This is a genomic window from Tersicoccus mangrovi (assembly GCF_036881825.1).
In the GTDB taxonomy this organism is placed as follows: domain Bacteria; phylum Actinomycetota; class Actinomycetes; order Actinomycetales; family Micrococcaceae; genus Tersicoccus; species Tersicoccus mangrovi.
The window spans coordinates 1-56416 of sequence record NZ_JBAJMW010000010.1 but is presented as its reverse complement, the minus strand read 5'-3'; the positions used below and the strand labels follow the sequence as shown (position 1 = coordinate 56416).

Annotated in this window: 54 protein-coding genes, 1 tRNA gene and 1 riboswitch (1 of these 56 cut by a window edge); of the genes, 25 read left to right on the top strand and 30 right to left on the bottom strand. The window is 72.4% G+C overall.

Annotation, left to right across the window (positions count from 1 at the left end; translation table 11 throughout):
• Positions 1 to 326, bottom strand: the 5' portion of a protein-coding gene (locus tag V6N00_RS16210) for a 6-pyruvoyl trahydropterin synthase family protein (protein WP_334233985.1). The gene continues 67 nt to the left of window position 1, outside the view; the window shows 326 of its 393 coding nt (coding positions 1-326); the start codon lies at positions 324 to 326; its stop codon lies off the left edge, out of view.
• 13 nt (positions 327 to 339) lie between these two features.
• Positions 340 to 1383 (bottom strand): zinc-dependent alcohol dehydrogenase, encoded by a 1044-nt coding sequence (locus V6N00_RS16205; RefSeq protein ID WP_334233983.1) that lies wholly within the window; start codon positions 1381 to 1383, stop codon positions 340 to 342.
• Positions 1384 to 1499: 116 nt separating this feature from the next.
• Between V6N00_RS16205 and argE the strand changes: the two genes are divergently transcribed.
• Together argE and V6N00_RS16195 are read left to right on the top strand one after the other, a co-directional pair.
• Positions 1500 to 2681, top strand: a complete 1182-nt coding sequence (argE, locus tag V6N00_RS16200) for an acetylornithine deacetylase (RefSeq protein ID WP_334233981.1) — start codon at positions 1500 to 1502, stop codon at positions 2679 to 2681.
• Between the two features lie 50 nt (positions 2682 to 2731).
• Complete coding sequence (locus tag V6N00_RS16195; protein ID WP_334233979.1) at positions 2732 to 4060, top strand: MFS transporter; 1329 nt, start codon at positions 2732 to 2734, stop codon at positions 4058 to 4060.
• A gap of 156 nt (positions 4061 to 4216) precedes the next feature.
• On the opposite strand, the gene V6N00_RS16190 is transcribed toward V6N00_RS16195, so the two are convergent.
• Positions 4217 to 4957, bottom strand: a complete 741-nt coding sequence (locus tag V6N00_RS16190; protein ID WP_334233978.1) for a transglycosylase family protein — start codon at positions 4955 to 4957, stop codon at positions 4217 to 4219.
• Positions 4958 to 5510: 553 nt separating this feature from the next.
• Here V6N00_RS16190 and V6N00_RS16185 point away from each other — a divergent pair.
• A complete protein-coding gene (locus tag V6N00_RS16185; RefSeq protein ID WP_334233976.1) occupies positions 5511 to 6143 on the top strand; it encodes a hypothetical protein in 633 nt (210 codons plus the stop codon).
• A 5-nt stretch (positions 6144 to 6148) separates the two neighbouring features.
• A complete protein-coding gene (locus V6N00_RS16180; protein ID WP_334233974.1) occupies positions 6149 to 6778 on the top strand; it encodes a DNA-3-methyladenine glycosylase I in 630 nt (209 codons plus the stop codon).
• A gap of 76 nt (positions 6779 to 6854) precedes the next feature.
• Here the strand turns inward: V6N00_RS16180 and V6N00_RS16175 are convergent, their stop codons facing one another.
• The 6 genes from V6N00_RS16175 to V6N00_RS16150 all read right to left on the bottom strand — a co-directional run bounded on the left by V6N00_RS16175 (position 6855) and on the right by V6N00_RS16150 (position 9831).
• On the bottom strand, positions 6855 to 7466 hold the full coding sequence (locus V6N00_RS16175; RefSeq protein WP_334233972.1) for a hypothetical protein: 612 nt from the start codon (positions 7464 to 7466) through the stop codon (positions 6855 to 6857).
• Entirely contained in the window at positions 7463 to 8044 is a 582-nt protein-coding gene (locus V6N00_RS16170) for a DUF6286 domain-containing protein (protein WP_334233970.1), read from the bottom strand. Before V6N00_RS16170 ends, V6N00_RS16175 begins: the two co-directional genes overlap by 4 nt.
• Positions 8041 to 8427: a hypothetical protein gene (locus V6N00_RS16165; protein WP_334233969.1), complete on the bottom strand. Its 387-nt coding sequence runs from the start codon at positions 8425 to 8427 to the stop codon at positions 8041 to 8043. The genes V6N00_RS16170 and V6N00_RS16165 overlap by 4 nt, the downstream gene beginning before the upstream one ends.
• Positions 8424 to 8615, bottom strand: a complete 192-nt coding sequence (locus V6N00_RS16160; RefSeq protein ID WP_334233967.1) for a DUF2273 domain-containing protein — start codon at positions 8613 to 8615, stop codon at positions 8424 to 8426. The genes V6N00_RS16165 and V6N00_RS16160 overlap by 4 nt, the downstream gene beginning before the upstream one ends.
• A complete protein-coding gene (locus tag V6N00_RS17240; protein ID WP_416385104.1) occupies positions 8612 to 9292 on the bottom strand; it encodes an Asp23/Gls24 family envelope stress response protein in 681 nt (226 codons plus the stop codon). Before V6N00_RS17240 ends, V6N00_RS16160 begins: the two co-directional genes overlap by 4 nt.
• Before the next feature lie 92 nt (positions 9293 to 9384).
• Positions 9385 to 9831: a hypothetical protein gene (locus V6N00_RS16150; RefSeq protein ID WP_334233965.1), complete on the bottom strand. Its 447-nt coding sequence runs from the start codon at positions 9829 to 9831 to the stop codon at positions 9385 to 9387.
• Here V6N00_RS16150 and V6N00_RS16145 point away from each other — a divergent pair.
• Complete coding sequence (locus tag V6N00_RS16145) at positions 9815 to 10378, top strand: hypothetical protein (protein WP_334233963.1); 564 nt, start codon at positions 9815 to 9817, stop codon at positions 10376 to 10378. The genes V6N00_RS16150 and V6N00_RS16145 overlap by 17 nt on opposite strands.
• An 83-nt stretch (positions 10379 to 10461) precedes the next feature.
• Here the strand turns inward: V6N00_RS16145 and V6N00_RS16140 are convergent, their stop codons facing one another.
• Positions 10462 to 10758, bottom strand: coding sequence for a cell division protein CrgA (locus tag V6N00_RS16140; protein WP_334233961.1), 297 nt, complete (start codon positions 10756 to 10758; stop codon positions 10462 to 10464).
• Positions 10759 to 10992: 234 nt separating this feature from the next.
• Here V6N00_RS16140 and V6N00_RS16135 point away from each other — a divergent pair, with 234 nt between their 5' ends.
• A complete protein-coding gene (locus V6N00_RS16135) occupies positions 10993 to 11631 on the top strand; it encodes an anthranilate synthase component II (RefSeq protein WP_334233959.1) in 639 nt (212 codons plus the stop codon).
• Positions 11632 to 11725: 94 nt separating this feature from the next.
• Here V6N00_RS16135 and pknB read toward each other — a convergent pair whose 3' ends face one another.
• The 7 genes from pknB to V6N00_RS16100 form a co-directional block, all read right to left on the bottom strand.
• Positions 11726 to 13879, bottom strand: coding sequence for a Stk1 family PASTA domain-containing Ser/Thr kinase (gene pknB, locus V6N00_RS16130; RefSeq protein ID WP_334233958.1), 2154 nt, complete (start codon positions 13877 to 13879; stop codon positions 11726 to 11728).
• A 79-nt stretch (positions 13880 to 13958) separates the two neighbouring features.
• A complete protein-coding gene (locus V6N00_RS16125) occupies positions 13959 to 15938 on the bottom strand; it encodes a protein kinase domain-containing protein (RefSeq protein ID WP_334233956.1) in 1980 nt (659 codons plus the stop codon).
• Positions 15935 to 17377, bottom strand: coding sequence for a peptidoglycan D,D-transpeptidase FtsI family protein (locus tag V6N00_RS16120; RefSeq protein WP_334233955.1), 1443 nt, complete (start codon positions 17375 to 17377; stop codon positions 15935 to 15937). Before V6N00_RS16120 ends, V6N00_RS16125 begins: the two co-directional genes overlap by 4 nt.
• Positions 17374 to 18864, bottom strand: a complete 1491-nt coding sequence (locus V6N00_RS16115) for an FtsW/RodA/SpoVE family cell cycle protein (protein WP_334233953.1) — start codon at positions 18862 to 18864, stop codon at positions 17374 to 17376. Before V6N00_RS16115 ends, V6N00_RS16120 begins: the two co-directional genes overlap by 4 nt.
• On the bottom strand, positions 18864 to 20564 hold the full coding sequence (locus V6N00_RS16110) for a PP2C family protein-serine/threonine phosphatase (protein WP_334233950.1): 1701 nt from the start codon (positions 20562 to 20564) through the stop codon (positions 18864 to 18866). The genes V6N00_RS16115 and V6N00_RS16110 overlap by 1 nt, the downstream gene beginning before the upstream one ends.
• Complete coding sequence (locus V6N00_RS16105; RefSeq protein ID WP_334233948.1) at positions 20564 to 21034, bottom strand: FHA domain-containing protein FhaB/FipA; 471 nt, start codon at positions 21032 to 21034, stop codon at positions 20564 to 20566. Before V6N00_RS16105 ends, V6N00_RS16110 begins: the two co-directional genes overlap by 1 nt.
• The gene (locus V6N00_RS16100) at positions 21027 to 21806 is read right to left on the bottom strand and encodes a DUF3662 and FHA domain-containing protein (protein ID WP_334233946.1); all 780 of its coding nucleotides are present in this window, start codon (positions 21804 to 21806) and stop codon (positions 21027 to 21029) included. Before V6N00_RS16100 ends, V6N00_RS16105 begins: the two co-directional genes overlap by 8 nt.
• Positions 21807 to 22086: 280 nt before the next feature.
• Between V6N00_RS16100 and V6N00_RS16095 the strand changes: the two genes are divergently transcribed.
• Positions 22087 to 22173, top strand: a tRNA-Leu gene (locus tag V6N00_RS16095).
• A 339-nt stretch (positions 22174 to 22512) separates the two neighbouring features.
• Positions 22513 to 24438, top strand: coding sequence for a hypothetical protein (locus V6N00_RS16090; RefSeq protein ID WP_334233944.1), 1926 nt, complete (start codon positions 22513 to 22515; stop codon positions 24436 to 24438).
• A gap of 61 nt (positions 24439 to 24499) precedes the next feature.
• On the opposite strand, the gene V6N00_RS16085 is transcribed toward V6N00_RS16090, so the two are convergent.
• Positions 24500 to 25243, bottom strand: a complete 744-nt coding sequence (locus tag V6N00_RS16085; protein WP_334233942.1) for an MBL fold metallo-hydrolase — start codon at positions 25241 to 25243, stop codon at positions 24500 to 24502.
• Positions 25244 to 25456: 213 nt separating this feature from the next.
• Between V6N00_RS16085 and V6N00_RS16080 the strand changes: the two genes are divergently transcribed.
• The 5 genes from V6N00_RS16080 to V6N00_RS16060 all read left to right on the top strand — a co-directional run bounded on the left by V6N00_RS16080 (position 25457) and on the right by V6N00_RS16060 (position 30635).
• Positions 25457 to 26278, top strand: a complete 822-nt coding sequence (locus V6N00_RS16080) for a VOC family protein (protein ID WP_334233941.1) — start codon at positions 25457 to 25459, stop codon at positions 26276 to 26278.
• A gap of 137 nt (positions 26279 to 26415) precedes the next feature.
• The gene (locus V6N00_RS16075) at positions 26416 to 27135 is read left to right on the top strand and encodes an SOS response-associated peptidase (protein WP_334233940.1); all 720 of its coding nucleotides are present in this window, start codon (positions 26416 to 26418) and stop codon (positions 27133 to 27135) included.
• Positions 27132 to 28874, top strand: coding sequence for an AI-2E family transporter (locus V6N00_RS16070; RefSeq protein WP_334233939.1), 1743 nt, complete (start codon positions 27132 to 27134; stop codon positions 28872 to 28874). Before V6N00_RS16075 ends, V6N00_RS16070 begins: the two co-directional genes overlap by 4 nt.
• Positions 28875 to 29013: 139 nt before the next feature.
• Positions 29014 to 29877: a VanW family protein gene (locus V6N00_RS16065; RefSeq protein WP_334233937.1), complete on the top strand. Its 864-nt coding sequence runs from the start codon at positions 29014 to 29016 to the stop codon at positions 29875 to 29877.
• Between the two features lie 83 nt (positions 29878 to 29960).
• Entirely contained in the window at positions 29961 to 30635 is a 675-nt protein-coding gene (locus V6N00_RS16060; protein WP_334233935.1) for a DUF1345 domain-containing protein, read from the top strand.
• 21 nt (positions 30636 to 30656) lie between these two features.
• Here V6N00_RS16060 and V6N00_RS16055 read toward each other — a convergent pair whose 3' ends face one another.
• Together V6N00_RS16055 and V6N00_RS16050 are read right to left on the bottom strand one after the other, a co-directional pair.
• Positions 30657 to 31619 carry a diacylglycerol/lipid kinase family protein gene (locus V6N00_RS16055; protein WP_416385103.1) on the bottom strand — a complete coding sequence of 321 codons (963 nt, stop codon included), beginning with the start codon at positions 31617 to 31619 and terminating at the stop codon, positions 30657 to 30659.
• A 40-nt stretch (positions 31620 to 31659) separates the two neighbouring features.
• On the bottom strand, positions 31660 to 34179 hold the full coding sequence (locus V6N00_RS16050) for an ATP-dependent DNA ligase (RefSeq protein WP_334233931.1): 2520 nt from the start codon (positions 34177 to 34179) through the stop codon (positions 31660 to 31662).
• Between the two features lie 126 nt (positions 34180 to 34305).
• Here V6N00_RS16050 and ku point away from each other — a divergent pair, with 126 nt between their 5' ends.
• The 3 genes from ku to V6N00_RS16035 all read left to right on the top strand — a co-directional run bounded on the left by ku (position 34306) and on the right by V6N00_RS16035 (position 37494).
• Complete coding sequence (gene ku / locus V6N00_RS16045) at positions 34306 to 35199, top strand: non-homologous end joining protein Ku (protein ID WP_334233929.1); 894 nt, start codon at positions 34306 to 34308, stop codon at positions 35197 to 35199.
• Between the two features lie 127 nt (positions 35200 to 35326).
• Positions 35327 to 36646 carry an ATP-binding cassette domain-containing protein gene (locus V6N00_RS16040; RefSeq protein WP_334233927.1) on the top strand — a complete coding sequence of 440 codons (1320 nt, stop codon included), beginning with the start codon at positions 35327 to 35329 and terminating at the stop codon, positions 36644 to 36646.
• Positions 36646 to 37494 carry an ABC transporter permease gene (locus V6N00_RS16035; RefSeq protein ID WP_334233925.1) on the top strand — a complete coding sequence of 283 codons (849 nt, stop codon included), beginning with the start codon at positions 36646 to 36648 and terminating at the stop codon, positions 37492 to 37494. Before V6N00_RS16040 ends, V6N00_RS16035 begins: the two co-directional genes overlap by 1 nt.
• 115 nt (positions 37495 to 37609) lie before the next feature.
• Here the strand turns inward: V6N00_RS16035 and V6N00_RS16030 are convergent, their stop codons facing one another.
• Together V6N00_RS16030 and V6N00_RS16025 are read right to left on the bottom strand one after the other, a co-directional pair.
• Positions 37610 to 38710: an NADH:flavin oxidoreductase/NADH oxidase gene (locus V6N00_RS16030; RefSeq protein ID WP_334233923.1), complete on the bottom strand. Its 1101-nt coding sequence runs from the start codon at positions 38708 to 38710 to the stop codon at positions 37610 to 37612.
• 121 nt (positions 38711 to 38831) lie between these two features.
• On the bottom strand, positions 38832 to 40331 hold the full coding sequence (locus V6N00_RS16025) for a hypothetical protein (protein WP_334233921.1): 1500 nt from the start codon (positions 40329 to 40331) through the stop codon (positions 38832 to 38834).
• 85 nt (positions 40332 to 40416) lie between these two features.
• On the opposite strand from V6N00_RS16025, the gene V6N00_RS16020 reads away from it, so the two are divergent.
• The 5 genes from V6N00_RS16020 (at position 40417) to V6N00_RS16000 (ending at position 44305) form a co-directional block, all read left to right on the top strand.
• A complete protein-coding gene (locus tag V6N00_RS16020) occupies positions 40417 to 41226 on the top strand; it encodes a CPBP family glutamic-type intramembrane protease (protein ID WP_334233920.1) in 810 nt (269 codons plus the stop codon).
• 164 nt (positions 41227 to 41390) lie between these two features.
• Entirely contained in the window at positions 41391 to 42431 is a 1041-nt protein-coding gene (locus V6N00_RS16015) for a threonine aldolase family protein (RefSeq protein WP_334234073.1), read from the top strand.
• A 154-nt stretch (positions 42432 to 42585) separates the two neighbouring features.
• Entirely contained in the window at positions 42586 to 43089 is a 504-nt protein-coding gene (locus V6N00_RS16010) for a DUF456 domain-containing protein (protein ID WP_334234071.1), read from the top strand.
• Positions 43090 to 43205: 116 nt separating this feature from the next.
• Complete coding sequence (locus V6N00_RS16005) at positions 43206 to 43772, top strand: NUDIX hydrolase (protein WP_334233919.1); 567 nt, start codon at positions 43206 to 43208, stop codon at positions 43770 to 43772.
• The gene (locus V6N00_RS16000) at positions 43769 to 44305 is read left to right on the top strand and encodes a metallophosphoesterase family protein (protein WP_334233918.1); all 537 of its coding nucleotides are present in this window, start codon (positions 43769 to 43771) and stop codon (positions 44303 to 44305) included. The genes V6N00_RS16005 and V6N00_RS16000 overlap by 4 nt, the downstream gene beginning before the upstream one ends.
• 570 nt (positions 44306 to 44875) lie before the next feature.
• On the opposite strand, the gene V6N00_RS15995 is transcribed toward V6N00_RS16000, so the two are convergent.
• The 8 genes from V6N00_RS15995 to V6N00_RS15960 form a co-directional block, all read right to left on the bottom strand.
• On the bottom strand, positions 44876 to 46264 hold the full coding sequence (locus V6N00_RS15995) for a molybdopterin molybdotransferase MoeA (RefSeq protein ID WP_334233916.1): 1389 nt from the start codon (positions 46262 to 46264) through the stop codon (positions 44876 to 44878).
• Positions 46261 to 46716: a DUF6457 domain-containing protein gene (locus V6N00_RS15990; protein ID WP_334233914.1), complete on the bottom strand. Its 456-nt coding sequence runs from the start codon at positions 46714 to 46716 to the stop codon at positions 46261 to 46263. The genes V6N00_RS15995 and V6N00_RS15990 overlap by 4 nt, the downstream gene beginning before the upstream one ends.
• Positions 46713 to 47654, bottom strand: coding sequence for a molybdenum cofactor guanylyltransferase (gene mobA / locus V6N00_RS15985; RefSeq protein ID WP_334233912.1), 942 nt, complete (start codon positions 47652 to 47654; stop codon positions 46713 to 46715). Before mobA ends, V6N00_RS15990 begins: the two co-directional genes overlap by 4 nt.
• Positions 47654 to 47911, bottom strand: a complete 258-nt coding sequence (locus tag V6N00_RS15980; protein ID WP_334233911.1) for a MoaD/ThiS family protein — start codon at positions 47909 to 47911, stop codon at positions 47654 to 47656. Before V6N00_RS15980 ends, mobA begins: the two co-directional genes overlap by 1 nt.
• Before the next feature lie 2 nt (positions 47912 to 47913).
• A complete protein-coding gene (gene moaA / locus V6N00_RS15975; protein WP_334233909.1) occupies positions 47914 to 48999 on the bottom strand; it encodes a GTP 3',8-cyclase MoaA in 1086 nt (361 codons plus the stop codon).
• A gap of 42 nt (positions 49000 to 49041) precedes the next feature.
• Positions 49042 to 49587 (bottom strand): acyl-CoA thioesterase, encoded by a 546-nt coding sequence (locus V6N00_RS15970; RefSeq protein ID WP_334233907.1) that lies wholly within the window; start codon positions 49585 to 49587, stop codon positions 49042 to 49044.
• Between the two features lie 171 nt (positions 49588 to 49758).
• Positions 49759 to 50943: a lipase family protein gene (locus V6N00_RS15965; protein WP_334233906.1), complete on the bottom strand. Its 1185-nt coding sequence runs from the start codon at positions 50941 to 50943 to the stop codon at positions 49759 to 49761.
• 494 nt (positions 50944 to 51437) lie between these two features.
• On the bottom strand, positions 51438 to 52073 hold the full coding sequence (locus V6N00_RS15960) for a TetR/AcrR family transcriptional regulator (RefSeq protein ID WP_334233905.1): 636 nt from the start codon (positions 52071 to 52073) through the stop codon (positions 51438 to 51440).
• A 130-nt stretch (positions 52074 to 52203) separates the two neighbouring features.
• On the opposite strand from V6N00_RS15960, the gene V6N00_RS15955 reads away from it, so the two are divergent.
• The 4 genes from V6N00_RS15955 to V6N00_RS15940 all read left to right on the top strand — a co-directional run bounded on the left by V6N00_RS15955 (position 52204) and on the right by V6N00_RS15940 (position 56115).
• Complete coding sequence (locus tag V6N00_RS15955; RefSeq protein WP_334233903.1) at positions 52204 to 53880, top strand: FAD-binding dehydrogenase; 1677 nt, start codon at positions 52204 to 52206, stop codon at positions 53878 to 53880.
• Between the two features lie 106 nt (positions 53881 to 53986).
• Positions 53987 to 54790 (top strand): molybdate ABC transporter substrate-binding protein, encoded by an 804-nt coding sequence (gene modA / locus V6N00_RS15950; protein ID WP_334233901.1) that lies wholly within the window; start codon positions 53987 to 53989, stop codon positions 54788 to 54790.
• Between the two features lie 73 nt (positions 54791 to 54863).
• Positions 54864 to 55676: a molybdate ABC transporter permease subunit gene (locus tag V6N00_RS15945; protein WP_334233900.1), complete on the top strand. Its 813-nt coding sequence runs from the start codon at positions 54864 to 54866 to the stop codon at positions 55674 to 55676.
• A gap of 48 nt (positions 55677 to 55724) precedes the next feature.
• A riboswitch (guanidine-III (ykkC-III) riboswitch) is annotated at positions 55725 to 55789 on the top strand.
• A gap of 11 nt (positions 55790 to 55800) precedes the next feature.
• Complete coding sequence (locus V6N00_RS15940) at positions 55801 to 56115, top strand: DMT family transporter (RefSeq protein ID WP_334233898.1); 315 nt, start codon at positions 55801 to 55803, stop codon at positions 56113 to 56115.
• Positions 56116 to 56416 lie beyond the last annotated feature (301 nt).

The following is a 56416-nucleotide window of genomic DNA, read 5'->3' as shown; positions in this document are numbered from 1 at the left end:
GTGACGCCGTGGCCGGGCAGGTCGCGGCCGAGATGCTCCGCGAGGCGGTCCGCGATCACCCGGGCGAGGTGCTCCGTCGTCGTCAGCTGCCCGACCAGATCCGGGTGCTCGTCGAGGTTGCGGTAGTTCAGGTCCGCGAGCACCGCCCCGAGGGCCGCCGTCGCCACCCCGATGTCCAGGACGATGGCCTTCTCGTTCAGCTCGGCCCGGTGGAAGGTGGCCTCGACGACGAAGGTGGCCCCGTGCAGCGCCTGTGCGGGCCCGAAGGCGGGATCGGGCAGCGAGTGGGCGATCATGACGTGGTCGCGGACGGTCAGGCGGTACATGGTCGGCCTCTCGTCATCGGATCGGCCCGGAGGCCGGCCGGTCGGCGGTGGAACGGTCGGCGGTGGTCGCGTCGGCGTCGTTCCCGGGGTAGTCCACCACATGGCACATCGCCGTCGACCCGGCCGCGGTGACGCGGCCCATCGTGGCGGGCAGGTCGGCGAAGGGGCTGCTGCCGGTGAGGAAGACGTCGAAGCGGTCGTCGGCCAGCAGGCGCAGCGCCAGGTCGAGCCGGTCCCCGCGGCTGCGCCGAGCCCGCCGGGAGAGGGCGACCTCGCCCACCTGACTGGCCCGCAGCTGCAGGCGGCGGGCGTGGAAGGCGCCGCCGAGCGGCACCCGCGGGGAGCGCGTGCCGAACCAGGACATCTCGACCAGCTCGGCGTCGGCGCCCGCCAGGTCCAGCGCGGTGGTCAGCCCCGCCTCGGTGCCGGAGGCGTGGATGACGACGTCGCAGTCCCCGGCCGCCTCCTCCGGGCTGACCAGGGTGAGCCCGAAGGCATCGGCGAGGGCCCGGCGCCCCGGATCCGGGTCCACCAGGTGCAGGCGGCCCAGCGGGTGGCCCGCGAGCAGGGCCGCGACCGCGCCGCCGACCATGCCGCCGCCGACGACGGCGACCCGGTCACCGAGCCGCGGGCCGGCCTCCCAGATCCCGTTGACGGCGGTCTCGACGGTGCCCGCGAGCACCGCGCGGCGAGCGGGGACGCCGTCGGGCACCACGTGCACCTCCGCGGCGGGCAGCACGAGACGGTCCTGATGGGGAGCGAGGCTGAAGACGGTGCGCCCGGCCAGTGCCTCCGCGCCCTGCTCGACGACGCCGACGTTGAGGTAGCCGTACTTGACCGGCCCGCCGAAGTCGCCCTCCTGGTGCGGGGCTCGCATCTGCCCCGCGACCTCCGGAGGCACCCGGCCCTGGAACACCGTGGTCTCGGTGCCCCGGCTGATGCCGGTGTGCAGGGTACGGACGAGCACCTCGGTCTCACCGGGCTCGCGCAACGGCTCCTGCCGCAGTTCGCCCCGACCGCAGCCGGTCACCCAGAACGCCGTCGCCACCGCACTCACCCCCGCAGTCTTGCAGATCGGTGAATCGACAGCGTGCTTGCTTCGTCTGCATAGACTCGACGGAAGACCACGACGAGCCGGGAACGAGCCGGACGAGACCAGGAGGACGCAACCCGATGAGCGCAGCGACGACCGAGCAGGACCTGACCTCCCTCGACTGGACGCGTCGGCTCATCGCGATCGACACGACGAGCCGTAACTCCAACCTCGAGCTGATCGACCTCGTGGCGGAGGAGCTCCGGCGGCTCGGCGTCGAGCCGCTGCTGGTGCCGAACGAGGAGGGCACCAAGGCCAACCTGTTCGCGACGTTCCCGGCCGCCGACGGCAGCACCGAGGGCGGCATCGTGATCTCCGGCCACACCGACGTCGTGCCCGTGGACGGGCAGGCCTGGTCCACCGACCCGTTCACCGCCGAGGTCCGCGACGGGAAGCTGTACGGTCGCGGTGCGGCGGACATGAAGAGCTACATCGGGGCGGCCCTGACCCTGCTGCCCCGGATCGCCGAGGCCGACCTGACGACGCCGGTGCACCTGGCGCTGAGCTACGACGAGGAGATCGGTTGTGTCGGCGCCGGCCGGCTGGTCGAGGAGCTCGAGCGGCGCGGCATCCGCCCCGAGTTCTGCATCGTCGGCGAGCCGACCAGCATGAGGGTGATCGCCGAGCACAAGTCGGTCAACGTCTTCCGGGCCACCTTCACCGGCGTCGCCTCCCACTCCTCCCTCACCCCGGACGGCGTCAACGCCATCCACCACGCGTCCCGGTTCGCCGTCGCCTTCGCCGACATGGTCGACGGGTGGCGGCAGGACGGCCCGTTCGACGAGGGCTACGTCGTGCCGTTCAGCACGGGCGGCGTGAACCTCGTCCAGGGCGGCATCGCGTCCAACACCGTGCCGGACCGGTGCGTGATCGAGTTCGAGTTCCGCTCCGTCGCCGCACTCGACGCCGACGAGGTGACCGCCCGGGTGCGTTCCACCCTCGACGAGATCGACGCCCGGATGCGTGAGGAGAACCCGGACGCCGGGGTCGCCCTCGAGGTCGTCGGCCAGGTGCCGGGCCTGTTCACCGAGGCCGGCAGCCCCGTGCTGGCCCTGGGTGCCGAGCTCGGCGGCCTGCCGAGCGAGGAGAAAGTCACCTACGGCACCGAGGCCGGGCAGTTCGACGGCATCGGCATCGGGACCATCGTGTGCGGCCCCGGCGACATCGCCCAGGCACACACGGCCGACGAGTGGATCGAACTCGAGCAGATCGCGGCCTGCGAGGCGTTCTTCGACGCCCTGTTCGCGCGCGTCACCGCCTGAGGACTTCGCGGGCCGCCACGAGGGCGGTCCCAGGACGGCAAGGAGCCGCCATGCAGCACGAACCCGTCTCTGCCGGCTCTACCGCGGGCACCGCGACCGCGGAGCCCGTCTCGGCCGCCCAACGCGCCACGGCGCGGCGTGCCGTCGTCGCCTCCTCGATCGGCAACGCCCTCGAGTGGTTCGACATCATCGTCTACGCCTCCCTCGCGGTCGTCATCTCCGCGCTGTTCTTCCCGTCCGCAGGGGAGCAGGGCGCGGTACTGGGCCTGCTGCTGACCTTCGGCACGTTCGCGGTGTCCTACCTGATCCGCCCGGTCGGGGCCATGGTGCTCGGCAGCTACGCCGACCGGCACGGCCGGAAGAAGGCGCTGACCCTGACGATCGGGCTCATGATGCTCGGCACCGCGCTGATGGCCTTCGCGCCGACGGCGCAGCTGATCGGGCCGGCCGCCGCGTTCGTCATCCTGCTCTCGCGCCTGCTGCAGGGCTTCTCGGCGGGCGGCGAGTTCGGCACGGCGACGGCGTTCCTCATCGAGAACGCCCCGAACCGCAAGGCGTTCTACGGGTCGTGGCAGGTCGCCACGCAGGGCGCCGCGATGCTGCTGGCGTCCCTCTTCGGCCTGGGTCTGAACACGCTGATCAGCCACGACGCGCTGTACAGCTGGGGGTGGCGCGTGCCGTTCCTCGTCGGCCTGCTGATCGGGCCGGTCGGCCTGTACATCCGGCTGCGGATGGACGAGACGCCGGAGTTCGCCGCGATGGAGGACCGGGTGGAGTCCTCCCCGCTCGGGCAGACGCTCGTTCACCATCTGCCGCGCTGGGTGGCGGCGACGGCCACCGTCGGGCTCGCCTCGATCTCCGTCTACCTGATCCTGTTCATGCCGACGTTCGCGGTGTCCAACCTGCACCTGCCGTCCTGGGCGGGCTATCTCGGTGGCATCATCTCCGGCATCGTCTCGCTCGTCGGGTGTCCGCTGGTGGGCAACCTGGCGGACCGGGTGGGACCGGCCCGCGTGATGACGGTCGCGGCGATCGCCGCCGTCGTGCTCGCCGTGCCGCTCTTCGCGCTCATCGTCGCAGTGCCGACCGTCGCGGTCCTGACCCTGGTGCAGGTGGTGCTCGGCCTGCTCATGGCGTTCTACTTCGGTCCGCTGCCGGCGCTGCTCGCCGCGATGTTCCCCACGCAGATCCGCACCACGGGCATGTCGATCGCCTACAACCTCGGCGTGACGCTCTTCGGCGGCCTGGCGCCGCTGATCCTGACGGCGTTGATCGCCGGCCTGAAGACGCTGATGGCGCCGGGCTACTACTACGCCATCGTCGGCGTGATCTCCCTGGCCGGCATCATCGTGTGCCGGCGGGTGTTCGGCCAGCGCTGACACGAGGCGTGTCCCGACCCGTGAGGCGACGGTGGCCCGGCCGCACCGGTGCCGAGGCCGGGAACGACGAAGCGCCGCACTCCGTGAGGAGTACGGCGCTCCGGCCGAACACGGGTCCCGTCCACGGCAGGAAGCCGCGACGGGAGGACCGGATGATCAGGCAGGCAGGTTCAGGGTCTGGCCCACGAAGATCAGGTTCGGGTTGCTGACGGTCGCCAGGTTGGCGTCGGCGAGGGCCTTCCAGCCACCCTTGACGCCGAGCTTCTGAGCGATCTGGCTCAGGGTGTCACCGGCCTTGACGGTGTAGGTACCGCTGACCGCCGGCGCCTGGCGCACGGGGGCGGCCTGGACCGGAGCCTGCTGGACCGGGGCGGCCTGGACGGGCGCCTGCTGGACGGGCGCCTGCCGGACCGGGGCGGCCTGGACGGGCGCGGCCTGGACCGGAGCGGCGACCTTCGGGGCCTGCTGCACGGGAGCAGCCTGGACCTGGACCTTCGGGGCCGCCTGGACCGGGGTCGGGGTGGCGGCGGAGCCGGTGGCACCGGCCTGCACGGAGCAGACCGGCCAGGCGCCCCAGCCCTGGCCCGCGAGCACGCGCTCGGCGACGGCGATCTGCTGGGCCTTCGACGCGGTGGTCGGGCTACCGGTTCCGCCGTACTCCGCCCAGGTGGACGCGGTGAACTGCAGGCCGCCGGAGAAGCCGTTGCCGGTGTTGATGGACCAGTTGCCGCCGGACTCGCACTGGGCGACGCGGTCCCAGGTGGCCTCGCTGGCGGCGTTCGCCTGCGTGCCGGTCACGGCCACGCCGGCGCCCGTGAGGGCTAGGACGGCGGCACCGCGACGGAGGTTCCGGGACAGAAGAGAGGAGTTGTTCACAACGATGCTCCAGGAGGTCACCTGCGCTCCAACCGTCCAAGGCTGTCTGCGCGCCATCGCCAACCGCGACTGTTCGAGGTCATGGAAGTGCCCCGCCTCATGGCGATGTCCGGTGGAGAAGAGGGGCCGTGCATGTTGGGCTGCAAAGCGAACGGATGCAGCCTCGGGAATTCCCCGCCTAGCGGGGCTACCCACGAGACTAGACGATCGTTTCGTTATTCATCAAGGCCTTTCGTTATCTTTCTGTGATCCCCGGGCTGCGCGATCCTGTGGGCCAGGAGTCGCGATCCCCGTCCTCATGTCGATCGACACGGGTCGGCTCCGCGCGCTGTGACGTCACCCACAGGCGGCGCGTCGCACTGGAATCCCGCGCTTCCGCGGGCTACATCGCCCGCGCGTCCTTCCTCATCCGGCGGTGTGCCGGAGCCGGATGTCCAGCCGGTCGTGTCGCGCCCGTTCAACGGGTGGGACGCGGGTCGTCCACGCCGGTCACCGCGCCGGTCACCGTGCCGAGATCCGAGGGCCGTCCGGGTCACCGAATGGACACAACCGCAGGTCGGCCTACGATGAGCGCATGACACCCACGCACGCGGTGACGTGGCCCGCAGGCCGGTTGGTGATCGTCGCCGGCGACGCTCGCGAGACGGAGGCGGCCTGGCTTCCGACACTGCTGGCCGCCGTCGACTCCCCGGACGCGCAGCCGGAGGTCGAGCGACTCGCTCCCGTGGTCGGGGACGACCTGCTGGCGCGTCGTCGGCGGCTCCGGGACCTGCTCGCCGGGATCGACGAGTCGACCGCGGTGCTCGCGTTCAACAGCGGGGCGACGACGGTGCTGGAACATCTCGAATCGCGCACGGATGACTGGCGGCTCGGCGGTCTGCTGCTCTACTTCGACCAGGCCTTCGCCGCCAACCGGGGCACGACAGGCTCGCTGCCGGTGCTCATCCCCGCCCTCGCGACCCTGCGCACCCGGGTGCTGCGGCGCATCGTGGCGAGCGCACCCGGACGCACGCACGTGCCCGCCGGTGCCGCCGCCGAGCTCGCGCGGCTGCTCGGCGCCGAGTACCACGCCCTCACCGCCCCGCCCGTCGACCACGACTCGCGAGCCGGGGGCGCCGCCGCCCTCGCCCCCCTCGTCGCCCGGCTCACCGCGCCGGCCGAGGGCACCGCGTCCCGCCAGCGGGCCGACCACGAGTCGGACGCCTGAGCCGCGTGCCCGCATCGCTGCCGGCCGCGCAGCCGGAAGAGCCGTCGGCCGACGTCGTCGTCGGTGCCGACGGCCTGGCCCGCCCGCGCTGGGCGGCCACCGACCCCCTGTTGCGTTCCTACTACGACACCGAGTGGGGCCTGCCGGTGCGCGACGAGCGCGGCCTGTTCGAGCGGCTGAGCCTCGAGGCGTTCCAGTCGGGCCTCTCCTGGGCGACGATCCTGCGCAAGCGGCCGGCCTTCCGGGCGGCGTTCGCCGACTTCGACCCGGACACGGTCGCCGGGTTCGGCGACGCGGACGTCGAGCGGCTGCTGGCCGATGCCGGCATCGTGCGCAACCGCGCGAAGATCCTGGCGACCATCGGCAACGCCGGGGCGACGGTCGCGCTGCGCGAGGACGGCGGCCTCCCCGCCCTGGTCTGGTCCTTCCGGCCCGACGTGACGCCGCAGCCGCGCACGATCGCGGAGATCCCGACGACCTCACCCGAGTCACGGGCGCTCTCCGCGGCCCTGCGCGCTCGCGGGTTCCGGTTCGTGGGTCCGACGACCATGTTCGCCCTGATGGAGGCGGTCGGCATCGTCGACACCCACCTCGTCGACAGCCACCGGCGCGGATCCTCCGGCGTCTGGTCCTGAGCGCCGGTCCCGCGGCCCGCTGACGGCGCCGTCGACGCGCAAACAGGGGCACGTGGGGGTGAGCGTCAGGCGCCGGTCACTGCACGCGTTCGGTGCGGGAGAGCCGAGCGCGGGCACCGCTGCTGATGCGGATCAGCACGGGGACCCGGGTCCCGGTGAGGCGGTCGAGGCCGGTGACGAGATCGCGGGCGGTGCGCAGGGTGTCGCTCAGCCACACGCCCTTCCGCACCTGCAGCCGGATGTTCAGGCCGTCGCCGTGCCCGACCCTCCAGCTGCTGACCTGGGAGGACAGCACCTGCTCGTCGTGCTCGACGGCCTGCTCCACGGCATCCGCGACGAGCGAGGTCCGGATCCGGGTGCGGCCGGGCAGGTCCCCGTCGTGGAAGCCGATGGCCATCTGGTTCGTGCGGCCGCCGCCCTGGGAGAAGATCCACACGAGCATGAAGATCATCGCCGCGACGAGCAGGACCAGCACGATGAGGGACACCCAGCTGGCCTGGCCGCCCGGAATCGGGGCGGACCGGACGAGCCCGACGAGGCCGTCCCAGGACTGATGGGCGACGACGAGCCAGCGCTGCGAGGCGTCGGCGCTGAAGCCGACGACGGCGACGAGCAGGCCGACGGCCACCAGGACCAGGCCGACGAGGGCCAGCAGGACGCGGTTGAGTCCGCGCGGGGTGCGCCTCACACGCCCACCGCCCCGCGGGTGGCAACGGCGACGGAGACGGTAGGCACCGGTTCCAGGCCGTAGGACGCCAGCTCCCGCTCGACCGCCGACCGGACCGCGTCCTCGTCGACCGGCAGGCCCGACGTCGGGTGCACCTGCACCTCGATCGCGCGGCGGGACGCCCACGAGTGCACCTGGTCGGCGGACACGCCGGCGGCGGTGCGGGCGACCCGCGACGCGGCGGAGGCGACGACCTCGTAGTCGACGATGATCGCGTTGCGCTCGTCGGTGACCACGTAGCGCGGGCGATTGCCGGGCAGGATCGCAAGGGCGAGCAGCAGCAGACCGACGAGCGCGACGAGCAGCCCGACGACGGCGAGCACCGCCCCCGGGGCCTGCCGGGGGAGATCCGCGAGCCACTGGGCGGCGGTCAGCGGAGAGAGCAGCAAGGGGGGCGCCCCGGAGACGGAGAGGGCCGTCTCCAGGAAGAGCCACAGCAGCACCAGCAGCACGACGACGGCGGTGACCACGGACGGGACGCTGCGGGACGAGTGGGTCTCGCGGCGGCGGAGACGCTGCGTGCGGCGGTCCTCCGTCACGGCAGCCGTCCCGGAACCGGCCGGTGGATGCCGGTCAGATCCACGTCGACACGGCCGACCACGGCACCGGTCAACTCGCTCGAACGCCGCGCGATGCCCACCCGCGCCTGCTCCGACCGCGCGATCAGTGCTCTGCGGCCGTCAGCGCCGTCGTCTCGAGCGAGGTCGAGCAGCGACGGGGCGCGGACGGGGAGCGCGACCTGCAGGTGGAGGCGGCCGGCGTCGTCGAGCAGGCGGGTGCGCACGGTCGTAACGGGCACGCCGAACTCCTCCGCGGCGACGATCGTCACGACCCGCGAGATGGCCTGCTGGGTGATCCGGGTGTGGCCGGGCAGTGCGCCGGGGGCCGTCCGGTCATCGGCGACGGTTCCCGCGGCGCTCATGAAGACGAGCGCTTGCCGCGCAACGAGTCCGCGACGGCCTGCAGGTCGAGCCTGCCGTCGGCGACCCGGCCGACGACGGCGCCGACGAGCATGAACAGGGCGGTGAGCAGGAAGCCCCAGAAGCCCCACGCGAGGGCGACGACGGCCAGAACGGCACCGACGGCAAGGCCGGTCACGGTGGGACTCATGGGATGCGTCGCTCCTTCGCCTCGGGATGGGCACGCCCGCCCGCTGCACGGTCGAGCTCGGGGACGTCGATGTCCGTGATCGTCACGTTCACCTCGGCGACGTCCTTGCCGATCAGCCCTTCGACAGCATCGTAGACCGCGGTCCGGACGTTGCGAGCGACCTCCTGCAGCGGCCAGGGATATCCGGCCACGAGGGTGACGTCCACGGCGACCTGGCGCTCGCCGACCTCGACGGAGATGCCCTGGGCATGGTCGGACTGGCCGACGACGTCGCGGATCTGCCCGAGCGCGCGGGCGGCGTTGCTCCCGAGGGCGTGCACGCCGGGCACCTGCCGGACGGCGATGCCGATGACCTTGGCGATCGCGGTCTCCGCGACGGTCGTGGTGCCGCGTTCGTCACCCGTGGGCACCGGCGTCGCCGTGGGCACGGGGGGCACGGCAGGCACCGAGGTGGAGCCGGCGGTCGGAGCGGCGGGGACCGTTGCGGCCGTCTCGGCCTCGGGCGCCGGCACTCCCGGCGCGGTGACCCCGGGCAGGGCCCCGCCGGTGACGGGCGGCGCGGATTCCGGGGCGTCGACCGGCTCGGGCGGCAGCGGGAACTCCGGCGGGACCGACGGTTCCGGGATCACCGCCCCCGGACGGCGTGTGGTGGCGTCCTCGTGATCGGGATTGCTCACGTCCCCTCCTCCTGTCCGGCCGCGGGCGGCGGCGTCGAGTCCAACGCTATCGGGCGGGACCGACAGAATCGAGGCATCCTCTCGGCGCATTGTCAGCCCTGACCAGCGCGGATACGATCAGGGCAGCGTCCCGCCGTCGGAGCCGGGCGCGTCCGTGGAGGGGGATCCATGTCACCGTCAGTCCGTGCTCTCACGTGTGCCTCGGCCAGTGCCGTCGCCGCCGTTCTTCTTCTCGCCGGCTGTGGGGGCAGCGGCGCCGTCACCGGGGGGTCGGCCAGCGCGTCGTCGGCATCCGCGTCGTCGTCCGACTCGGCATCCGCGTCGTCGTCCGACTCGGCATCCGCATCGCCCTCGGACCCGGCGTCCGCAAGCGCGTCCGATTCGGCGTCGTCCTCGTCGTCGGCGTCCGCAGGTGCGTCCGATTCCTCGTCGGCAAGCGCCTCCGCCTCGTCGTCGGCGTCCGCGAGCAGCTCCGCCGGCGGCACATCGTCCGGCGCCGCGACCGACGAGTCCGTCGCGGCGGTGATCAGCAAGCTCAAGCTGCCCGACGGGGAGAAGCTGGTGCCGCTTCCCGCGAGCAAGGTGCGTCAGGCCGCAGGGTCCACGAACCAGACGGCCAAGAGCGCCACCGTGACGCCGGCCGTCTGCAAGACCATCAGCCTCAAGGCCAGCTCCATCCCGCAGGACGCGGCGGTGGGCGTCGGCCAGGCGGCCCGCAGCAAGGTGCTGCTCTCGCTCGTGATGAGCAAGGACACCGCGGAGCTGAAGTCCCGGGTGACCGGTGCGCGGCAGCTGCTGAACTCGTGCTCGGCGGTCACGCTGAAGACGGCGACGGCCACCGTGCACCAGACGCTCAAGGAACTGTCGATGGCGAAGGTCGGTGACGACTCCGTGGCCGTGCTGAACGTCCAGCAGACCTCGGGGATCACCGTCGAGATGACCCAGGTCTCCGCCGTCAAGGGCGGTCGGCTCGTGACCATCACGGCGGTGGGAAAGCCCGAGAGCGCCTCGGACCTGACCGTCCTCGGCCAGCTGGCGACGAAGGCGCTGGAGGCAACCGCGACCGGCGGCGGCGCGACCGCCTGAGTCTGCGACCGCGGTCGTCTCACACGAACGGAGCCGGCCGCGTGGACGTCACGCGGCCGGCTCGGTGTCGTCGGGGAGTGCGGTCAGCCCCGCCAGCGCGTGGTCATGACGAAGCCGATCATGGCGATCCCGAAGCCGATGACGATGTTCCAGGCGCCGATGGTGGGGATGGGCCACTGGCCGAGCGTCGCGTAGAAGACGATGACCCACAGCAGGCCCAGGATCATCAGCGTGACCATGAGGACCTTGTACCAGGTGGGATTGGGGCCGGCGCGGCGTGCCGCGGCGCGTTCCTCGCGCTCCCGCTTGCGCTCGCGGACCTTCTCCGCCGCGGCGCGCCGAGCCGGGTCCCCGCTCCGGGTTGCTTCGGACTCGGCCACGTCTGCCTCCTCGGGCGGTCTGACCGCCGCTTCGTTCGGGCACACCCGCAGCGGGTGGCCGGCACTGGTTCCCGGGCATGCGTTGCAGCCCCTGGTTCAACGGCTCAGTGTAGCCAACCCGCCCGGGTCCCGCGCGGGAGGCCGGGCGTCCCGGCTGGCGTGGACGGGCGGGGCGTGCTTGTCTGGTGAGACGGCCGTGCGGCCGTGTCACCACTCCGCGAAGGAACCACCCCGATGAGCACCCGCATCCTCGTCATCGACAACTACGACAGCTTCGTCTACACCCTGGTCGGCTACCTCCAGCAGCTGGGCGCAGAGACGCTGGTCGTGCGCAACGACGACGTGGACCTCGCCGAGGCCATCCGGCTCGCGGAGGAGCGGGACGGTGTGCTGGTCTCTCCCGGCCCGGGTGCCCCCGCGGACGCGGGCGTCTGCGTCGACCTGATCCGCTGGTGCGGGGAGCACGACAAGCCGATGCTCGGGGTGTGCCTCGGCCACCAGGCGCTCGCCGAGGCGTACGGCGGCACCGTCGGGCACGCCGCCGAACTGATGCACGGCAAGACCTCGGAGGTCCAGCACGACGGGGCAACGGTCTTCGCCGGGCTGCCGAGCCCGCTGACCGCCACGCGCTACCACTCGCTCGCGGCGGACGCGGGTACGGTGCCGGACGTCCTCGAGGTCACGGCGACCACCCCGAACGGCATCATCATGGGTCTCGCCCACCGCACCGCTCCGCTGTGGGGCGTCCAGTTCCACCCGGAGTCCGTCCTCACCGAGGGCGGCTACCAGATGCTCGGCACGTGGCTCGAGTCCCTCGGCCTGACGGGAGCGGCGGAGCGCGCGGCCGGGCTGAGCCCGCTCATCACCCAGTGACCACCGGCTGATCGGGCGGAGCTGCCGGCTCGGAGCCGGGCGAGCTGCGACCGGCTCGGAGTACGAGCCGGCTCGAGCGGGCCGGGGTCGAGGCTCAGCCGTGCTTCTTCTGCTGCCCCGGCGCGCCGGCGCGGCCGGACCCCTGCGTGCTGCCGCTGCTGCTCGTCGCCGTCGGACTGGGGCTGGGACTCTGCGGGGGGCTCGGACTCGAGCTGGCGGTCGGGCTGGGGCTCGGGCTGCTCGACGACGTCGGTGACGGTGACGGTGTCGGTGTCGGTGACGGCGAGGCCTTCGCCTTCGGCTTCGCCGGAGCGCTCGCGACGGTGACGGTCACGGTCGTCCCCTGGTCGACGTTGCCGTTGGCCGGCTGCGACTGGGACGTCACGGTGCCGGGCTTGACCACGCTGTTCTCCGCGGTCTCGACCTTCACGGGCAGGGCGACGTCGTCGGCGGCGAGCTTCGCCCGCGCCTGCGCCTCGGTCAGGCCGACCAGCTGCGGCATCGTCACCTTGCCGGTCGAGACCACGAGATCCACCCGGCTGCCCGCCGGCACCTGCTTGCCGAGGCCCGGCACCGTGGCGATCAGGGACCCCTCGTCCACGGTCGCACTGTTCTTCGTCGTCGTCAGCATGGGGTCGAGCCCGAGCTGGCGCAGTTCGTCGCGCACCTGGTCCGCCGGGCGGCCGGCGAGGTCGGTGGGCAGGACCACGTGCGCGGGCCCGCTCGAGACGAGGAGGGTGACCTCGCTGCGCGGGCTCACCCGGGTGCCCGTGTGCGGGTCCGTGCTGATCGCGTAGCCGTTCTTCACGGTCGTGCTGTTGGTGTGGTCCAGCCGGATGCGCAGGTTGGCGTTCGCCAGGGCCGTGGACGCGTCCGCCTGGCTCATGTTGGTCACCGACGGGACGCTCACCGTCTCGGGCGGGGCCGAACGGGCGATGAGGATGTTGGTGAAGTAGACGGCGACGGCCCCGAGGACGAGGACGAGGGCGATGATGCCGGTGATCATCCACGCGCGGCGGCGGGCCCGGGTGTCCGGGTGCACCTCGTCGTCGGTGCCCAGACCCAGCATCAGCGGTGCCGCGTCGCTGCCCTCCGCGTCGCCCGTCCCCTCGCCGGACCGGGGGAGCACGTTGGTTCCCGGAGCGGTGGCGCCGGCGTCGGCCGACCGCTCCGTGGCCGTGGCGTCGCCGTCGAACGCCTGCGTGGGCGGCTCGCCCGCGGCGCGGTGAGTCGCGGCGACCAGCCCCGCGGCGGCGAGACCGGCCCCGGCGGCTGCGCCGACAGCAGCGCCAGAGCGGTGGTCGCCGTCCTCCGAGGGCCGGGGACGGTCGGTGGCGTCCGAGGGCGGCATCTGCAGGGTGTCCTCGTCCACGCCGGGCACGAGCGGTTCGTACACGACGCCGCGCGCGGCCGCACGGAGGGCGTCCTGGAACTCGGCGGCGTCCTGGAACCGGTCCTGCCGGTCCTTCTCGAGGGCGTGCAGCAGGACGGAGTCGATCGCGGGGGAGACCTCCGGGTTGACCGAACTGGGCGGCGGGGGCAGTTCCCGCACGTGCTGGTAGGCGACGGAGACGGCGGAGTCGCCGCGGAACGGCGGCCGGCCGGTGAGCATCTCGTAGAAGAGGCAGGCGGCCGAGTAGAGGTCGCTGCGCGGATCGACCGTGTCGCCGCGGGCCTGCTCGGGGGAGAGGTAGGCGGCCGTGCCGAGCACGGCCTGCGTCTGGGTGAGCGTCGCCGACGAGTCCTCCATCGCGCGGGCGATGCCGAAGTCCATGACCTTCACGGCGCCCTCGTCGGTGACCATGACGTTGGCGGGCTTGATGTCGCGGTGCACGATGCCCGCGCCGTGGCTGTACTGCAGCGCGGCGAGGACCCCGTCGGCGTGGGCGAGGCTCGTGGGGATGGTCAGGCGGCGGTCGGTGATGAGTTGGCGCAGCGTGTGCCCGGTGACGTACTCCATCACGATGAACGGGGCGTCGACCGCGCGCCCGGCGGCGTCGACGATCAGTTCCTCACCGGTGTCGTAGACGCCGACGACGTTGGGGTGGTTCAGTGCGGCGACGGCCTGCGCCTCGCGGCGGAACCGGGACTGGAAGCTCGGGTCGCGGGCGAGGTCCGAGCGGAGGAGCTTGATGGCGACGGGCCGCCCGAGACGCGTGTCATGCCCGGCGTGGACGTCGGCCATACCGCCGCGTCCGATCAGCCCGTCGACCCGGTAACGGTCGTTGAGCAGCCGCGCTTCGCTCACGGATCCAGCGTTCCCTTCGATCAGCGTCCTCGCTTCCGTTCTCGGTCCGTTCCCCCGTCCTCGTGGCGTCGACCCGGGCTCAGCCCCGGGTGGTGCCGGTCGGCGAGACCGCCGGCAGCGGCTCGGCCGCCGTTCCGGTCGTCGTCGAGCTCGGGGTCGACGGCGTGGTCGCCCCGGCCGGTGCGACGGCCGCACTCGTGGCGGTGCCGGAACTCTGACCGGTGGATCCGGCACCGTTCGTGGAGCCGCTCCCGTTCGTGGACCCGTTGCCGTTGCCGTTGCCGTTCTTCCCGGAGGCGCTCGGCGTGGAGGTGCTGGGCGACGGTGACGGGGACGGTGACGCGGAGGAGGTCGACGGCGACGGGGAGGGCCCGCGGGACACCCGCACGGTGACCGACGAGCCGGGGTCGACCTTCTGCCCGGCGTCCGGGACCTCCACGACGGTACCAGCCGGTCGATCGCTGTCGACGACCTCCTCCTGGTACGTCAGCCCGAGCTGGGAGAGCTCCGCCTGGGCCTGCGCCCGGGTCTTCCCGACGAGGTCGCGGGGCACGGTGACCTGCTCCGGACCGGTCGAGTAGGTCACGGTGATCGCGGATCCGGCGGCCAGGGTGCCGGTCGGGTCGAGACCGGTGACCAGGTTCGCGGCGACGTCGTTGGACGGCTGCGGGTTCGCTCGCACCTGCAGTCCGAGCGCTTCGAGCTCGGCCTGCACCTCCTTGATGGGTCGGCCCTCGTACGCGGCGGCCCGTACGTCCACCGTCTTCGGGGTGTTGCTGGCCGTCGTGGGCGTCGACGCGGTCGTTCGCGGGGTGCTCGGTGGCGGGGTGGAGCGCGGCGCGGACGCCGCCGTGCTCGTCGTGGTGGAGACCCGCCCGGTGAACAGGCCGTTCGAGGCGAGAGCGGCCACGAGGACGAGCAGGATCAGCACGATCAGGGCGACGAGCGGCCACGTCCAGGGGCTGCGGGCACGACGGCGGTCCCGGCCGGCGTCCTGGCGGTCCTCCCATGCCTGGTCGGCCAGCGCCGGGTCCGCCGAGCGGGACGCCGACACACCGGCCGCGGCGGCACCGGCCGCCCCGGCGACGGGCAGGGACGCCGTGTTGGGCGTGCGGTTCTGCGTGGTGACGGCCCGTGTGCGGGCGGTGGCCGGCCGGCGGAGCGTCTCGGTGCGGCCCGTCGGGGCGCCGCCGAGGCCGAAGGCGGCCAGGGTCGGCACGGCCCGCAGGGCGTCGTCGTACTTGCCGGCCCGGATCGCGTCGACCGCGGCGGCCAGCGCGCTCGCACTCGCGGGCCGCTGCTTCGGGTCCTTCGACAGCATCGACATCAGCAGCGCCCGCACCGGGGCGGGGATCGACGGGTCCAGCGGCGGCGGGTCGTCGTTGACCTGGGCCAGGGCGATCGCGATCTGGGACTCACCGGTGAACGGCCGGTGGCCGGAGACCAGCTCGTAGCCGATGACGCCGAGCGAGTAGATGTCCGAGGCGCCCGTCGCGGTCTGGCCCGTGGCCTGCTCGGGGGAGAGGTACTGGGCCGTGCCCATCACCTGGCCGGTGGCGGTCAGGGGCACCTGGTCGGCGAGCCGGGCGATGCCGAAGTCGGTGACCTTGACCCGGTTGTCCGGGGTGAGCATCAGGTTGCCGGGCTTGACGTCGCGGTGCACGAGGCCCTTGGCGTGAGCGGCGGAGAGCGCTCGGGCGGACTGCCCGATGATCGTCAGGGCGCGATCGGGGGAGAGCACCCGTTCGCGTTCGATGATCGTGGAGAGGGGTTGGCCGGGCACGTACTCCATGACGAGGTACGCGGAGCCTTCCTCCTCGCCGTAGTCGAACACGTTGGCGATGCCGGGGTGGTTCAGCAGTGCCGTGTGGCGGGCCTCCGCGCGGAACCGCTCGAGGAAGCCGGGGTCGCCGGTGTACTCCTCCTTGAGGATCTTGATCGCGACGATGCGACCGAGGACCTTGTCGCGGGCCTTCCACACCTCGCCCATTCCGCCGATGGCGATACGATCGGTCAGCTCGTACCGGTCGCCCAGGGTGATGCCTCCGGTGGGCCTCACTTGTTCAACACCGCCTCAAAGAGCTTCTTCGCCGTCGGACTGGTCAGGGAGACCCCCGTGGCCACATCAACATTCTCCACGACGATCGCCACCGCGATCTGCGGATCGTCCGCCGGCGCGAAACCGGTGAACCACGCGTTGTTCAGGCCGTTCGCCGAGAGCTCCGCGGTGCCGGTCTTGCCGGCCACCTTGACGCCCGGTATCGCGGCGCCGCCGGCGATGCCCTTGTCCACCACGTTGACCATCCAGTCCTTGATCTGGCTCGCGGTCTGCTGACTCGTCGGCGTCCGCAGCTGCTCGGGCTTGAAGGTGCTGATCGGGGTCAGGTCGGGGGCCCGCACCGCCTTGATCAGGTTCGGCTTCATCTGCACGCCGTTGTCGGCGATGGTCGCGGACATCATCGCGATCTGCAGCGGCGTGACCCGCACGTCGAACTGCCCGACGGCGCTCTGGGCCAGCTGCGCGTCGTTGAGCTGCTGGTTCGCGAAGACCGACGGCGTCACCGACAGGGGGATGCCGAGCGACTCCCCGAAGCCGAACTTCTTCGCCTCGTTCGCGATGGCGTCCTGCCCGAGGTCCAGGGCGATCGACGCGAACGGGGTGTTGCAGGACTGCTCGAGGGCGAAGGAGAAGTCGACCTTCGTCCGGGCGGCGCACCCGCCGTACCGGTAGTTCGGCAGGGTCGCGTTGGTGCCCGGCAGGTTCAGCTCCGCAGGGTTGTCCAGCACGCTGTCCGCGTTGTACTTGCCCGAGTCCAGGGCCGCCGCGGTGTCGATGATCTTGAACACCGAGCCCGGGGAGTCGAGGTTGCCGCCGATCGCGCGATTGAACAGCGGATTGGCCTCGTTCTGCGCGAGCGACTCGTAGGCCTGCTTCGCCTTCTTCGTGTCGTGCGTGGCGATCGCGTTGGGGTCGTAGCTCGGCTTGGAGACCATCGCGAGGATCTCCCCGGTCTTCGGGTTGAGCGCGACGATGGCGCCCTTCTGGTCGCCGAGCGCGTCGTACGCGATCCTCTGCAGCTGCGGGTCGATGGTCAGCTCGACCGAGGCGCCGCGCGGCTGGTTGCCGGAGAGGATCTGGGTGATGCGGTCGTAGAAGAGCTGGTCCGAACTGCCGGTCAGCAGCGGGTTGAGCTCCTGCTCGAGTCCGGTCATGTTCAGCAGCGAGTAGAACCCGGTCAGCGGGGCGTACAGCTGGGGGTCCCGGTAGACCCGCTGGTAGTCGTACTGGTCGTTGCTGCGCTGCGAGTAGGCGATCTGCTGGCCGCCGACGAGGATCGGCCCACGGTTGCTCGAGAACTGCTGGAGGAGGTTGCGGCTGTTCCACGGGTTGGCCTGCAGCCGTCCGGCCTCGAAGAACTGCACGTAGGTGAGCGATCCGAGGATGAGGACGAGCAGCGCGGCGGCCACGACCCAGGTGTGGCGGATGGCCTGATTCACGAGGTGCTCCCTCCTTGACGGGCGCGGCCGGCGCGGGCGGTGGGGCGGGCCGGGGTACCGGCTCCGGCGGCGGTGGCGCCCTCGGTGCCGATGGCGGACGTGGCGGCGGTGCGCGGCTCGACGACGTCGATCCCGGAGGACGGCAGGTCGCCCTCCCGGATGGGGCCGGACGGCGCGGGCCGGCGCGCGGCGTTGGAGATCAGCAGGAGCAGGGCCACGATGATCCAGTTGGCCAGCAGGGACGAACCGCCGGCGGACATGAACGGCGTGGTCAGGCCGGTCAGTGGGATGAGGCGGGTGACGCCGCCCATGATGACGAAGCACTGGACCGCGACGGCGAACGCCAGTCCGCAGGCCAGCAGCTTGCCGAAGGCGTCCCGGGTGCCGAGGGCGGCGCGCATGCCGCGGGACACGAGGATCACGTACAGCAGCACGATCGCGACGACGCCGATGAGGCCGATCTCCTCGCCGAGGGCCGCGACGATCATGTCGGAGTTGGCATACGTCACCAGGTCGGGCCGTCCGAGACCCAGGCCGGTCCCGAAGAGGCCGCCGTTGGCGAGCCCGAAGAGGCCCTGGACGATCTGCCAACTACCGCCGGCGGCGTTGAAGACCTCGGGGTCGAACGCGTTGCGCCAGCCGTCCACGCGGGCCTGCACATGGCCGATGAACGTGTAGGCGAACACCGCGCCCGCGGCGACGAGGACCAGGCCGATGAGGATCCAGCTCGACCGGCTCGTGGCGACGTAGATCATCACCATGAACAGGGTGAAGAACATGACCGACATGCCGATGTCGCTCTGCACCACGAGGATGCCCAGGCCGAGCAGCCATGCGACCACCATCGGCGCCAGGTCACGGGCCCGGGGCAGCTGCACGGGGCCGATCTTCTTGCCCGCGAGCAGGATCAGGTCCCGGTTGGTCGAGAGGTAGCCCGCGAAGAAGACGGCGAGGGTGATCTTCGCGATCTCACCGGGCTGGAAGGAGCCGAAGCCGATCCGGATCCACACGCGGGAGCCGTTGATCTCCTGGCCGAGGCCCGGCACGAGGGGCAGCACCAGCAGCACCACGCTGACGACGAACGAGATGTAGGTGTACCGACGCAGCACCCGGTGGTCCCGCAGCACGACGAGGACCACGACGGCAGCGGCGACGGCGATGGCCATCCACACCAGCTGCCGGGTGGCGGCGTCGTCGCCGTTCGCGATGTCCAGCCGCTGGATCATCGCCAGCCCGAGGCCGTTCAGGGCGGTCACGACGGGAAGGATGACCGGATCGGCATACTTCGCACGGAGCCGCAGCACGACGTGCATCACGAGCGGAAGGGCCGAGAACACGACGACGCGGGTGAACCACGCGGCCCCGAAGGGCTGGCTCAGGTTGATGGTCACGAGCATGTCCGCCCCGATCGCGATGGCGAGCGCGAGGACGAGCAGGACCAGCTCGGTGTTCCGGCGGGACCGCGGTGCGGTGTACAGCTGGGACATCAGCGCTGCCCTCCACAGGGGGTCACGGACGGGGACGGGACGGCGCCGGCGCGGTCCGAGGCGTGCGCCGTGCTGCTGGGGGTGGGCCGGCCGCTCGCTGACGGCCGCGGTGACGGGCTGCGGGTCGGCTCTCCGCGGGCCTCGGGCGAGGCCGAGCGCGTCGGGTGCGGGGTCGCGCGGCTCGACGGGTGGGCGGACGCGCTCGCCGAGGGGCTCGGGGTGCAGCTCGGCGAGGGCAGCGGGTTGTCCGGACCGGGCAGGCGGAGGTCGGCGATGATCTGCCGGGCGCGGTCCGCGCTGTCGGCGGGCACCGTCATGTGCACTCGCTCCTGCGAGTACTCGGGCAGGGTGCTGACCGGGATGCCGGTGCGGGCCTCGACGTGCGAGAGCCGGATCGGTCCGAGCGACTGGGACACCCCGTTGTAGATGGCCACCTCGCCGTCGGCCTCCCCGACGTAGTACCGGCTCTGCGTCCAGGCGTAGCCCCAGCCGGCGGCGGCGGCGAGAGCGAGCACGCAGATGACGGCGATGACGGCGTACAGGGGGCGGCGCGACCGGCGCCGCCCGGTGGAGGCTCCCGCTGCGTCGCCGGTCTCGTCCTCGTCGTCGCGATGGCGCAACAGGGCGGCAGCACGTCGATCGGCGCTGCGCTGGGCGACGGTCGGCAGGCGACCGGTCTCGGTGGCCAGGGCGGCGGCCCCGACGAGCACGTGCGGGTGGCCGGCGAGTTCTTCCCGCAGGGCGCCGGCACTGACGGCCTCCTCGGCGCGCTCGCCGGTCGGCCCGGTCTCGCTCGTGACGATCGGCTCGGTCGCGCGCTGGTCGCCGTCGGCGGCCGCGCTGGCCGCCGCGGCGTCACCGGTGTCGCCGGAACCCGTGCCGTCCGCGTCCCGGCGTCGGCGGGCACCGCGCGGTAGTACCCGCAGGCTCGAGGGCGGCAGCACGGCCAGCCGGGAGGTGCGGGTGTCGCCCGGATCGCCCTCGACGACCTCGATCATCACGACGGTGACGTTGTCGGGGGCGCCGCCGGAGAGCGTGAGGTCCACCAGGGTGTCGACGATGTCCTGCAGGCTGCCGCCGCCGCGGACGATGTCGGCGAGCACTCCGCTCGGGACGACCGCGGTGAGCCCGTCCGAGCACAGCAGCCAGCGGTCGCCGACCCGGGTGTCGTACTCGTGCAGGTCCAGCTCGGGGCTGGCGTCGACGTCGCCGAGCACCCGCATCAGCACGTTCTTGTGCGGGTGGTACTCGGCGTCCTGGGGGCGGAGCCGACCTTCGTCGATGAGCCGCTGCACGAAGGTGTGGTCGATGCTCATCTGCTCGAAGACGCCGTCGCGCAGCCGGTAGGCGCGGGAGTCGCCGATGTGGGCGAACCGCAGGGTCTCACCGGTCAGCAGCAGTGCGGTGACCGTCGTGCCCATGCCCGCGAGGCGCGGGTTGGCGTCGACGAGCTCGTTGAGCAGGGAGTTGGCCGTCTGGATCTCGTCGGCGAGGACCGTCTCGCCGTCGTCGTCGTGCTTGTGGTGGTCGAGGTGGACGAGGTCGAGCACCGTCGACGCGGAGGCGACGTCGCCGCCGACGTGGCCGCCCATCCCGTCGGCGACCACGGCGAGGAACTGACCCGCATAGGCGGAGTCGTCGTTCTTGGCGCGCACCTTGCCGACGTCGGAACGCGCCGCGTAGCGGAGCACTCTCGCCATCACGGCCTCAATTCGATGACCGTCTTACCGATCCGAATGGGGGTTCCGGGCTCGATCGGCACCGCGCGCGTGAGCTGCTGGTTGTTGACGAAGGTGCCGTTGGTGGAGCCGAGGTCCTCGAGGAACCAGCGGCTGCCCTGGGGGAAGAGTCGGGCGTGACGGCCCGAGGCGTAGTCGTCCTCGAGCACGAGCGTGGACTCCTGGGCGCGGCCCATCATGACCGGGCCGGCGGCCAGGTCGATGACGGTGCCCTCCTGCGGGCCCTCGACGACGACGAGGCGGCGGGCCTGCTGTCGCGGCGGAGCGGCGGGGGCCTCCGGTCCGGGGGTGGCGGCGGCGCGGGCCGCGGTCGTGCGGGCCCGGCGTCCGACCGCGAGGTCGCGGCGCATCGCCACGAGCACGGAGAAGATGAGGATCCACAGCAGCGCGAGGAAGGCGAAGCGCAGGACGGTGGCGGTCAGTTCACCCATCGGCGCGACCGCCGTCCCGCGGGGGCAGCAGGCGGAAGGTGATCTTCGTGCGGCCCATCGAGATGACCGACCCGTCCGCGAGCGGGGCACTGCCGTGGATCTTCTGTCCGTTGACGTAGCTGCCGTTGGTCGAGCCGAGGTCCACGGCCTCGCTCTGGCCGTCCTGGGTGTGGATCTGCAGGTGCTTGCGGGAGACGCCGGTGTCGTCGACGAGGATGTCGGCCTCCGAAGACCGGCCGAGCACGATGGTCGGCGCGTTGAGGGAGTACCGCTGCCCGTGGATCTCGAGCACGGGCCGCTTCTCCTCGGCGGCCTTGCGCCACGGACCGCCCGTGACGGATCCGCCGCGTCCTGCGCTGTTCTGTCCCGCTGCGCGGGGGGCCCGTGGCCGGTTCTGCTGCTGCTTCTCGGTCTTCGAGTCGATCTCGAAGACGCCCGTGCGCAGCACCGGGTCGTGCAGGAAGGAGAAGCGCACGGGTCCGAGCAGGGCGTACCCCTGGCTCTGCGCGTGCTTGATGACGACCTCGCACAGCTCTTCGGCCAGTGCCGTGCCCCAGTCCTGGGCCGTCTCGAAGTCGGCGTCGGAGAGCCGCGCGTCGAAGACGTTGGGCGTGATCGTGCGGCCCTCGGTCAGGGCGATGGCCTTGTGGTCCATCTCGCGGCGCAGGGCGCTGGCGATCTCGACCGGCTCCACCTGCCGTCCGCCACTACGGGAGAACACGCCGCGGACGATCTTCTCGAGGCGTCGTTCGACGTCGTCGAGCCGTCCCATGGGCGGTCCTCCTGTCAGTGGGTGCACGCGGATCGTGCCCGATTCCGGGCACGACTCGCAGCAGTGTACAGATCGTCACTGCCGATACTACTGGCGGGGGCTGGGTCGATCCGGGGTCCCGCTCGGCGCGTCCGCCGTGGGCGTCGAGCACCGGGAGCGCAAGCGGTGACGCGCGTTTATGAGTTCGCCGCGGGTCTGGGCTATGCTTGGACCTGCTGTTCTCCGGGCGACCGGGGTCCGCGTCCCAGCGACGCGGGTCCGTGCAGTCGGAGAGTCACTGGCGCGAGTGGCGGAATTGGCAGACGCGCTGGCTTCAGGTGCCAGTGCTCGAAAGGGCGTGGGGGTTCAAGTCCCCCCTCGCGCACCAGCGACGAAGGCCCCCTCCCATCGGGAGGGGGCCTTCGTCGTGTCCGGGGTCGATCGCCGCCGTCGGTCGTCCGAGCGGTCGCGCGAAGAGCCGCCCTGCGCGCATTCTGGAAACTTTCTTCCGTTATCGGCTTGTGTTGTTACTCACCAGTAGGTACAACTGTAAGCAGCATCACATCAGCTCGACGAGTGTGACCGTCCACCCCGGCGTCTGCGGACGCCGCATCGGTCGCTCGAGCGGCCGGGACGATCTTCCGCCCGCTGCCCCGCACAGCCCGAGCGTGCCTTCGGCGCGCCGTCGAACGGGTCCGGCATCGTCGCCGGCCCGGTGAGGAGCTCCATGAATGCCCATCTCGCGTACCGGCAGCACAGCCGGATGCACCGCACCATCACGATCGTCCTGGCCCTGCTGCTCGTCGCCGCTCTCGCCGTCTGGGGGCTGATCAGCTCTCAGGTGGCCAGTGGCGCCGCCGCCCTGGATGACGGAATGGCCAAGGCGCAGAACGGAGTCGGGCGGCTCAACAACGGTGCCGGCCGTGCCTCCGACGGTGCCCAGCGGCTCGCGGACGGCACCGGCAAGCTGCAGGACGGCTCGAAGGAACTGGCCACCGGGGCCGCGAAGGCGCGGACGGGCTCGGGTGCTCTCGCCGACGGTGCCGGCCGGCTGCAGGACGGGACCGGCAAGCTCGCGACCGGCGCGAGCAGCCTCCAGGAGGGCTCCGTCAAGATCGTCGACGGGGTCACCCGGGCCGACAACGCCGCGAAGAAGCTCGACGCCGGAGCCCTCAAGCTTGCCGCCGGCGCGCAGGACGCGCAGTCCGGCGCACAGCGGCTCGCGGCCGGCAGCGGCACGCTGGCCGACGGCGCGGACCGGCTGGCCGGTGGGGCCCAGCGCCTCGCGGCCGGCGTGACGGCCGCGAACGCGGGCTCGGCACTGCTCGCCGACGGCAACGCCGCCCTCTCGGCCGGCATCACGAAGGCGGCGACCGCGGTCACCGGTCAGCTGGACCCCGGAGCCAGGCAGCTCGCCGCCGGCAACGCGGCCCTGTCCGCCGGCACGACGAAGGCGGCGACCGCCGTGACCGGTCAGCTGGACCCCGGAGCCAGGCAGCTCGCCGCCGGCAGCGCTGCGCTGGCCGACGGTGCGACCCGACTGCACGCGGGTACCGCGCAGCTCGCGGCCGGAACCGGGCCGTCGCTGAACGACGCCCACCGGCTCGACGGCGGGGCCAAGCAACTGCAGGACGGCGTCGAGCAGCTCAAGGCCTACGTGGCGGCCACCCCGCACGGGCTCGACCCCATCCTCGTCGACGGACTCAAGAAGCTCTCCGCCGGGGCGGCCCAGCTCAAGGGCGGCACCGCTCAGGTCGTGACCAAGTCGGAGCAGCTCGACGCCGGTGCGGCCCAGCTGGACGCGGGCGCGGCGGCCCTCGACGCCGGTTCCGGCAAGGTCCGGGACGGATCCGCGGCGCTCGCGGCGGGCACGGGTGCCCTGGCCGACGGCATGAGGCAGCTCGACGCCGGTGCCGGCCGGGCTCGTGACGGGTCCGCGGCGCTCGCCGCCGGCACGGGGACACTGGCCGCCGGCATGAAGCAGCTCGACGCGGGCGGCGGCAAGGCGGCCCGGGGCGCCGGCGACCTGCACGCCGGGCTGACGAAGATCGACGCCGGGATCCGGGCGACCGACCCGCAGCAGCCGGGCCTGCTCGCCGGAACCGCGGCCCTGCAGGACGGCGCCCACCGGGTCGCCGACGGATCGCAGCAGCTGGCCGACGGCAACGGTCGCCTCGCCACCGGGGCCGGCACCCTGCAGGCGGGCACGTCCGAACTGGCGGCCAAGACCCCCGCCCTGCTCGTCGGTGCGCAGACCGCGTCCGACGGCGCGACCCGCCTGGCGACCGGCGCGGGCACGCTCAACGACGGCGCGACGGCCCTCTCCTCCGGCGCCGGCCAGCTGGCGACCGGCCTGAAGACGCTCGACGGCGGCGCGAACCGCCTCGCCACGGGCGCCGCGGCCGCCAACACGGGCGCCGGCACCCTGGCCGACGGCAACAAGCAGCTGGCCGACGGGACGACCCAGCTGGCCGACGGCTCCACCCAGCTGGCCTCGGGAACGCAGCGGCTGCGCGGCGCGACCGACGCCGTGTCGCTCGCGTCGATGCTCGGCCACCCGGCGGGGCTGCTGCTGCTCATCCCGCTGGCCCTGCTCGCCGTCCCCGTCGTCCTCCTGATCGCGGCTCGGCGGCGGATGCGTCAGGCCGAGTGAGGCGGCGGCTCTGACGCCGACTCGTCGGCGACCACCGACGAGCCGGCGGGGAGTGGTCGAGTCAGGTGATCGGCCGGCGTCGCGCCTGTGCGACGGCGTCGGCCACGGGGCCGCGGAACGGATCGCCGTGCCCGGGCAGGGCGATCTCGGCGTCGAGCGCGGCGAGGGCGTCGAGCGAGGCCACCGCCTGGCGGGTGTCGGCCGTCGCGGCGGCCGAGACGATCTGCGGTCCGGTACCGCCGGTGTAGGGGTCGAGCGTCACCAGGGCGTCCCCGGTGATGACCGTGCCCCGGTCCGGCAGGTGGAGCGCGACGTGCCCGGCCGTGTGGCCCGGGGTCGCGACGGGCACGGGCCGGCCGGGCAGGGCAGCGGCCGCTCCGGCGTCCAGCGGCCTGAGGTTCCTGACGCCGCGGACGGCCAGGGCGCCGGCGAGCGTCATCCGGGTGAGCACCGGGACGCCGCGCGGATGACGCACCGGGTAGAACAGGCGGGCGCGTTCGTGCTGGTAGCGGTAGGGGTGCGCGGCGATCCAGGCGTCGGCCGGGTCCAGCAACACCGGCACGTCCAGGTCCTGCTGCACCCGCAGCGCGAATCCGAGATGGTCGAAGTGCCCGTGGGTGATCGCCAGGGCCTCGATGTCCCGCGGCGAGCGACCCAGGCCGCGCAGGGCGGCGCGCACCATCGGCCACATCGCCGGCAGGCCGGCGTCGACGAGGAGCACCCGTGCTCCGTCCTCGACGAGATAGCAGTTCACCCCGGCGTGCTCGACCCGGTGCACGCCCTCGGCCTCGTTCGGATGGAACACGGCAACTCCTGTCATCAGCATGCTGACCTTCGTCTCGAATCTACCCGCCGGGTCGGAGCGCTGAAAGAGTCGCAGCGGACCTCTTGTCGCCGCCGGGGAGATCACCTAGGCTCGGCAGCGTCACCAAGTGGACAGCGTTCACATAGGCCGGTGGGACGGCCGCGGCGGTGTCCACCTCTTCCTGGAACCGTTCGCCCGAAAGGCAGCAATCCCATGAGCGCACACCCCGACAAGTGGCCCGCCGGTACGCCGTGCTGGGTCGACATGATGGTTCCCGACGTCGCCCGGTCGCAGGCGTTCTACCGCGCCGTCCTCGGCTGGGACTTCTCCGAGCCGGTCGCCGAGTTCGGCGGCTACAGCAACGCGTCGGCGAACGGCCAGCTCGCGGCCGGCCTCAGCCCGCAGATGGAGGGCATGGACGGAGCCCCGGTCGCCTGGATGACCTACCTCGCCACCGACGACATCGACGCCACCCACGAGAGGGTCACCGGCAACGGCGGCCAGGTGATCGCCCCACCCATGCAGGTCGGCGAGATGGGGTCCATGGCCTGCTACACCGACCCGACGGGCGCCGCCTTCGGCGTCTGGCAGGCCGGGCAGCACACCGGGTTCAACGCCGTCGACGAGCCCGGCACCGTGGCCTGGGACGACGTCATGAGCACGGACTACGACGCGGCCCGTCGCTTCTATGCGGCCGTGTTCGGCTACACCTACCAGGATCTGGACATGGGCGGCATGAAGTACGCCATGTTCTCGGTCGCGGGCGGTCAGCGTGAGGCCGGCGGCATCGGTGAGGGTGCCGGAGCCGGCGGCTCGGCCTGGAACGTCGCCTTCACGGTGGCGGACGTCGACGCGGCCGTCGACACGATCGGCGAGGCGGGCGGCACCGTGGTCGATGCGCCCTCCGACTTTCAGTACGGCCGCATCCTCAGCGCCACCGGCCCGGACGGCGAGCGGTTCCAGCTCGTCTCGCCCCAGAAGAAGGACGAGCAGGCGGCGGGAGAGCAGGTCGGCGCCCAGACGGCCGACGCCTGACCGGCACGCGCCGCACGCGCCCGCGCGCAGCAGGACAGACAGCGCACGTCCGCCCCGGACCGGTCCCGTCCGGGGTGGACGTGCGCTGTCCACGGCCTGTCCACGGCTGGGCGCCACGCGGAATGCACAATGGGGTCATGTGCGGACGCTTCGCGATGGACAAGGACGTCGACGACCTGATCCAGGCCTTCGTGGCCGACGGGGGCCGGGCCCAGGACTGGCGGCCCACCTTCAGCATGGCGCCGACCATGGTCGCCCCGCTCGTCCGGGAGCACCGCGGCCGGGACGGTGAGCTCAAGCGCGAGCTCGAGCCCGCCAGCTGGGGCTTCGTGCCCGGATGGGGCAAGCCCGGCGGCCGTGCGCCGATCAACGCGCGCCTCGAGACGGTCGCCACCAACGGGCTGTTCAAGCGAGCGTTCGCCGGGGCCCGTGCCATCGTGCCGATGAGCGGCTACTTCGAGTGGGAGCAGCGCGACGACGGCAAGCAGCCCTTCTATCTGCACGGCCCGGACGGCGCGTCCGGCCTGCTCGCCGCGGCGGCCGTCGGCGCCGCCCGCAAGGACGGCGACGACTGGGCCATCAGCTTCGCCATCATCACCCGCGAGGCCCGCGACGCGTCCGGTGAGGTGCACGACCGGATGCCCGTCTTCCTCGCCCCCGAGACCTGGGAGCGCTGGCTCGACCCCGAGCCGGTCGAGGGGAAGGCCGCCGACGAGCTCGTCCAGCTGCTCGAGCACACGTCCTCCGCGGTGGCGTCCACGGTGACCCACTACCCCGTCGACCGGAAGGTCAACAGCACCCGGACCGTCGACCCCGAGGATCCCACACTGATCCAGCCGCTGGAGGAGACGGAGTGAGCCAGCCGGAGCGAGCGGATCCGCCGGCGCACCGCGCCGACCGGGAAGGGGGCCCGCACCGCCGCACCCCGCGCTTCCTCACCGTCGTGCTCGGGCTCGCCGGGCTGCTCGTCGTCCTGCTGTTCGTGCAGGCGGCCAAGGACGTCGTCGCCCCCGTCTTCCTCGGCCTGAACCTGCTGATCGTCGTCTACCCGCTGCAGCAGTGGCTCGAGCGGTTCGTCCACCGGATCCTCGCGGCGACCGTCTCGCTGCTGATCGTCGTCGGGATCATCCTCGGGTTCTTCCTGCTCGCCGGATGGGCCGTCAGCCAGCTCGTGGTCGAGCTGCCCGCGCACAACGACGCCTTCCTGTCCCTGTGGAAGCAGGCCCTCACCTGGCTCGACGGGCTCGGGATCAGCACCGCGGTGATCCAGGAGACGCTCCGCGGGGTCAATGCGGGCAGCGTGATGAGCCTGCTGACGCCGGTGCTCTCCAACGTCACGGCCGTCACCGGGGCCGTCGCCACGCTCATCCTCGCCGTCTTCTTCCTGACGCTGGACTCGATGTCCCTGCCGGACCGGCTCGGCCTCGTCGCCGGCAGTCGCCCGCACATCACGACCGCACTGCGGGCCTTCGCCGTCGGTGTCCGCCGCTACTGGCTGGTGACGACCGTCTTCGGCCTCATCGTCGCCGTGCTCGACGTCATCGCCCTGTCCCTCATCGGGGTGCCGCTGATCTGGGCGTGGGGCGTTCTCGCCTTCCTGACCAACTACATCCCCAACATCGGGTTCGTGATCGGCCTCGTGCCCCCGGCCCTGCTCGCGCTGCTCGACGGCGGCTGGGTGTCCGCGCTCGCCGTCGTCATCGCCTACAGCGTGCTCAACTTCGTCATCCAGTCGATCATCCAGCCCAAGTTCACGGGCGAGTCCGTGGGCGTGACGCCGGCGATGTCGTTCCTCTCGCTCATGTTCTGGTACTGGGTGCTGGGGTGGATCGGGGCGCTCGTCGCGCTGCCCGCGACGCTGCTGGTCAAGGCGCTGCTCGTGGACGCGGACCCGCGAGCCCGCTGGGTGAACGCCTTCATCTCGAGTTCGCCACGAGCCCCGACGAGGCCGGACCGGCGGCCTGACGTGCCCCGGACGCCACGGTCCCGGGTCGACGTCCCGCCCACTCCCGGGACGGGCACCGGATACCGGCTCGCGCGGGCGGTCTCCGAGGTCCTCGCCCCGCCGGTACTCGCCTCCCTCCTGATGGCGATCGCGGCCCTCGCGCACGGCGTGACGGCCCGTTCCGTCCTCGCCGCCGTCGTCGCGATCGGCTTCACCATCGCGCTGCCCATGACGGTGATCGTCGTCCTCACCCGCCGCGGCCGGCTGAGCGGGCACTACGTGCCCGAACGGACCGAGCGGACGCCCGTGTACGTCGGGACGCTGGTCTCGGGCGGTGTCGGCATGGCCCTGCTCGTCCTGCTGCGCTCGCCGGGCGCCCTGTACGTCGTCATGGGCGGCATCGCCACGGGCCTGATCGTCGTGCTCGTGGTCAACCTGCGGTGGAAGATCTCGGCGCACGCCGCCGTCGCCGCGTCGGTGTCGGTGACGCTCGCGGGCTGGCTGGGCGGGCCGTGGTGGGCGATGATCGCCGTGCCCCTGGCCGTCGCGTGGTCCCGGGTCCGGCTGCGGGTGCACACCCGTGCGCAGGTGGTGGCCGGGACGGCGCTCGGGGTCGCCGTCGCCCTCGCCTGGCTGCCCCTGCTGCACTGATCCCGCGGCTCGTCCCCGTGCTTTTTCCCGGCCCGAACGGGGCCCCCGGGCCGACCCGTGCGCATCGCGCGGTTCTCGGGTACCGTGCGTCCCGAAGGGCGCGATGACGTGCCCGGATGGCACGTCGAGGGGGATCGACATGGCACGACGGCTCTTCAGCGAGCTCTCACCACTGACCTACCGGATCGCCGTGGAACGGCAGTGCCTGCAGCGGCGGCTGCGGGACGCCGTCGGGCGGGAGCGGTTCGCCGCGGCCCGGTCCACGGAGGACCTGCCGACGAAGGTCTACGCGCACAACTCCCTGATCCGCCGGCGCCTCGGCAACGTGGACACGCACCTGCAGGACGGCAAGGCCGTCTCGCTCGGGCTCACGTGGCCGCTCGTCGACGGCATCCTCATCCGACCGGGAGAGACCTTCTCCTTCTGGCGGCTGGTGGGGCGGCCGACGGAGGGCCGCGGGTACCGGCCCGGCGTCGTGATCTCGGGCGACCGGGCGGACGTGGGCATCGGCGGGGGCATGTGCCAGTTCACCAACCTGCTGCACTGGATGACGCTGCACTCGCCGCTGACGATCGTCGAGCACCACCACCACGGCGGCCTCGACCTGTTCCCCGACTTCCGGCGCCAGATCCCGTTCGGCACGGGCACATCGATCATCTGGAACTTCCTCGACTACCGCGTGCACAACCCCACGGACCAGGTGTTCCAGTTCCGCGTGCGCACGGACGAGGAGTACCTGCGCGGTGAACTGCGGTCCGAGAGCCCGTGGCCGCTGACCTACCACGTACGTGAGGACGAGAGCTACTTCTACGAGGCGGTCGATCCGCGCTCCGGCCGGCCCCAGGTGCGGCGGCACAACGTCATCCACCGCCACGTCCGGTCGCGGCGCACGGGCGACGTCGTCGAGCGCGAGCGGCTGCTCGAGAACGACGCCGTGGTCTGCTACGACCGGGACCTGATCACCGCGCCGATCCTCACCGCGCGGCCGGTCGTCCCGGCCTGAGCGGTCCGGACGGGTTCGTGCCCTTCTCCGGGCCCGTCGCGTCGTCCGGTCCGGCCGCAGGCGGCTGTGTCATCATCGCCCCCATGAGCGGTTCACCCCCGGTCGCGGCGCGCGCCGGACGATTCGATTCACCCCGCCATCACTCGCGGCTCCGGCTGCTCGTGATGGTCGTCGTCGGCGTGGTCGTGGCCGTGCTGGTCACCGTCCTCGGAAACGGCGTGTACGCCCCGGTGCTCGGCTGGGCAGCGGCGTCGGCCACCTACCTGATCTGGGTGTGGGCGGTGGTCGGACGGCTCGACGCGGCCGCGACGGCGGCGCACGCGCGGCGGGAGGATCCCGGTCGAGGGTCCTCGGACGCCCTGGTGCTCACCGCGACGATCGCGAGCTTCGCCGGCGTCGGGCTCATCCTCGTCGACGCCTCCCACGCCGACGGCAACACCAGGAGCCTGATCGTGGCGCTGGCCCTGGGCAGTATCGCGCTGTCCTGGTTCCTCGTCCACACGCTCTTCACCCTGCGGTACGCGTCGCTCTTCTACCAGGACCACGACGGCGTCGACTTCAACCAGACGAAGCCCCCGAGGTACGCGGACTTCGCCTACCTCGCCTTCACCGTCGGCATGGCCTTCCAGGTCTCCGACACCGCCCTGAAGACCGACACCGTGCGGGGCACCGTCCTGCGGCACGGGCTGCTCTCCTACCTGCTCAGCGCCATCGTCCTGGCCACGACCATCAACCTGGTCTCCGGCCTGACGCACTGACGCAGCGAGGTTCGTTCAGGCCTACGTCCACACCCTCAGGGCTCCGGGGACGACGGTGACCTCGACGGGCAGGGGGCCGATCCGCTCCCCGTCGGCGAAGGCGACGATGTTCTGTGCGTCGATCCGGACCCGAGACGCCCGGCGGATGGTGACCCGCGGGTCGGTGACGTGCGTGCCCGAGAAGACGCGGGGGAAGATGCGCAGCAGCGCGAGCCGACCGAGCGGTGCGACGACCATGACGTCGAGCAGGCCGTCGTCCAGCTGCGCGTCCGGCGTGATCCTCATGCCCCCACCGAGGCTCACGCCGTTGCCGATGCTGACGAGGACCGCGGGTGTCTCCCACGGCTTGCCGTCCAGTTCGAGGGCGTAGGCGGCCGGCCGCAGGCGTGTCAGCTCGGCGAGCAGCGCGACGACGTAGCGGGAGCGGCCCGACGGCCACCGCATCCGGTTGGCGCGTTCGTTGACCCGTGCGTCGAACCCGGCCGAGAGGGAGCAGGCGAACCAGCGCTCGCCGCCGGCCGAGGAGATCCGAGCCGCGTCCACGGTCGCCGGGCCGCCGGCCGGGCCCGCGCTCGCCAGCGCGGAGAGCAGGAGGTCGGCGGCGGCGTCGGGGTCCCCGTGCGGGATGCCGAGCGTGCGGGCGAAGTCGTTGCCCGTCCCGGTGGGGATCAGGCCGATCGGCACCCCCGTGCCGGCGGTCGCGTTCGCGGCGAGGTTGACCATGCCGTCCCCGCCGACGACCACCAGGGTGGTGAGCCCGTCGTCGGGGCCTCCGCGCCGCGCGAGCCCGGCGACGGCGTCGCGGGCCGCGGCGAGCAGGGTCGGGTAGTCGTCGCGCACCAGGGTCGTGACCCGGTGCCCGGCCTCCTCGAGGCGGCGGGCCACGCGGGTCCCCACGTCGCCGTGGCGCCCGAAGGCGGCGGTCGGATTGACGGCGACGACGACGTCGGCAGGAGCGTCGGCGGGAGGATGCACGCGCTCCATCGTGCCCGGTGAGGGCCGCTCCGGCCGGCCACGACGCGGGTCAGGATGGTTCCCAGCGCACCTCGTCCGCGCTCTTGTCGGGCCGCCACCCCCGCCACACCGGGTGGCGCAGCCGGTGGTCGCGGGTCAGCTCGCCGAAGCTCACCTCGGCGACCCGATCGGCGCGGACCCAGGTCGCGTCCCGTGCGTCGGCGGCCGGCACGCCCTCGGCGGCCGGCGTCTTCCGGGTCGCGGACGCGAAGTCCCGGGCCATGCCGGTGAGGGTCTCGTCGGTCAGGCCGCTGCCGACCCGTCCGGCGTACCGCAGCACGCCGTCCTCGTCGGGCACGGCGACGAGCACGGAGCCGATGCCGCCGGTCCGTCCGCCCTTGCCGGCCCGCCAACCGATGACGACGACCTCCTGGTGCGTCTGGTTCTTCAGCTTGATCCACGTGCGGGCGCGCTGGCCCGGCTGGTAGACGCTGGAGAGCTTCTTGGCGACGACGCCCTCGAGCTTCAGGTCCTGGCTCGCCTCGACCGCTTCCTCGACGTCGCCGTCGAAGGCGTCCGGCACGTGCACGTGGCCGCCCTCGCGCACGGCGTCGGCCAGGAGCCTCCGCCGCTTCTCGTACGGCGTGCGCAGCAGGGACCGGCCGCCCAGGTGCAGGACGTCGAAGAGCATGACGTGCACGGGGGTGCGGCGCATCGCGGCGGTCACGTCGCGCGGCCTGGTCAGGCCCATCCGGTTCTGCAGGCGGCCGAAGTCGGGCCGGTTGCCGGGGCCGAGGGCCACCACCTCACCGTCGAGGACGACGGGACCGGCGGCGAGGACGTCCGGGTCGATCCGATCGGCCAGGTCGGCGAGCTCGGGGTAGGTGGCGGTGATGTCGGCGCCGTGCCGGGCGTTCAGGGTGACGCCGTCACCGGTCACCGTGGCGATCACCCGGACGCCGTCCCACTTCATCTCGAACGCCCAGTCCGCCCCGCGCAGGTCCTCGACCGCGCCGGCGGTCGCGAGCATGGGGGCGATGCCGTCGACGACGGCGGGCTCGGCGGCGCGCCTGGACGGCTGTGCCTCGTCGCCGCCGTCCTCGCCCGGCTGTTCCTTCATCAGGTGCAGCAGCCAGTTCTTGGCGTCCCCGCCCATCCCGGTCGCGTGGATGAACGCGAAGCGGCGCGGCACCCCACCGAGCCCGCCGTCGGGCTGGCCGGTGACGGTGGCGATCACCTCCTTGCCGTCGCGCCACTTCTCCAGCTCGTACGTGCCGTGGTCCCAGATGGTGACCTCGCCGCCGCCGTACTCACCTTTCGGAATACTGCCTGCGAACGTGCCGTACTCGAGCGGGTGGTCCTCGGTCTGGACGGCCAGCCGGTTCTCGCTCGTGCTCAGCGGCGGTCCCTTCGGCACCGCCCACGAGACGAGGACCCCGGCGTGCTCGAGCCGGAAGTCCCAGTGCAGTCGCCGGGCGTGGTGCTCCTGGATGACGAAGGTGGGCGGATTGTCCGCGTCGGAGCCGGCCGAGGGCTGCTCGTGCTTGCCGTGCGCGGGCGTCTCCGGGACCGGTTCCGGGGTCTTCGCCGCGTCCCGCTTGGCCCGATAGGTGGCCAGCAGGTCGGCGCCGGCGTCGTCCTCGTCATCCGCCTTCGCGGTGGAGGGCCTGCCCGAGTGCTCGTTCTCCGTCGTCAGTGAGCCGACCCAGCCCTGCGCGGCGATCGGGTCGAGTCCGTCGGCCACGCGCTCGAGCACCACGTCCAGGTCCAGGTGGGCCAGGCCCGGGTCGTCGAGTTCCTCCCACGTGCGCGGGGCGGCGACCGTGGGGTGCTCGCGGCCGCGCAGGGAGTAGGGGCACACCGTGGTCTTGTTGGCGTTGTTCTGGCTCCAGTCCACGAGCACCTTGCCGGCCCGCAGCGTCTTCTTCATGTCGCTGACGACGAGGTCCGGGTGGTCCGCCTCCAGCGCCCGGGCCAGTTCGTGGGCCACCTGGCTGACCTGCTCCGACGTCGCCGTCCCGGGGAGCTCGGCGTAGAGGTGGATGCCCTTGGACCCGGACGTCACCGGCACGGCGTCCAGGTCCATCGCGGTCAGGATCTGCCGGCACAGGCGCGCGACCTCCGCGCACTCGGCGAGCCCGGCACCGGGACCGGGGTCGAGGTCCAGCACCATCCGGTCCGGGTGCTGCGGGCGGTACCGGGCGTCGAACCGCCACTGCGGGGTGTGGATCTCCAGGGCGGCGAGCTGGCCGAACCAGGCCAGCACCGCCGGCTCGTTCGCCAGCGGGTAGACGTTGGCGCTCGTGCGGTGCTCGATCTTCCCGCGCGGGATCCACGCGGGGGCGGCGTCCTCCAGGTCCTTGCGGAAGAACACCTGGCCGGGTTCGGCGGCGGTTCCGACGCCGTTCACCCAGCGCTTGCGGGTCACCGGCCGCCAGGCGGTCTGCGGGATGAGCACGTGCGCCACCTGCGCGTAGTAGTGCAGCACCTCGGCCTTCGTCGTGCCGGTCGCGGGGTAGAGCACCTTGTCCAGGTTGCTCACCCGCAGTCGGCGTCCGCCGATCTCGACCGTCTGCTGGCCTGCCGCCATCGTGCCTCCCCTCGGTCCTGTCACGGCTCTCGCCGCGGCCGTTCCCGTGTCGTTCCCCATGCCGCGTCCTGTACGGCGTCAACCGTTGCTGTACGACGTGAACGTCGTGGTGTTTCAATGATGCCCATGAGACCGATCTGGACCGGCGCCATCACGTTCGGACTGGTGAACGTGCCGGTCAAGCTCTACGGCGCCACCGAGGACCACGACGTGAGGTTCCACCAGGTGCACGACGCCGACGGTGGCCGCATCCGGTACGAACGCCGCTGCGAGGTGTGCGGCGAGAAGGTCGAGTACCAGCACATCGACAAGGCGTACGACGACGGGGACCGCACCGTCGTCGTCACCGACGAGGACCTCAAGTCCCTGCCGGCGGCGGAGCACAACGAGATCGACGTCGTGCAGTTCGTGCCGAACGACCAGGTCGACCCGATCATGTTCGAGAAGCCGTACTTCCTCGAGCCGGTGGGCAAGTCCCCGAAGTCCTACCTCCTGCTGCGCGAGACGCTCGAGAAGGCGGACCAGACGGCCATCGTGAAGTTCTCGCTCCGGCAGAAGACCCGGCTCGGCGCGCTGCGGACGCGCGGCAAGGTGATGGTGCTGCAGGGCATGCTCTGGGCCGACGAGGTGCGCGACGTCGACTTCCCCGCCGTGACGAGCAAGGCGAAGATCTCCCCGCAGGAGTTGAAGATGTCCGCCGCGCTGGTCGAGCAGTTCAGCGGCGACTTCCATCCCGAGGAGTTCGAGGACGACTACCAGACGGAGCTGCAGCACCTCATCGACGAGAAGCTCGAACAGGGCGACGCCTTCGACACGGCGACCACGTTCGGCAAGGGCGACGAGGAGGACTCCGACGAGGGCGGCGACGTCGTCGACCTGATGGAGGCGCTCAAGCGGAGCATCGACCGCAAGCGCGGTGGCGGGGAGGAGAAGAAGGCGGCCGCGTCGTCGGGTTCCGGCTCGCGCTCCGGCTCGCGCGCGAAGGCCACGGCGAACTCGACGAAGAAGAAGGGCGCCTGACCGGACACGTCTGTCCGGCCGCGGACCACACCTGTCCGCAGGGCACCCGCGCGCTTATGTGAACGCTGTACACACGGCGTCTGTCGTCCCTAGGATTGCCACAACTCCTGCGACAAACCGTTCGGGCGTGATCCGCCCGGCGACGATCACCGAGGACGCCATGGCCACGATCGAGACCCGCGGCATCACCAAGACCTATTCCTCCCGCTCCGGCCCCGTCCACGCCCTCACCGGCGTGGATCTGACCGTGGCGCAGGGCACCGTGCGCGGCCTGCTCGGCCCCAACGGCGCCGGCAAGACCACCGTCGTCAAGGTGCTCACGACCCTGATCCGGCCCGACGCCGGATCCGCGACCATCGACGGCATCGACGTCATGGCGCACCCGCAGCAGATCCGCAGCATCATCGGCGTCTCCGGTCAGTACTCCGCCGTCGACGAGAACCTCACGGGCCTGGAGAACCTCGAGATGGTGGGGCGGCTCTACCACCTGGGCCGCACGCAGGCACGGGCCCGCGCACGGGAGCTGATCGACGTGTTCGGCCTGGCCGAGGCGGGCGACCGGCCGGTCAAGGGATTCTCCGGCGGCATGCGGCGTCGCATCGACCTGGCCGGGGCGCTCGTCATCAACCCGCAGGTCCTGTTCCTCGACGAGCCGACCACGGGCCTGGACCCTCGCAGCCGGCTCGGTCTGTGGGACGTCATCCGGGACCTGGTCGGCGGTGGCACGACCGTGCTGCTGACGACGCAGTACCTCGAGGAGGCCGACCAGCTGGCGGACGCGATCTCGGTGATCGACGCCGGCCGCGTGATCGCCGAGGGGACGGCCGACGAGCTGAAGGCGCAGGTCGGCGGGCACCGCGTGGCCGCGACGCTGGTCGACCCGGCGGACATGGCCGTCGTGCGGGCCATCATGGCGCGGCACGGCAGCGGTGAGCCGCGCGTCGACCCGGCGGGGCGGCAGGTGGACGTCGCTGTCGAGCACGGTCCGGTCGCCCTGCAGCGGGTGCTCGCGGACCTGGACGCCGCGGGGGTGCGGGTGCACGACGCCGGGATCCGCCGCCCCACGCTCGACGACGTCTTCCTCAAGCTGACCGGCCATGTGGCCGAGGAGGCGGAGGACGAGGACGAGCAGGACGGCGACGGGCGTCGGCGTCGTCGCCGGGGTGGGGCCGGGACGTCGTCTCCGGACGGCGCCGGACCCGACCGTGCCGACGCGGATCGTGCCGGCTCGGACGGGAGCGAGCCGGACGACACCCGTCGCGCTCGCGGCGGAGCCGTCGCGGGCGCCACGACCGGCATCGCCGGCCCGGCGTCGTCGAACGGTGACGGCTCTCGGCCGCGCCGTCGGGCGGGGGAGGGCGCCACGGTCGACGGGTCACCGGACGGCACCGGTGCACCGGATCACCAGCGGGAACGGGCCCGGCACCGGGCCGGAGCGGAGCGATGATGAGCGCGATCACGACCACCGCGGCGGGCACGTTGACCCCCACGGTCACCGGGGGCCTTCCGACGCTGCTCGCCGACGGGTGGACCGTCACGTGGCGGAACCTGCTGAAGATCCGCCGCACGCCGGACATGCTGATCTTCGCCGTGCTGCAGCCGATCATGTTCGTGCTGCTGTTCAGCCAGGTGTACGGCGGCTCGATCCGGGTGCAGGGGACCGACTACACGCAGTTCCTGATGGCAGGCATCTTCGGGCAGACCATCGTGTTCGGCGCGACGTTCTCCGGTTCGGCGATGGCGCAGGACCTCAAGGAAGGCATCATCGACCGGTTCCGCACGCTGCCGATGAGTCCGGCCGCCGTGCTGATCGGCCGCACCAACGGCGACCTGGTGCTCAACGGCATCTCGATGGTGATCATGATCCTCACCGGGTTCCTCGTCGGCTGGCGCTTCACGACGTCGGTGTGGTCGTTCCTCGGCGGGGTCGCCCTGCTGCTGGTGTTCGGCTACGCGTTCAGCTGGGTGATGGCGCTCATCGGGATGTCCGTGCGGTCGCCCGAGGCGATCAACAACGCCTCGTTCATGATCTTGTTCCCGCTGACGTTCATCTCCAACGCGTTCGTCCAGTCGCAGTCGCTGCCCGGACCGCTCGAGTTCTTCGCGAACTGGAACCCGGTGTCGGCGCTCGTGCAGGCGGCCCGCCAGCTGTTCGGCAATCTCGGTTCCGCGCCGGTGCCGGACGCCTGGCCGATGCAGCATCCGGTGCCCACGGTGTTGATCGGCTCCGCGGTGCTGCTCGCCGTCTTCGTCCCGCTCTGCGTGCGGAAGTTCCAGCGGATCAGCTCCCGCTGAGCCGGCGCCGGCGATCGTCCCGCCCTCGCTGACTGGTCACTCGATGACGGTTCCGCGGCGGGTTGCGCCGGGAAACCGACAGGTAGTGACCAGTCACCGAGGGTGGAGGCCGGGATCAGTAGACCCGGGACGGGGAGACGCGCTCGTACTGGGGCACCCACGGCAGGTCGTAGCCGAGCCGATAGGCGGCGCGCAGCCACCAGCGGGGGTCGGCCAGCGCCGCGCGGGCCACGGTGATGACGTCCGCCTGGCCGGAGAGCAGGATGTGCTCGGCCTGCACGGCGTCGGTGATCATGCCGACGGTCGAGGTGGGCACCTTGGTGTCCCGCCGGATCCGCTCCGCGAACCCGGTCTGGTAGCCGGCGCCGCCGCGCACCTTCGGGGCGCCGAGGTTGCCGGCGGAGCTGACGTCGACGAGGTCGACGCCGTGCTCGTGGGCGAGGGTGACGAACCGGGACGAGAACGTCAGGTCCGCCTCGATGTCCTCCCAGTCGGTTGCCGAGATGCGCATCAGCAGGGGCATGCCGTCGGGGATGGCAGCGCGGACGGCGTCGATCACGGCCAGCGGCAGCCGCATGCGGCCGTCGTCGTCGCCGCCCCAGCCGTCCGTGCGGTCGTTGACCATCGGGCTGAGGAACTCGTGCAGCAGGTAGCCGTGCGCGGCGTGCAGTTCGACGGTGTCGAAACCTGCGGCGACGGCGCGGCGGGCCGCGGCGGCGAAGTCGTCGACGACGGCGAGGATCTGCTCCTCGGTCATCGCGGTCGGGGCGGCATACCCGTCGAACGGGGCGTCGGTCGGGGCGAGCGTGGCCCAGCCGTGCTCGGACTCGGGCACGGAGCCGTGCTGACCCGCGAACGGGGCGTAGGTGGACGCCTTGCGGCCCGCGTGGGCGAGCTGGATGCCGATCTTCGTGTCGATGCCCTGCGTGTGGACGAAGTCGACGATGCGGCGCCATGCGTCGGCCTGCTCGTCGTTCCAGATGCCGGCGTCCTGCGGAGAGATCCGCCCCTCGGGGTTGACGGCGCTCGCCTCGGTGATGATCAGCGCGGCGCGGCCGAGGGCGAAGGCGCCCAGGTGGGCCAGGTGCCAGTCGGTGGGAACGCCGGGTGCGGCGACGGGGTCGCAGGAGTACTGGCACATGGGCGCCACCCATCCGCGGTGGGCCAGGGTCAGGTCGCGCAGCGTGATGGGTTCGAACAAGGCGGGGACGGTCACGGTTCCTCCGATTCGCAGATGACGGGCTTCTCCCTCGTGCCAACGAGGGGTCGCCGTCAGGCATTCCATGGGTGGCCGTGATCACGCGCCGCGGGCCCTCCGATCGGTGGCGTCTGCTCGCTCAGCCGGCCAGGTGATAGGCCGACCAGCCGTGGCCGACGGTCGAGCGGCCCCCGGTCGCCGGGAACGAGGACAGGGTCCCGTTGCCCCAGCGGCCGAGCACGCCGCGGGTGCCGGTTCCTGCGAACGCGTAGACCGGGGTGATCGCGGTGATGCCCTGCCACCCGGTGCCGATGACCCGCCGTGGTTCGGACACGAAGCCGCCCGCCGCCGTCCCCCGGTACAGCACCAGCCGGCCGTCCGCGTGCCGCGCCAGCACGTCGGCACGCCCGTCGCCGTCCCAGTCCACGAGGGTCAGGCCGAGCCCCTGCCAGCCGCTGCCGATCCGGTGGCCGGCCGCCAGGCCACCGCCCACGGCGACCGGGTACGCCGTCATCACGCCGGTGGCGTCGTCCCGGGCCAGGACGGCGCGGGAGGAGCCCCACCGGCCGGCGACGACGGTACGGCCCGTCCACCCCCGTGCCAGCACCCGGCCGGAACCGATTCCGCCGGACGCCGTGCCGGGATACACGGACAGGGTGCCGTCGCGGAACAGCGCGACGACGTCGAAGCGGCCGTCCCCGTCCCAGTCGACCAGGTGGAACGAGCGCACGTTCTGCCACCCGGTGCCCAGCGACCGGCGCACCGCCAGCGTGCCGTTGCCCTGCGCCGGGTAGTTCCAGAGCACGCCGCCGGCGTCGACGGCGAGCAGGTCGCCCGCGCTGCGGATCGCCGCCGTCGTCGTCGGCACGAGATACCGGGCCGCGCCGTCGCCGGCGGTCGTGGTGCCGAAGAGGTCCGACGCGGCGCCCATGACGATCCGGTCACCCGGCACCGCGCTCTGCAGCAGTCGGGTGACCGCCCACAGGTGGGTCGAGATGCAGCCGGCCGATTTCGTCCAGCCGGCGTGGAAGAAGATGGCGAAGGACGCGCCCTGCCGGGTGTCCATGTCGGGGCGGCGGTTCCAGTTGATCACCGCGGCCTGCTCGTAGTAGCCCTCGTTCATGAAGGTCCACAGGTTCTCGTCGGACTCTCCGCCGGTGCCCTCGAAGTACTGGTTGTAGGTCGCTCCCCGTTCGCCGCCCCACCGGCTCGTCGGCTTGACGGTGTGGTAGGCGAGCCGGGTGCCGGGGTTCGCCCGACCGAGCGCCTCCGTCATCGTGAACGATCCGGTGGGGGACCGGAACGTGTCCTCCCAGGCGGCGTTCGGGGCCGAGAAGCCGTTGACGCCGGCCCAGCCGTCCGTCGCCCACTGCTTCGCGTACCCGGTCGCCGTGCGGGCGCACTGGGTGATGGTGACGTACGAGCTGTTCCGGTCGGCGGCGACGGCGAAGGTGACCCGTGCCGCGCCGTCCACGTTGAAGCGGACCCGGTTGGCGTTGAGGGTGGCGCACGGATCCGCGGGACCGGCGGCGGCCGCTCCGGATGCGCTGACGAGGTCCGCGACCAGCGCGCCACCGAGGAGGCACACGACGGCGAGGATGGTGAGACCGGCGCGGAACGCCGCGGACAAGGTGTGCACGAGTGCCCTCCCCGGACAGTGGTGCGCGGCATCGGTTGAGACCTGTTCTCATCGTAGCCGCGTCCGGTCCGGGCAGAATGGCGGCATGGAGGGACGGAGCGAGCGGCACGGGTGGAGCGTTGCGCTGGTGCCGGCCCTGCTGGTCTGCCTCTCCGGCTTCTTCCTCTTCGCCCTCGAGTGGCGGCCCGTGGGCTACCTGGCGATGGCGGCCGGCATCGGGCTGTACGTGTGGCTGGACCGGCTGCTCCTGCGCGACCTGCTCCTGATCGCCGTCGGGCTCGTGATCGTCTCGACCGTCTCGGTGCGGGCCGACGTCGGCTGGGTCAACATCGCTCTGCTCGGGACGGTGCTGACGATGGCCGTCGCCGTCCCCTACCTGCTCTCCCGCTTCGGGTACGGCGACCACGCCGTCCGCTTCCGGTGGCTCTCGGGGCAGCGGTGGACGCGGGGGATGATCGCCTACCTGGTGGCCGTGCCCGCAATCGGCTGGGTGGTGCTGCCGGTGTACTTCGTGCGCAGCGGCGCGTACCTGAACTGGCCGCCGCTGGCCGACGGCACCGAGGTGGGGCGCTTCCTCGTCGGCGTCACGTACATGGGTTCGTGGGACGAGTTCTTCTTCATCTGCACCGTCTTCGCGCTGCTGGCCCGGCACTTCTCGTTCTGGCACGCCAACGTGCTGCAGGCGATCGTCTTCGTCAGCTTCCTGTGGGAGCTCGGGTACCAGGCGTGGGGTCCGGCGCTGACCGTCCCGTTCGCCCTGCTGCAGGGGTACCTGTTCATGCGCACCCGCTCGCTGCTGTACGTGCTGTGCGTGCACCTCCTGTTCGACGTCGTCGTGTTCCTCTCGATCGTGCACGCCCGCTACCCGGAGGCGCTGCCGATCTTCTGGACGTGACGGCGAGGCGTGCGGGAGCCGGCGACTTGGGGGAATCGTGCGGCATCGGTCACAGTAGGAGCGTGACTGAAACTCCGCGCGTCGCGCACGGCTCCGAGGCCAGCGAGCACTCCGAGGCCGACTTCGCCCCCCTCTCCACCAGCGATCAGGCACTCGGCAGCGACCTGCCCCCCGGGCACGCCCGGACCTTCGCCTCCGACAACTACGCCGGCGTCCACCCCGAGGTGCTCGACGCCGTCGTCGCCGCCAACACCGGCCACCAGATCTCCTACGGCGAGGACGAGTACACCGAGCGCCTGCAGGAGGTGCTCGGCCGGCACTTCGGCACCCCGACGTTCGCGTTCCCCGTCTTCAACGGCACCGGTGCCAACGTCGTCTCCCTGCAGTCGCTGCTGCCGCGCTGGGGCGCCGTCGTGTGTGCCGAGACCGCGCACATCAACGTCGACGAGAACGCCGCACCCGAGCGGGTCGGCGGCCTGAAGCTGCTGACCGTCCCGACGCCCGACGGCAAGCTCACGCCCGAGCTGATCGACCGCCAGGCGTGGGGCTGGGGTGACGAGCACCGGGCGCAGCCGCTCGCCGTCTCCATCACGCAGACCACCGAGATGGGCACCTGCTACTCCGTCGAGGAGATCCGCGCCATCGCCGACCACGTCCACGAGCGCGGCATGAAGCTGCACCTGGACGGAGCCCGGCTCGCCAACGCCGCCGCGACCCTGGGCGAGGGGCTGCGCGTGTTCACCCGCGACGCCGGGGTGGACGCCATCTCGTTCGGCGGCACGAAGAACGGCCTGATGTTCGGCGAGGCCGTCGTCGTCTTCGACCCCGAGCTGGCCACCGCGCTGCCGTACCTGCGGAAGATGGACATGCAGCTGGCGTCGAAGATGCGGTACATCTCCGCCCAGCTCGTCGCCCTGTTCGAGGGCGACCTGTGGCTCACCTCCGCGCGGCACGCCAACGCCATGGCGCAGCGGCTGCGGGCCGGCGTCGAGGCGCTGGACGGGGTGCGCGTCACCCAGCCGACGCAGGCGAACGCCGTGTTCGCGATCCTGGACCGCGATGTGGCGGAGCGGCTGCGGGCCCGCTTCCGGTTCTACGACTGGGACGAGCACACGGGCGAGGTCCGCTGGATGTGCGCGTGGGACACCACCGAGGCCGACGTGGACGCGTTCGTCGCCGCGCTCGCGGAGGAACTCGCCCGCTGAGGTCCCGGCCGGCCCGGGCGCTTCCGGTGGATGCTCGATCCGCCCGGCCGGCCCGGGCATCCGCGCACCGGCGCGCACGACGGCGTGAGACGATGCGGCCATGATCCCGGCTGCGCTGTCCCCCCTGACGACGGTCGCCGTCGAGGCGCCGCCGATGACGGCGGGCCAGGTCCTCGCCACGGTGATCGTCGGCGTCGTCCTGCTGGTGGGACTGATCGGCATCGTCGTGCCGGTGCTGCCGGGCAGCATCCTCATCGTCGTCGGCCTGCTGATCTGGGCGGCCACCCTCGGGTCGGCGACCGGGTGGGTCGTCTTCGCGGTCGGCACGCTGCTCGCCGCCGCGGGAATGTCGGCGAGCTGGGTGCTGACCGGACGCCGGCTCAAGGCTCGGCAGATCCCGAACCGGTCCATCCTGGTCGGGCTCGTCGCGGCCGTCGTCGGGGCGTTCCTCATCCCGGTGGTCGGGCTGCTCGTCGGTTTCGTCGCCGGGCTGCTGCTGAGTGAACTGGTGCGTCAGCGAGATCTGCGGGCGGCCCTGACGACGAGCTGGGCCGCGGTCAAGGCCACGGGCCTCGGCATCCTCGTCGAGTTCGGGTGCGGCTGCCTGGCCGTCAGCGTGTTCGTCATCGGGGTGTGGGTGCAGGCCGTCGCGGGCTGAGCCGGACTGCTTCCGATTATGCGCGTCCGTCAGCGGGCCGTTCGAGCCGGTTGACCGAGCCGCCGCGGGGCGTCATCGGGCCTCCGCGGATCGCATCGCAGGTGAGACGCTGGAGCATGGCCGTCCCCGAGATCCACTTCTGCCGCCGTTGCGGCCACGCCGTCGAGCAGCGCGTCCCGCCGATGGAGGACCGGCTGCGGGCCGTGTGCCCGAACTGCGGCTACATCGACTACGTCAACCCGATCAACGTCGTCGGCACCGTCCCGGTGTGGCAGCACGAGGACGGTCAGCCGCGCATCCTGCTGTGCCGGCGGGCGATCCAGCCGCGGCGCGGGTACTGGACCCTGCCGGCCGGTTTCATGGAGGTCGGGGAGACCGCGGCCGAGGGCGCCGCGCGGGAGACCCGGGAGGAGGCGGGCGCGCACATCGAGCTCGAGGGACTGTTCTCCGTCCTCGACGCGGTGCACGTGCGCCAGGTGCACCTCTTCTACCGGGCGCGGCTGCTCGACCTGGACCTCGAACCCGGGCCGGAGACGATCGAGAACGCCCTCGTGCGCATCGACGAGATCCCGTGGGCCGCGCTGAGCTTCCACAGCGTGCGCCGGGTGCTGCAGGACTGGGTCGCCGACCACCGGGCGGGTGCGTTCGGGGTCCACACGGGCACGGTGGAGCACCGGCGGTGACTTCGCTGCGGGTGCTGGTGCTCTCCGACACCCACGCGCCGCGCTTCTGGAAGGGCGTGCCCGACGGGCTGCGCGAGCCCCTCGCGGCCGCCGACGTCATCCTGCATGCCGGGGACGTGTGCACGCCGGCCGTGCTGGACGACCTGGCCGCGCATGCCCCGCTGCACGTGGTGCGCGGCAACAACGACGGCGAGGACGTCGCGGCGTGGTCGGGGAGCGGGGCCGGTGTGCCTTCCCGCGGTGTCCCGGAGACGCTCGCGCTCGACCTCGCGGGACTCGTCGTGGCGATGATCCACGACGCCGGGCCGAAGCAGGGCCGCGACCGGCGGATGCGGCGCCGCTTCCCGGAGGCGGGCCTCGTCGTCTTCGGCCACTCGCACATCCCGCTCGACGAGCCGGCCGGGGCGGTGCACCTGTTCAACCCGGGGTCGCCGACGGACAAGCGGCGCCAGCCGCGGGCGACCTACGGGGAGCTGCTGATCGAGGACGGGGTACTCGTGCGGCACACGATCGTCCCGCTGCCGTCGCGCTGATCCGGGTTCGGGCTGCGGGATCCGGCGGATCGTTCCGGGCCGCGGTGGAGCTCGGTCGCGACATGCGGCGATCCGATGGCTGCACCGAGTGTGACGGGCGGGACGGGTGTGGCGCCGAGGACGTCCCAGCAGTCACTTGCGTCCCACTCGGTGTAGCCCTTGCATCGCGACGGTCCGGGAGGCGACCGGTCCGCATCGTCGGTGACCAGTGGCCACAGCGAGTGGGACACCCGGGATGGGTGAGGCGTCTTCGGCGCCCCGACAGTCACACGCGTCCCACTCGGTGTGGTCCGTGATCCGCACCGGGTGGGGAGCGGCGCGTGAGGCGGTCGGCCGGTGCGGCGATCCGACGGCTACACCGAGTGTGACGGGAGGGACGGGTGTGGCGCATTCGCGGCCCCACCAGTCACACGCGTCGCACTCGGTGTAGCCCTTGCATCGCTGCGGTACCGGAAGCAGTACCGGCCACGACCGCTGCCCTGCGAGATCCGTCTGATCAGGTTCGTTGCTCGATCGAGAGGCCCGGCCGGCTCAGACAGGTTCGTTGCTCGATCGGGAAGCGCGGCCGGATCAGATACGCGGGCCCTCGACGCGGACCACCGGCTTCACCGGCGCCGGCCCATCGCCGCACGTCTCCGGGCCGTCAGGGGTCGGCGAATGCTTCAGCGTGCCGCCGTCGGGGGTGCCCGGGGTTCGGCTCGCCGTGACGCCCGGCCATCCCGCGTCGACGTGCTGCCGGGTCCACGGCAGGGCGACGGCCTCCGCCTCCCGCCACGCCACGAGCCCGCGCGGCGGGACGACGAGCACGACGTCGGCGTCGGCGAGGCCGCGCAGCATCCCGGCTCCGTAGTGCCCGCACGGGGTGACGCCGTCGGTGCCGGACACGCGCCGGGCCGGGACGAGGCGGGTCGCGCGGCCGGGCGGCAGGTCGACCGCGCTGCGGGCGAGGACCGAGCCGGGCCGCGGCCGGCCGAGCAGCCCGGCGAGGACCGGCTGGGCGAGCGTGAGCAGCGTCAGCATGGCCGCCAGGGGATTGCCGGGCAGCGCGACGACGAGCGGTCCGCCGCCGGGCAGCCGCGCGAGTACCGCGGGATGGCCGGGCCGGACGTCGATGCCGTCGATGATCAGCTCGGCACCCAGGTCGATGAGCCCGGAACGGACGTGGTCGGCACGGGACCGCCCGGTGCCGCCGGTGGTGATGACGACGTCGGCCGTCGCGGCAGACAGGGCCGCGGTGACGGAGTCGCGGTCGTCAGGCAGCCGGTCGACCGCGGTGGTGAGGCCGCCGAGCAGGTTCACGACGGCGGGTAGCTGGGGGCCGAAGGCGTCACGCACCTGTCCTGCCGCGGGCAGACCCGAGGTGATCACCTCGTCGCCGGTCAGCAGCGCGGCGACGGTCGGGGTCGGCCGGACGGTCAGGGTGTCGGCGCCGACGACGGCAGCGAGAGCGATGTGGGCCGGGGTCAGTACCTCGCCGGCGGCGATCAGCACGTCACCGGCGGCCGCTTCCTCCCCGGCGGGGCGGATGTGCGCGTTCGGCGGTACGGGAGCCGGCCCGACGTCGACCAGCACGGCGGTTTTCCGGTCGCCCGTTCCGGCGAGGTCGTCGATGCGGCCGTGCTCGCTGCGCAGGACGGCGGTGGTACCGGCCGGGACGGCTCCGCCGGTGAGGATGGGGACGGCGTCGCCGGCCTGAAGCTCGGTGGCCAGGCTCCTGCCCGGGTCCGCGCCGAGCCGCCACGGCCCGGTGCCGGCGACGGCCCAGCCGTCCATCGCGGAGGACGCGTAGTGGGGCAGATCGGCGGGGGCGGTGAGGTCGGCGGCGAGGGGGCAGCCGAGCGCCTCCGTGACGGGGACGGCGCGGGCCGGGAGCAGCGGTGCGGCCGCGTGGGCGATCGCGCGGGCCTGGTGCCAGGTGACGTGCTGGTGGGCGGTGGGGGGCGTGGCGTCGCCGCTCACGGAGCGGGCTCGCCGGGGGCCGGGCGCGTCGCGTCCTGGCCGGTGCCGCCATCACCCGGACGTCCGCTCGCGGCTCCGCCCGCCGGGTCGGTTACGGGGTCGCTCGCGGCTCCACCCGCCGGGTCGGTTACGGGGTCGCTCGGAGCATGCTCGGCGGGCGTGGCGTCGGCGGCAGCGCGCTCCGCGGCGACCGTGTCCGCGAGGCGACGGGCGGCGTCGGCGTACACGTCCATCTCCGTTCCCGGGCGCCCGGACCCGCCGTTCGCGGCCGCGAGCCCGGCAGCGAAGCCGACGATGTACGTGGTCAGTGGTGCGGCCGGCCGGATGACCTGGTGGGCGGCGACGCCGGCGAGACCGAGGATGTCGTCGACGGGCACCTGCTCCAACGGGACGCCCAGCTGCTCCGCGAGCCGCCGGGCCCAGTCCTGCAGGATGTCGTCCTTCTCGCTCATGCGTCCTCCTCGGCTCGCTGGTCCGGCGAGTACGGCAGCCGCACCCCGGTCCGGTGCGCATCCTCCACGGTATCGACGTCGGCGCTCGCCGCGCTCGTCAGCGGCACCTCGGCGGCGTGGAGGCCGCCGGTCAGCTCCCGCATCGAGGCGCCGGTGAGGTGGCCGCGAGCGACGGTCAGGGCGGCGACGGACGCCTCGAGTCGACCGCGGCGGTAGGCGGCGGTGAGCGGCTGGCGGCGCCCGTCGGGGTCGACGCCGACGACCGCGTCCACCGTGCCGTCGGCCGACCGCATCGCCGACCGCACCGCGGGCAGCAGCGCGGCGACGGCGTCGGCGGGGTGGACCAGGTCGCAGGAGAGCAGCAGGACCCAGGCGGCCGCTTCGGAACCACCGGCGTCGAGATCCGTGGGACCGAGCGCGGCGAGACCGGCAGCCGTCGCCGCGGCCGGGCCGCCGAACGGCGGGTCCTCCCGCACGAGACGAACGTGGCGGTCGAGGAAGAGGACGTCGTGATGAGTCCCTGCCGGGAGCACGGCGTCCGGCCCGACGACCACGATCGTCCCCGTGCCCGTCCTCGTTGCTGTTTCCCCGCCGAGCACCGCGCCGCGGACCGCGTCGAGCGTGCGGTCGAGCAGCCGCCGGCCGTCCAGCGTCAGCGCGGCCTTGTCGACGCCGCCGAGCCGGGAGCCGCGTCCGCCCGCCAGCACGATGGCGTCCACGGGCAGCGCCCCGAGGTTCCGTCCGCCGACCGGTCCGATGTCGGTGTGCGCCCCGGAATCGGACCGATCACCGCTGTGGTGCCGTCCGCCGTCGCCGGTTCCGGCGTGGGTCAGCGCGGCGGAGTCCTGCCGGCCGCCGTCGCGGAGTCCGCCGCCGGTGTCCCCGCCGTCACGCGCACCGCCGCCGGCGGACCCGTCACCGGCCGGGGGAGTCGTCATCACCCGCCGGCGAAGGGCGGCAGCACGTCGAGCGCGCCGGCGCCGTCGAGCACCCGTGCGTCGTCGCGCACGGCCACGCCGTCGACCAGGAAGGAGGAGCGGGCGAGCACGTCGTCGAGCACCGGCTGTCCCGGCACCGCCGGGTGCGCGGCGCCGAGCCGCTCCTTGAGGGCGCCGAGCGTGAGGCCGGCGGCGTCGACCGACTCCGCGGCCGTGCCTGCCGCGGCGGCCGCCCCGGCGTAGTAGTTGACCTGCACGCTCAGCCGCCGATCGCGCTCATGGAGCGGTCCGGCTGCACGTAGCCCGAGGCGTCCAGTCCCTCGGCTCCGGGGGAGTCGGTACCGTGCGCGAGGGGCTTGAGCCACATCGCCTGGCGCCACCGCTGGGCGATCTGCGCGTCGTCCGCGCCGCCGCGCAGCAGGTGGAGCAGGTCGATCTCCTCGTGGGAGAACAGGCAGCTGCGCACCTTGCCGTCGGCGGTGACCCGGGTGCGCTTGCAGTCGCCGCAGAACGGCTCGGTGACCGAGGCGATGATGCCGAGGGTGCCCCGCAGCGCCGGGTCCGTGCGGGAGACCGCGTGGTACCGCTCGGCGGGAGCGCCGTCGCGCTCGGCCGGGTGGGCGGTGAGGGCGAAGTCCTGCTCGACGAGCGCCCGGATCTGCGCGGCGGTGATCATGGTGTCGCGCCGCCAGCCGTGATCGGCGTCGAGCGGCATCTGCTCGATGAACCGGAGCTCGTACCCGCGGGCGAGGCACCAGCCGGTCAGCTCGCTCGCCTCGTGCTCGTTGACCCCCCGCATGAGCACGGCGTTGATCTTGATGGGCGCGAGCCCGGCGTCGTCCGCGGCGGCGATGCCGGCCAGGGTCCGTTCGAGCAGGTTGCGACGGGAGAGAGCGGCGAACGTCTCGGGGCAGAGGGTGTCGAGGGAGACGTTGATGCGGCTCAGGCCCGCGTCCCGCAGACTCCGGGCGCGGCGGTCGAGGCCGACCCCGTTCGTCGTCAGGGAGATCGGCAGGTCCGGGTGGCGGTGGCGGACGCCCGCGATGACGTCCTCGAGGTCCTTGCGGATGAGCGGCTCCCCGCCGGTGAGCCGGAGCTCGACGACGCCGAGGTCGTCCACGGCGATGTCGACGAGCCGGGCGATCTCCTCGGCGGTGAGCAGCTGCCGGCCGGGCAGCCAGTCCATGCCGTCGGCGGGCATGCAGTAGGTGCAGCGCAGGTTGCACTTGTCGGTCAGGGAGACGCGCAGATCGGTGGCGACCCGGCCGTACTGGTCGGTCAGGCCGCCGTGATCCGGCACGCCGGCGGTCGGGAGGACACGCGGGATGCCGAGGGACACTGCCATTCGTCCATGCTACGGGTCGACGTGATCAGGGTGCTGCGGATGTCACCAGACGTGCGGTGCGGGCTTGCGGGTCGACGGCAGCGCGGTCTGCTCGCGCCACGCGTGCAGCCAGGCGGGCACCACGCGGTCGGCCGGCATCGGATCGCCGATCACGGCCAGGATCTCCTCGTTGGGCACGGGGCCGGACCGGGAGACGAAGCGGGTGGCCTGGTACGCGCGCACGTAGATCTCCCCGTCGGCGACGACGCGCTGTTCGACGTAGATGCACCGCTCGTCCAGGCCGAGGATCTTCGTCTCCTGGGCGAACCGCTTCCCGAGCACGACGGACTTGCGGAACGTGATGGTCTCCGCCTGCACCACGGGCGACCAGCCGCGCTCGCGCATCACGTCCCAGAAGCCGGCGCGCACCATCAGGTCGAAGCGGCCGAGGTCGAACAGCGAGAAGTACATGCCGTTGTTGATGTGCCGGGCGATGTCGATGTCGGTCAGCCGGGCGCGCATCGGCAGCGTCGCGGTGTCCCAGATGGACAGCCTCGGCCGCCGACGGGAGACGATGAGCCAGTAGAGCGTGCGGAGCAGCAGGTGCATGAGTCAATGCTACTCGCCGGTAACTTAGTGGGGCAGTCGGTCGATCGTGCCGTGCCGAGAACACGGGGTGGGATCGACGGCCTCTCCGGGCGGCGGTCGTCGCGGGTCGAGGGGTGCTGACAGCCGGCAGCCCACCGATCGGCGATGCTGGGCTGCCGGGCCGTGCAGTTCCTACCCCAGCCGCGGCAGCGCCGCGCAGTTCCCCGAGGTCGGCTTTCCGTTGAAGCGATCGGTCACCCAGGCGGTGGCGGCCAGACCGTCGGCCAGCGCGACCGCGAGGTGGTTGACGGCAGTGCCACCGCTCGAGGTCAACTGCAGGACCGGCACGTAGTCCACGGTGGCCCCGGCGGCGCACCAGTCGGCCGCCAGCTGCCTCGCCTGAGCATGATCGACGGCGTCGTCGCGCGTCCCGGTCACCACCCGCGTCGGCACGGTCGGCGCCATCCGCCCGAGTCGCTGCCCGTCGACGTACGCGGCGGCTGCGGGTTCGCGGGCGAGTACGGCCGAGATGGGCTCGCCGGACACGGTCCAACTGCTGGTCCGGGTGTAGCCCTGCCGGACGGACGCGTCGGGCAGGCATTCCGTGGACAGCGCCTTCAGGGTGTCCTTCCCGTGGGCGTTGAGGTTGCGGTCGAGCATGGACGCCACCACCGGCGAGCTCTGCGCGAAGCCGTTCATCGCCCACCCGATCGCGCCCGTGAGAATGGTGCCGTCGATCCCCTTGAGCACCCGGATCAGGTCCGCCGGCGGGGCGCCGCTGTAGCCGGCGACGAGGGGCAGGTCGGGGGCGTAGGAGGGTGCGAGCTCGAGCGCCGCCGCCGAGGCCTCCCCGCCCTGCGAGTAGCCGAAGGTGGCGACCTTCGACTGCGGAGTCAGAGAGGTGCCCGGCAGGGACCGTGCCGCGCGCGCCGCATCGAGCACGGCACGGCCGGAATCGAGGCGGTTGACGTACGTGTGGAGCCGATCGGTGGTGCCCAGTCCCGCGTAGTCGGTGAACACGACGGCGATGCCGCGGCTGAGCAGTCGGTACGCCGAGAGGATCTCGTAGTTCGCGCTGACCGTCTCGGACGTCAGGATCAGCGGCCGTTCCAGGCCGAGAGACGGGGCGCACTGGTCGCCCTGCCCGAGGGTGCCCGCAGCGAGTGTGACCAGCGGGCGCGATCCGCCGCCGAGCCACGGGGCCGTCGGCTCGAGGTAGGTCCCCGTGACGGCGGTCGGCCGGTCGTTGCTGTCGGTCGAGGTGTACATCAGTCGGGTGGCCCGTCCGGGCAGCGGGCCGGTGAGCCCCGGCAGGCTCAGGCGGATGCCGAGGCTCAGGGGCTCGGTGCGCAGCAGCACACCCGGGGTCGCGGGCACGGTGGCCGGCGGATCGTAGAACGCGGGGATCGTGACACCCCCGCTCTCAGCGGCTCGAGGGGGAGCTGCCGTCAGGGTGCCGGTCGTCAGCGCGAGAGCGACGGCGACGGCTGAGGTGAGGGTGGCGGCGAACGGGCGTCGTCTCCTGCTGATGGCCTTTCGAGTGGCAAGAATCGTGAGATGAATCACACGAGTGGCTGCCACCCTAGAACGCGAATCCCCTCGTGTCTACCGGTCAGTAGGTTCCATGATGCGGAATCGCAGACGGGGCGAGGCGACGGGTCGACCCCGTCGTGGGGCCGATCCCGTGACCCGGTCGTATCGCGCGGCCGGTCTTCCAGCGTTGCGTCGCCGGGCTGGTCGCCGGTCCGTTCGCCGGTCCGGCCGTGCTGGCGCTCTCCGCCCCCGTGTCCCCGTGGACGTGGCCGCGTTCGCCGTGAGCCAGGGTGTCGCGCTGCGGCGGATGGCGCAGCACTCGGCCTGACTGTGGTCCCTCAGCCCTCCAGTGGGCGGGTCAACGAGAGGACGACCGCGGTGCACACGAGTACCCTCAGGCGGCTCGGGTCCTCGTCGGTCTCGCTGTTGGCGAGGGCGCCGTTGTGAGCGGCGACGACGGCCCGGGTGAACTCCTTCGCGTCCACGGTCGGCGTGAGGCCGACCTGGCGAAGCGTCTCCATCACCACGACGGAGAGGGCGTCGAGGAACCGGTGCTCGTGTTCCTCGAACAGGTCACGCAGGCACGGATCGAAGCGGGCCTGGGAGGCGAAGCCGATGCGGATGCGCAGCCACTCGATGTCGAAGGGGATGGCGGCGATCACGGTCTCGACGGCGCTCCGGATGCTTCCGCCGTGCATCGCCGTGGTGTCCGCCGCGACCGACGTCAGCCGGTCGAGCAGGCGGGTCTGGCGGTCGCTGTAGATGCCGAAGATCAACTCGTCCACCGACGTGAAGTTGGAGTAGAAGGCGCCGCGCGTGTAGCCGGCCCGGCCCGTCACCGAGTCGACGGTGACGGCGCTGATTCCCCCGTCGAGCAGAATCTGCTCCGTGGCCTCCAGCAGACGACGGCGGGTCTCGGTTCGGCGTCGAGGCACCCTCCCGGTCGGCGCCACGGTGTTCACGCTGTCCTTCAAGCGATCCATCCTAGCGGGGCGACCACTCGCGGCGGGGAGGCCGTTCGTGGCTCCGTTTCGATACACGCTGTACTGAGTACAGTGTGAACCAAGGCGTCGACTCGAACACCGGGGTGCAGGAGGAACGGTCATGGATGCGGATGTCATCATCGTCGGTGCTGGTCTGGCGGGGCTCGTCGCGAGCAACGAACTGGTGCGGGCCGGCAAGAAGGTGCTGATCCTCGACCAGGAGAACGCCGCGAACCTCGGCGGGCAGGCGTTCTGGTCCTTCGGGGGCATCTTCATGGTCGACACGCCGATGCAGCGCCGGCTCGGCGTGAAGGACTCGCTCGACCTCGCCTGGCAGGACTGGCAGGGATCAGCCGGCTGGGACCGGCTCGAGGGCGACCATCCGGAGGACGAGTGGGCGCAGCAGTGGGGCCGCGCCTACGTCGAGTTCGCCGCGGGCGAGAAGCGCCCGTGGCTCCAGGAGCAGGGCGTGAAGTTCACCCCGCTGGTCGGCTGGGCCGAGCGCGGCGACTTGTCGGCGCGAGGCCACGGTAATTCCGTCCCCCGCTTCCACGTCCCCTGGGGCACCGGGACGGGCATCTCCGAACCCTTCGCCGACAAGGCGCGGGAGGCGGCGAAGGCGGGCAGCGTGATCTTCCGCTTCCGTCATCGCGTCGACCGGCTCGTCTTCCAGAACGGCCGCGTCACCGGAGTCACGGGAGCCGTGCTCGCGCAGGACGACGCCCCTCGCGGGGCCCCGTCGAATCGGGACCGGGTCGGCTCCTTCACCGTCACCGCGCAGGCCGTCGTCATCGCGACCGGAGGCATCGGAGGTAACCACGAGCAGGTCCGCAAGTGGTGGCCCAGTCGCCTCGGCACGCCTCCCCGGAGGATGATCACCGGCGTCCCGGAGCACGTCGACGGGCGCATGCTCGACATCGCCACCGAGCAGGGCGTGCGGCTCGTCAACCGCGATCGGATGTGGCACTACACCGAGGGGCTGCAGAACTGGAACCCGATCTGGCCCGACCACGCGATCCGCATCCTCCCGGGTCCCAGCTCGATGTGGTTCGACGCGCGCGGCCGTCGGCTGCCCGTCCCGGGCCTGCCCGGCTACGACACGCTCGGCACCCTGAAGATCCTCCGGGCGACGCCGGACATCGCCGAGTACGACTACTCCTGGTTCATCCTCGACCAGACCATCATCAAGAAGGAGTTCGCCCTCTCGGGCTCGGAGCAGAACCCTGACATCACCAACCGCGACCTCGGCCTGCTGCTGCGCAGCCGGCTGGGCCGCACGGCACCGGGGCCGGTCGAGGACTTCAAGGAGCACGGTGCCGACTTCGTCGTCGCCGACACCCTGCCCGAGCTGGTGCGGAAGATGAACGACCTGACCGGTGACGGGCTGCTGGACGAGCAGCAGCTGGAGACGCAGATCAGAGCCCGGGACAACGAGCTGGTGAACCCGTACTCGAAGGACGCCCAGACGATGGGCATCCGGAACAGCCGGCGCTTCCTCGGGGACCGCCTCGCGCGCGTCGCCCGGCCGCACGCCATCCTCGATCCCGCGCACGGCCCGCTCATCGCCGTCCGCCTGTGGATCGTCACCCGCAAGACCCTCGGCGGCATCCAGACCGACCTGGCGGGCCGGGCGCTGAACACCGCCGGTCAACCGATCGAGGGTCTCTACGCCGCCGGGGAGGCCGCCGGGTTCGGCGGTGGGGGTGCGCACGGCTACAACGCACTCGAGGGGACGTTCCTCGGCGGATGCATCTTCACCGGACGCACGGTGGGCCGTTCCCTGGCCGGTGCGGTGTGAGCCACCCCGACGGACGGCTCAGCGGGCTCGACCGTCGTCCGAGGACAGCGCGCGAGAGGCGGTCATCGGCGATGTGGGCGTGCTTGCGCGCCCCTAGCATGGGGACATGACGCCCCGCTCGGCCCGTGCCGTCGTCCTGCCCGTCCGTGCCCTCTCCGTGGCCGCCGCGCTGCTGCTGACCGCGTGCTCCGCGACGCCGGGCACCTCCGGGTCGACGGGGTCGGGCGGCAGCCAGTCGACCGGGCAGCAGACCGTCACCGTCTTCGCCGCTGCGTCCCTGACCGACGTCGGGCCGGAGCTCGCCGAGGCGTACAAGGCGAGCCACCCCGGCGTCGAGGTGCGCTTCAACCTCGCGGGCAGCCAGGCGCTGGTGAGCCAGCTGATCGCCGGGGCCGACGCCGACGTGCTCATGACCGCCGACCAGGAGTCGCTGAAGCCGCTCGCGGGCAAGGACATCCTCGCCGTCGACCCGACCGTCGTCGCCGTCAACCACCTCGTGCTCGCCGTCGACCCCTCCGCCGGCATCCACGGCCTCGCCGACCTCGCCCGGGACGGCGTGCGGACCGCGATCTGCGCGCCGGACGTGCCCTGCGGCCGCGTCAGCCAGCAGGTGCTGCAGAAGGAGAGGATCACCCCCTCGGCGACGACCGAGGAGGAGAACGTGCGCGGCGCCCTCACCAAGCTCACCTCCGGCCAGGTCCAGGCCGCCCTCGTCTACCGCACCGACGCCACTACCGCGGGCAGCAAGGTGCGCATCATTGACCTCCCCGAGGCCGGCGGCAACCCCTATCCCGTCGCCCTGACGAAGGACGGCGCGGCGCGTCCGGCCGCCACCGCGTTCGAGACGTGGCTGACCGGTCCCGAGGCCCGCGCGATCCTGCACCGCGCCGGCTTCGACGCGCCGTCGTGACGACTCCCCGGCCGAATCGCGGCGGCGCGCTCGTCGCTGCGACCCCCGCCGCCGACCACGACGGCACGCGCGCATGAGCGCACGTCTTCGCCTTCACCGGGCGACGACGCCGGCGTGGCTGTGGGCACCGTTCGCCCTCGTCCTCGCCCTGACGGTCGGCCCGATCGCCGGCCTGCTGGTCAACGTGCCGTGGGGGCAGCTGCCCGGGCTGCTGGCCGAACCCGAGGTGCAGCGCTCCCTCGCCCTCTCGCTCGGCACCGCGGCCATCGCCACCGGGCTGTGCGTCGTGCTCGGCGTCCCGGTGGCCGTCCTGATGACGCGGCTGCGCGGCACCGCCGTGGACCTCGCCCGCGGCGCCCTGCTCGTGCCGCTCGTGCTGTCCCCGGTGGTCTCCGGCCTGGTACTGCTCTTCTTCTGGGGCCGGTACGGGCTCTTCGGTTCGCTGCTCGACACGTTCGGCATCCGCGTCGGCTTCAGCCCGGCCGCCGTCGTCATCGTCCAGGTGTTCGTCTCCCTGCCGTTCTTCATCGTCTCGGTGATGACGGCACTCGCGGGCGTCGACGAGGAGCTCGAGCTCTCGGCCGCGACCTGCGGCGCCTCGGCCAACCAGGTCCTCCGGTACATCACCGTGCCGCTCGCGGCGCCCGGGATCCTCGTCGGCACCCTGCTCTCCTTCGCCCGCTCGCTGGGGGAGTACGGCGCGACCATCACCTTCGCCGGCAGCATCGACGGCCAGACCCGCACGCTCCCGCTGCAGATCTCCCTGGCGCTGAACTCGGCGCGGCCGGACCAGGCGCTCGGGGTGTGCCTCATGCTCGTGACCATCTACGTCGTCGTCATCGTCGCGGCCCGGTACGCCGGCCGGCTGGCGTCGCTGTGGCGGTGACGGTGGCCACCATCCGTTGCCGGGAACCGCGGGGCGTGCGACTCTGAGACGGAGCCCGCGACGGGCCACCGGACGAGGGGTGCCGTACCCGGAGAGCGACAAGACGGCCCGCAGGAGGGACGCCATGTCGTGGATCATACTCGTGATCGCCGGGGTGCTGGAGGCCGTGTGGGCCGTGGCGCTCGGGCGGTCGGAGGGCTTCTCGAAGCCCGTGCCGACGATCGTCTTCGGCGCCGGACTGATCGGCAGTATGGCCGGTCTCGCCTGGGCGATGCGCGACCTGCCGACCGGCACCGCGTACGCCGTGTGGGTGGGCATCGGGGCGGCCCTGACCGTCGCCTGGGGCATGCTGACCGGCGCCGAACCCGTCTCCGTCATCCGGCTGCTGCTCGTGGCCGGCATCGTCGGCTGCGTGATCGGCCTCAAGCTCACGTCGTGAGGCGCCGCCCGCAGATTTCTCGAGTGGACGGGTGATGCGGTGGTCGGGGTCGACGGCGACGTCGTCCGTCCACTCGGCGTCGCGGACCGTCTCGAGTGGGCGGGTGATGCGTTCCCGCGGTCCGACGGTGACGTCGTCCGTCCACTCGGCGACGCGGTGGTCTCGAGTGGGCGGGTGATGCGTTCTCGCGGGTGGCCGGTTCAGGGGGTGAGTGCGACTGTGGCTATCAGTTCGTCGAGTGTCTCACTGGGGGTGGCTCCGTGGAGGATGACGCGGGGGCGGGCGTTGAGCATGTCCTGGA

Bases quoted from the DNA above. Each gene is read 5' to 3' on its own strand.
- argE (WP_334233981.1), top strand. From the start codon at position 1,500: ATGAGCGCAGCGACGACCGAGCAGGACCTGACCTCCCTCGACTGGACG.
- V6N00_RS16195 (WP_334233979.1), top strand. From the start codon at position 2,732: ATGCAGCACGAACCCGTCTCTGCCGGCTCTACCGCGGGCACCGCGACC.
- V6N00_RS16185 (WP_334233976.1), top strand. From the start codon at position 5,511: ATGACACCCACGCACGCGGTGACGTGGCCCGCAGGCCGGTTGGTGATC.
- V6N00_RS16165 (WP_334233969.1), bottom strand. From the start codon at position 8,427: ATGAGCGCCGCGGGAACCGTCGCCGATGACCGGACGGCCCCCGGCGCA.
- V6N00_RS16160 (WP_334233967.1), bottom strand. From the start codon at position 8,615: ATGAGTCCCACCGTGACCGGCCTTGCCGTCGGTGCCGTTCTGGCCGTC.
- V6N00_RS16135 (WP_334233959.1), top strand. From the start codon at position 10,993: ATGAGCACCCGCATCCTCGTCATCGACAACTACGACAGCTTCGTCTAC.
- V6N00_RS16115 (WP_334233953.1), bottom strand. From the start codon at position 18,864: ATGTCCCAGCTGTACACCGCACCGCGGTCCCGCCGGAACACCGAGCTG.
- V6N00_RS16110 (WP_334233950.1), bottom strand. From the start codon at position 20,564: ATGGCGAGAGTGCTCCGCTACGCGGCGCGTTCCGACGTCGGCAAGGTG.
- V6N00_RS16105 (WP_334233948.1), bottom strand. From the start codon at position 21,034: ATGGGTGAACTGACCGCCACCGTCCTGCGCTTCGCCTTCCTCGCGCTG.
- V6N00_RS16100 (WP_334233946.1), bottom strand. From the start codon at position 21,806: ATGGGACGGCTCGACGACGTCGAACGACGCCTCGAGAAGATCGTCCGC.
- V6N00_RS16090 (WP_334233944.1), top strand. From the start codon at position 22,513: ATGAATGCCCATCTCGCGTACCGGCAGCACAGCCGGATGCACCGCACC.
- V6N00_RS16080 (WP_334233941.1), top strand. From the start codon at position 25,457: ATGAGCGCACACCCCGACAAGTGGCCCGCCGGTACGCCGTGCTGGGTC.
- V6N00_RS16075 (WP_334233940.1), top strand. From the start codon at position 26,416: ATGTGCGGACGCTTCGCGATGGACAAGGACGTCGACGACCTGATCCAG.
- V6N00_RS16065 (WP_334233937.1), top strand. From the start codon at position 29,014: ATGGCACGACGGCTCTTCAGCGAGCTCTCACCACTGACCTACCGGATC.
- V6N00_RS16060 (WP_334233935.1), top strand. From the start codon at position 29,961: ATGAGCGGTTCACCCCCGGTCGCGGCGCGCGCCGGACGATTCGATTCA.
- V6N00_RS16055 (WP_416385103.1), bottom strand. From the start codon at position 31,619: ATGGAGCGCGTGCATCCTCCCGCCGACGCTCCTGCCGACGTCGTCGTC.
- V6N00_RS16050 (WP_334233931.1), bottom strand. From the start codon at position 34,179: ATGGCGGCAGGCCAGCAGACGGTCGAGATCGGCGGACGCCGACTGCGG.
- ku (WP_334233929.1), top strand. From the start codon at position 34,306: ATGAGACCGATCTGGACCGGCGCCATCACGTTCGGACTGGTGAACGTG.
- V6N00_RS16035 (WP_334233925.1), top strand. From the start codon at position 36,646: ATGAGCGCGATCACGACCACCGCGGCGGGCACGTTGACCCCCACGGTC.
- V6N00_RS16020 (WP_334233920.1), top strand. From the start codon at position 40,417: ATGGAGGGACGGAGCGAGCGGCACGGGTGGAGCGTTGCGCTGGTGCCG.
- V6N00_RS16010 (WP_334234071.1), top strand. From the start codon at position 42,586: ATGACGGCGGGCCAGGTCCTCGCCACGGTGATCGTCGGCGTCGTCCTG.
- V6N00_RS16005 (WP_334233919.1), top strand. From the start codon at position 43,206: ATGGCCGTCCCCGAGATCCACTTCTGCCGCCGTTGCGGCCACGCCGTC.
- V6N00_RS15990 (WP_334233914.1), bottom strand. From the start codon at position 46,716: ATGAGCGAGAAGGACGACATCCTGCAGGACTGGGCCCGGCGGCTCGCG.
- mobA (WP_334233912.1), bottom strand. From the start codon at position 47,654: ATGACGACTCCCCCGGCCGGTGACGGGTCCGCCGGCGGCGGTGCGCGT.
- moaA (WP_334233909.1), bottom strand. From the start codon at position 48,999: ATGGCAGTGTCCCTCGGCATCCCGCGTGTCCTCCCGACCGCCGGCGTG.
- V6N00_RS15970 (WP_334233907.1), bottom strand. From the start codon at position 49,587: ATGCACCTGCTGCTCCGCACGCTCTACTGGCTCATCGTCTCCCGTCGG.
- V6N00_RS15955 (WP_334233903.1), top strand. From the start codon at position 52,204: ATGGATGCGGATGTCATCATCGTCGGTGCTGGTCTGGCGGGGCTCGTC.
- modA (WP_334233901.1), top strand. From the start codon at position 53,987: ATGACGCCCCGCTCGGCCCGTGCCGTCGTCCTGCCCGTCCGTGCCCTC.
- V6N00_RS15945 (WP_334233900.1), top strand. From the start codon at position 54,864: ATGAGCGCACGTCTTCGCCTTCACCGGGCGACGACGCCGGCGTGGCTG.
- V6N00_RS15940 (WP_334233898.1), top strand. From the start codon at position 55,801: ATGTCGTGGATCATACTCGTGATCGCCGGGGTGCTGGAGGCCGTGTGG.